48 protein-coding genes (2 of these 48 cut by a window edge) are annotated in these 57671 nt (G+C 50.8%); 9 read left to right on the forward strand and 39 right to left on the reverse strand.

All coding sequences use genetic code 11. The features are described 5' to 3' along the window. The 14 genes from prfA to cls all read right to left on the reverse strand — a co-directional run. Positions 1-947, reverse strand: the 5' portion of a protein-coding gene (gene prfA, locus ACAN55_RS06940) for a peptide chain release factor 1 (protein ID WP_379130335.1). 121 nt of this gene lie to the left of the window's left edge; only the first 947 of its 1068 coding nucleotides appear in the window; it begins with the start codon at positions 945-947; the stop codon falls past the left edge of the window. Positions 948-1166: 219 nt separating this feature from the next. Continuing rightward, positions 1167-2693, reverse strand: a complete 1527-nt coding sequence (locus ACAN55_RS06945) for an RCC1 domain-containing protein (RefSeq protein ID WP_379129988.1) — start codon at positions 2691-2693, stop codon at positions 1167-1169. Between the two features lie 152 nt (positions 2694-2845). After that, positions 2846-3946: a redox-regulated ATPase YchF gene (ychF, locus tag ACAN55_RS06950; RefSeq protein WP_379129990.1), complete on the reverse strand. Its 1101-nt coding sequence runs from the start codon at positions 3944-3946 to the stop codon at positions 2846-2848. Between the two features lie 228 nt (positions 3947-4174). Then, on the reverse strand, positions 4175-4645 hold the full coding sequence (locus ACAN55_RS06955; protein WP_379129992.1) for a GNAT family N-acetyltransferase: 471 nt from the start codon (positions 4643-4645) through the stop codon (positions 4175-4177). Between the two features lie 39 nt (positions 4646-4684). Further along, entirely contained in the window at positions 4685-5764 is a 1080-nt protein-coding gene (gene fni, locus ACAN55_RS06960) for a type 2 isopentenyl-diphosphate Delta-isomerase (RefSeq protein WP_379130338.1), read from the reverse strand. 136 nt (positions 5765-5900) lie between these two features. Beyond that, a complete protein-coding gene (locus ACAN55_RS06965) occupies positions 5901-7376 on the reverse strand; it encodes a phytoene desaturase family protein (RefSeq protein ID WP_379129995.1) in 1476 nt (491 codons plus the stop codon). Beyond that, positions 7373-8527 (reverse strand): glycosyltransferase family 2 protein, encoded by a 1155-nt coding sequence (locus ACAN55_RS06970; protein ID WP_379129999.1) that lies wholly within the window; start codon positions 8525-8527, stop codon positions 7373-7375. The genes ACAN55_RS06965 and ACAN55_RS06970 overlap by 4 nt, the downstream gene beginning before the upstream one ends. Next, positions 8524-9261 (reverse strand): lysophospholipid acyltransferase family protein, encoded by a 738-nt coding sequence (locus tag ACAN55_RS06975; RefSeq protein ID WP_379130002.1) that lies wholly within the window; start codon positions 9259-9261, stop codon positions 8524-8526. The genes ACAN55_RS06970 and ACAN55_RS06975 overlap by 4 nt, the downstream gene beginning before the upstream one ends. Beyond that, positions 9239-10006 carry a carotenoid biosynthesis protein gene (locus ACAN55_RS06980; protein WP_379130004.1) on the reverse strand — a complete coding sequence of 256 codons (768 nt, stop codon included), beginning with the start codon at positions 10004-10006 and terminating at the stop codon, positions 9239-9241. Before ACAN55_RS06980 ends, ACAN55_RS06975 begins: the two co-directional genes overlap by 23 nt. Then, complete coding sequence (locus ACAN55_RS06985) at positions 10006-10887, reverse strand: phytoene/squalene synthase family protein (RefSeq protein ID WP_379130007.1); 882 nt, start codon at positions 10885-10887, stop codon at positions 10006-10008. Before ACAN55_RS06985 ends, ACAN55_RS06980 begins: the two co-directional genes overlap by 1 nt. Next, positions 10880-12406 carry a phytoene desaturase family protein gene (locus ACAN55_RS06990; RefSeq protein WP_379130009.1) on the reverse strand — a complete coding sequence of 509 codons (1527 nt, stop codon included), beginning with the start codon at positions 12404-12406 and terminating at the stop codon, positions 10880-10882. The genes ACAN55_RS06985 and ACAN55_RS06990 overlap by 8 nt, the downstream gene beginning before the upstream one ends. Beyond that, on the reverse strand, positions 12403-13947 hold the full coding sequence (locus ACAN55_RS06995; RefSeq protein ID WP_379130341.1) for a phytoene desaturase family protein: 1545 nt from the start codon (positions 13945-13947) through the stop codon (positions 12403-12405). Before ACAN55_RS06995 ends, ACAN55_RS06990 begins: the two co-directional genes overlap by 4 nt. Before the next feature lie 493 nt (positions 13948-14440). Beyond that, positions 14441-15367, reverse strand: a complete 927-nt coding sequence (locus ACAN55_RS07000; protein WP_379130012.1) for a MerR family transcriptional regulator — start codon at positions 15365-15367, stop codon at positions 14441-14443. 327 nt (positions 15368-15694) lie between these two features. Continuing rightward, positions 15695-17203, reverse strand: a complete 1509-nt coding sequence (gene cls / locus ACAN55_RS07005; RefSeq protein WP_379130015.1) for a cardiolipin synthase — start codon at positions 17201-17203, stop codon at positions 15695-15697. A 224-nt stretch (positions 17204-17427) separates the two neighbouring features. Between cls and ACAN55_RS07010 the strand changes: the two genes are divergently transcribed. The 3 genes from ACAN55_RS07010 to ACAN55_RS07020 all read left to right on the forward strand — a co-directional run bounded on the left by ACAN55_RS07010 (position 17428) and on the right by ACAN55_RS07020 (position 22875). Continuing rightward, complete coding sequence (locus ACAN55_RS07010) at positions 17428-18339, forward strand: TetR/AcrR family transcriptional regulator (RefSeq protein WP_379130018.1); 912 nt, start codon at positions 17428-17430, stop codon at positions 18337-18339. 65 nt (positions 18340-18404) lie between these two features. After that, positions 18405-21587: an efflux RND transporter permease subunit gene (locus tag ACAN55_RS07015; RefSeq protein ID WP_379130021.1), complete on the forward strand. Its 3183-nt coding sequence runs from the start codon at positions 18405-18407 to the stop codon at positions 21585-21587. A 337-nt stretch (positions 21588-21924) separates the two neighbouring features. Continuing rightward, complete coding sequence (locus ACAN55_RS07020; RefSeq protein WP_379130023.1) at positions 21925-22875, forward strand: 1-phosphofructokinase family hexose kinase; 951 nt, start codon at positions 21925-21927, stop codon at positions 22873-22875. 143 nt (positions 22876-23018) lie between these two features. On the opposite strand, the gene ACAN55_RS07025 is transcribed toward ACAN55_RS07020, so the two are convergent. Continuing rightward, positions 23019-23714 carry a TorD/DmsD family molecular chaperone gene (locus ACAN55_RS07025; protein ID WP_379130024.1) on the reverse strand — a complete coding sequence of 232 codons (696 nt, stop codon included), beginning with the start codon at positions 23712-23714 and terminating at the stop codon, positions 23019-23021. A gap of 404 nt (positions 23715-24118) precedes the next feature. On the opposite strand from ACAN55_RS07025, the gene moaA reads away from it, so the two are divergent. Then, positions 24119-25120 (forward strand): GTP 3',8-cyclase MoaA, encoded by a 1002-nt coding sequence (moaA, locus tag ACAN55_RS07030; protein ID WP_379130025.1) that lies wholly within the window; start codon positions 24119-24121, stop codon positions 25118-25120. Here the strand turns inward: moaA and ACAN55_RS07035 are convergent. Then, positions 25103-25714, reverse strand: a complete 612-nt coding sequence (locus ACAN55_RS07035; protein WP_379130027.1) for a LysE/ArgO family amino acid transporter — start codon at positions 25712-25714, stop codon at positions 25103-25105. The genes moaA and ACAN55_RS07035 overlap by 18 nt on opposite strands. 217 nt (positions 25715-25931) lie before the next feature. Here ACAN55_RS07035 and ACAN55_RS07040 point away from each other — a divergent pair, with 217 nt between their 5' ends. From ACAN55_RS07040 to ACAN55_RS07050, 3 genes are all read left to right on the forward strand, one after another. Then, a complete protein-coding gene (locus ACAN55_RS07040) occupies positions 25932-27422 on the forward strand; it encodes an aminotransferase-like domain-containing protein (protein WP_379130030.1) in 1491 nt (496 codons plus the stop codon). A gap of 103 nt (positions 27423-27525) precedes the next feature. After that, a complete protein-coding gene (locus ACAN55_RS07045; protein ID WP_379130032.1) occupies positions 27526-28146 on the forward strand; it encodes a TetR/AcrR family transcriptional regulator in 621 nt (206 codons plus the stop codon). 2 nt (positions 28147-28148) lie between these two features. Further along, complete coding sequence (locus tag ACAN55_RS07050; RefSeq protein WP_379130034.1) at positions 28149-28901, forward strand: SDR family oxidoreductase; 753 nt, start codon at positions 28149-28151, stop codon at positions 28899-28901. A 40-nt stretch (positions 28902-28941) separates the two neighbouring features. Here the strand turns inward: ACAN55_RS07050 and ACAN55_RS07055 are convergent, their stop codons facing one another. The 4 genes from ACAN55_RS07055 to mobA form a co-directional block, all read right to left on the reverse strand. Then, positions 28942-29997, reverse strand: coding sequence for a sensor histidine kinase (locus tag ACAN55_RS07055; protein WP_379130037.1), 1056 nt, complete (start codon positions 29995-29997; stop codon positions 28942-28944). After that, positions 29994-30674, reverse strand: a complete 681-nt coding sequence (locus ACAN55_RS07060) for a response regulator transcription factor (RefSeq protein ID WP_379130040.1) — start codon at positions 30672-30674, stop codon at positions 29994-29996. Before ACAN55_RS07060 ends, ACAN55_RS07055 begins: the two co-directional genes overlap by 4 nt. Next, a complete protein-coding gene (locus tag ACAN55_RS07065) occupies positions 30604-32466 on the reverse strand; it encodes an ABC transporter ATP-binding protein (protein WP_379130345.1) in 1863 nt (620 codons plus the stop codon). The genes ACAN55_RS07060 and ACAN55_RS07065 overlap by 71 nt, the downstream gene beginning before the upstream one ends. Before the next feature lie 79 nt (positions 32467-32545). Beyond that, positions 32546-33157: a molybdenum cofactor guanylyltransferase gene (mobA, locus tag ACAN55_RS07070; RefSeq protein ID WP_379130042.1), complete on the reverse strand. Its 612-nt coding sequence runs from the start codon at positions 33155-33157 to the stop codon at positions 32546-32548. 137 nt (positions 33158-33294) lie between these two features. Here mobA and ACAN55_RS07075 point away from each other — a divergent pair, with 137 nt between their 5' ends. After that, positions 33295-34530 (forward strand): MFS transporter, encoded by a 1236-nt coding sequence (locus tag ACAN55_RS07075; RefSeq protein ID WP_379130045.1) that lies wholly within the window; start codon positions 33295-33297, stop codon positions 34528-34530. Positions 34531-34745: 215 nt separating this feature from the next. Here ACAN55_RS07075 and ACAN55_RS07080 read toward each other — a convergent pair whose 3' ends face one another. Further along, a complete protein-coding gene (locus tag ACAN55_RS07080; protein ID WP_379130048.1) occupies positions 34746-36464 on the reverse strand; it encodes a glutamine--tRNA ligase/YqeY domain fusion protein in 1719 nt (572 codons plus the stop codon). A gap of 234 nt (positions 36465-36698) precedes the next feature. Between ACAN55_RS07080 and ACAN55_RS07085 the strand changes: the two genes are divergently transcribed. Then, on the forward strand, positions 36699-37247 hold the full coding sequence (locus tag ACAN55_RS07085) for a GNAT family N-acetyltransferase (RefSeq protein ID WP_379130051.1): 549 nt from the start codon (positions 36699-36701) through the stop codon (positions 37245-37247). 318 nt (positions 37248-37565) lie between these two features. On the opposite strand, the gene ACAN55_RS07090 is transcribed toward ACAN55_RS07085, so the two are convergent. The 18 genes from ACAN55_RS07090 to ACAN55_RS07175 all read right to left on the reverse strand — a co-directional run. Continuing rightward, positions 37566-38210: an MOSC domain-containing protein gene (locus tag ACAN55_RS07090; protein ID WP_379130054.1), complete on the reverse strand. Its 645-nt coding sequence runs from the start codon at positions 38208-38210 to the stop codon at positions 37566-37568. After that, a complete protein-coding gene (locus tag ACAN55_RS07095; protein ID WP_379130056.1) occupies positions 38207-38743 on the reverse strand; it encodes a GNAT family N-acetyltransferase in 537 nt (178 codons plus the stop codon). Before ACAN55_RS07095 ends, ACAN55_RS07090 begins: the two co-directional genes overlap by 4 nt. Before the next feature lie 58 nt (positions 38744-38801). Beyond that, the gene (locus ACAN55_RS07100; protein WP_379130058.1) at positions 38802-40019 is read right to left on the reverse strand and encodes an MFS transporter; all 1218 of its coding nucleotides are present in this window, start codon (positions 40017-40019) and stop codon (positions 38802-38804) included. A 181-nt stretch (positions 40020-40200) separates the two neighbouring features. Then, complete coding sequence (locus tag ACAN55_RS07105) at positions 40201-42264, reverse strand: molybdopterin-containing oxidoreductase family protein (protein ID WP_379130061.1); 2064 nt, start codon at positions 42262-42264, stop codon at positions 40201-40203. Positions 42265-42579: 315 nt separating this feature from the next. Next, positions 42580-43404: a formate/nitrite transporter family protein gene (locus tag ACAN55_RS07110; RefSeq protein ID WP_379130064.1), complete on the reverse strand. Its 825-nt coding sequence runs from the start codon at positions 43402-43404 to the stop codon at positions 42580-42582. A gap of 277 nt (positions 43405-43681) precedes the next feature. After that, entirely contained in the window at positions 43682-45046 is a 1365-nt protein-coding gene (locus ACAN55_RS07115) for an FAD-dependent oxidoreductase (RefSeq protein ID WP_379130067.1), read from the reverse strand. Between the two features lie 364 nt (positions 45047-45410). Further along, the gene (locus tag ACAN55_RS07120; RefSeq protein WP_379130069.1) at positions 45411-47045 is read right to left on the reverse strand and encodes a formate--tetrahydrofolate ligase; all 1635 of its coding nucleotides are present in this window, start codon (positions 47043-47045) and stop codon (positions 45411-45413) included. A gap of 215 nt (positions 47046-47260) precedes the next feature. Further along, positions 47261-47737, reverse strand: a complete 477-nt coding sequence (locus ACAN55_RS07125) for a glutathione peroxidase (protein WP_379130072.1) — start codon at positions 47735-47737, stop codon at positions 47261-47263. A gap of 43 nt (positions 47738-47780) precedes the next feature. Further along, complete coding sequence (locus tag ACAN55_RS07130; protein WP_379130075.1) at positions 47781-48806, reverse strand: LLM class flavin-dependent oxidoreductase; 1026 nt, start codon at positions 48804-48806, stop codon at positions 47781-47783. Positions 48807-48964: 158 nt separating this feature from the next. Continuing rightward, positions 48965-49309: a DUF3243 domain-containing protein gene (locus tag ACAN55_RS07135; protein WP_379130078.1), complete on the reverse strand. Its 345-nt coding sequence runs from the start codon at positions 49307-49309 to the stop codon at positions 48965-48967. A gap of 129 nt (positions 49310-49438) precedes the next feature. Next, positions 49439-50413, reverse strand: coding sequence for a M15 family metallopeptidase (locus ACAN55_RS07140; RefSeq protein WP_379130080.1), 975 nt, complete (start codon positions 50411-50413; stop codon positions 49439-49441). A gap of 165 nt (positions 50414-50578) precedes the next feature. Then, positions 50579-52384 (reverse strand): DEAD/DEAH box helicase, encoded by a 1806-nt coding sequence (locus ACAN55_RS07145; RefSeq protein WP_379130083.1) that lies wholly within the window; start codon positions 52382-52384, stop codon positions 50579-50581. A 134-nt stretch (positions 52385-52518) separates the two neighbouring features. Continuing rightward, positions 52519-52641: a hypothetical protein gene (locus ACAN55_RS07150; protein WP_379130086.1), complete on the reverse strand. Its 123-nt coding sequence runs from the start codon at positions 52639-52641 to the stop codon at positions 52519-52521. Between the two features lie 118 nt (positions 52642-52759). Then, complete coding sequence (locus ACAN55_RS07155; protein ID WP_379130089.1) at positions 52760-54430, reverse strand: ABC1 kinase family protein; 1671 nt, start codon at positions 54428-54430, stop codon at positions 52760-52762. Beyond that, positions 54431-54778, reverse strand: a complete 348-nt coding sequence (locus ACAN55_RS07160; protein ID WP_379130091.1) for a phasin family protein — start codon at positions 54776-54778, stop codon at positions 54431-54433. 73 nt (positions 54779-54851) lie between these two features. After that, on the reverse strand, positions 54852-55511 hold the full coding sequence (locus tag ACAN55_RS07165; RefSeq protein WP_379130094.1) for a ThuA domain-containing protein: 660 nt from the start codon (positions 55509-55511) through the stop codon (positions 54852-54854). Positions 55512-55688: 177 nt separating this feature from the next. After that, a complete protein-coding gene (locus ACAN55_RS07170; protein WP_379130096.1) occupies positions 55689-56501 on the reverse strand; it encodes a uroporphyrinogen-III synthase in 813 nt (270 codons plus the stop codon). 38 nt (positions 56502-56539) lie between these two features. Beyond that, positions 56540-57671, reverse strand: partial view of a methyl-accepting chemotaxis protein gene (locus ACAN55_RS07175; RefSeq protein WP_379130099.1) — the 3' portion only. The gene runs 959 nt beyond the window's last position; 1132 of the gene's 2091 nt are visible here — the last part of the coding sequence; its start codon lies off the right edge, out of view; it ends in the stop codon at positions 56540-56542.

Genomic DNA, 57671 nt, shown 5'->3' on the forward strand with positions numbered 1-57671 from the left:
GTCACACGGCTTTGCGGGAAGTTGTATGTGCGGATCCGCTCACTGCGGTCACCGGTTCCGACTTTGCTCTTGCGTTCGCCAGCATACTTCGCCTCTTCCTCTTGACGCTTAAGATCCGATATACGGGCACGCAGTACTTGCAATGCCTTTTCCTTATTAGAGTTCTGCGATTTGCCATCTTGACAGGTAGCTACGATTCCCGTAGGTACATGTGTTACACGCACAGCGGATTTGGTCGTATTAACGGACTGACCGCCCGCGCCGCTTGAGCAGAAGGTATCGACACGAATGTCTCGATCATGAATTTCGATTTCAAATTCCTCAGCTTCCGGCATAACCGCTACAGTTGAAGTAGAAGTATGAATCCGTCCGCCCGACTCGGTGGTTGGAATACGCTGCACGCGGTGCGCGCCGCTTTCGTATTTCATTTTGCTATAAGCCCCACGGCCGTTGATCAGGAAAATAACCTCTTTAAAGCCGCCCAAATCATTGGTGTTCACATCCATAAGTTCCACACGCCAGCCTTGCGTATCAGCATAACGGGTGTACATGCGGTACAGGTCGGAAGCGAACAGAGCCGCCTCGTCACCGCCTGCAGCGCCACGAATCTCCACAATAACGTTCTTGTCATCATTAGGGTCCTTAGGCAGCAGCAGAATGCGGATTTTCTCTTCCAGCGCCGCTTGGCGTGAAGTCAGGTCATCGATTTCCATCTTGACCATTTCCTTCATTTCATCATCAAGCTTCTCACCCTGCATCAATTTCGCAGCTTCGAGCTCTTCCATCACATTTTTATATTCGGTATACGCCTCAAAGGCGGGCTGCAAATCGGATTGTTCTTTAGAATAGTCCCTCAGTTTTTTACTATCGTTTGCAACGTCCGGGTCACAAAGCAGTTCACTGAGTTTCTCATAGCGGTCCGCCAGGGCTTGCAATCGGTCCAACAACAAGGGAATTCACCTCTCCTGATCATAATTAACTTTATAAAAAAGCCGTCTAAGCCACATTGATTAACAATGGTTACACGACTTTATATTATAGCACAAATCACTTGCCATGACTACCACTCTTAAAGCGTATATTACGTAAAATCACAAATTTTTATTATTTAATGACCCGTTCATTCTATAAGTATGAGTTACCACAGAATATTGCTTCCCTGTGTTCTATTTAGTTTGAATGTACAATCGATTCAGGCTTTTATCCCAGTCTGCCTTTAGTCCGAGCTCGTCTCTCCATACTTCGAGCGGAATCATAACAGTTCCACTTATAAGTTCAGTCGCAGCTTTAATCGTCTTTTCTTGGCCGTTCACTTTAATTTTCGGGCTTCCAACAAGAACAGCCACTGTTCTTCCACCCATTTTCAAGGAAATAGCGCTCTTGAAGTTTGTTATCGTCAGCTTAATCCCTGCAGCCTTCGCTATCTCTTGCATCGGAAGATACAATACATCATTTTTGATATAGGGTGTATTTTTTTGAAAACCCAGTGTTGTTCCATTCACTTCAACTTTCACTCGAGTGCTATCCGCACGGCCAAAGCCTTCAAATTTCACGGCGCCCTTGCTCTGCGTCCATGTCCAGAGTTGGCCCTGCTCGTCTGAAGCTATAATTGAGGGTATGGGTGACAAGGAAATAACGGAGATCCGTTTCAGGTTCTTGAGTGGAATGTCTCCCCATTGATCCGTCTTTATCGTCCATACCTGCGCGTTGCCCTTACTGGTTATTGCCGCAACATCAAAACCAAAGGGAACTGCCTGTTGCGAACCCGTGAAACCTGCAGCAGGGCTTAATTCTCCCGTAGTCCCCCATTGCTGTGCAGTTTCATCGTTATAGTAGACGACTACTTTTTTAGCATATATAAATTGTTCAATCTTGCTTACATTCGATAATGTATTAATTCTAGCTGGAGAAATGCTGAAGTTGCCTGACTGCAACCCGGGGAACGAAATTCCGTATGCAGCCGCATTATTTATGCCCCACGCCCACACCGAGCCATCTTTATCGACAGCAAAAAAGGTCTCGTGCTCAGCGGATATCATTTTCACATTACTCAACCCTTGAAGTTTGTACGGTGAAAGCCTGCTTTTTTCAAAGGAGAGATCTTCATGACCCAGGATAATGGCTCTGCGTGTACGAAAACTACTATCGTTCAGGTAACTATTCCCCCATGCGTACACTTCCCCGCCGGTGGTTATTGCAAAACAGGAATCATCTCCGGCAAAAATACCGGTAATGGCGGGCAGGCCAGCTACTTTAACGGGCTCCGTCCGATCATGGTTCACAGAGATAGAGACCCTTCCATCAGCCGCTCTGGTCAGCTCTGTAAAGGTGCCATCACCCATTTGCCCCCGGTTGTTGCTTCCCCACACCCATACATTCCCTTCCTTATCCAGGGCCATACTATGCTCATTACCAGATGAAATCGCCGTTATATTTTCCAGCTTCGGAATTTTAACCGGGGTGCTCGCAAACTTAATTGCAGGATCAACACCCATTTGCCCATTGTAATTGCCCCCAAAACTATACACCGTCCCGTTACTCGCAAGCGCAAGCGAATGATAATAGCCTGCGGATACATCTACAATCTGAATGTTAGGCGAAGCCGCTTGGGTGAATGCGGTCCAGCCGGCAGTAGAGATTATTAACGTCAGCACTCCTAAAAACACATTCCGGATGGATGTACAAATGTTCATTTGATCTCTCCTTAGAAGGTCGTTAATAACAGGAATTATAGTGGAATATCCCAGAAATTTCTATACCGGCATAATAAAAGAGGTTGTCCCGAAAAGTAGAATATACGCTACTTCTCAGGAGAACCCCTCTATCTAGTCATTTATTTAGATTTCTATACGTTAAACCGGAAATGCATAACATCGCCGTCCTGTACCACATATTCCTTACCTTCCAAACGCAGCTGACCGCGTTCTTTAGCACCGTTCATGGAACCTGCAGCAAGAAGATCAGCATAAGCTACAACCTCTGCACGGATGAATCCGCGTTCGAAGTCAGAGTGGATCACCCCGGCAGCTCCCGGAGCTTTTGTTCCGCGACGAATGGTCCAGGCACGAACCTCCTGTACACCAGCTGTAAAGTATGTGTACAATCCCAGCAGCTTGTAAGCCGCTTTGATCAGACGGTTCAAACCGGATTCTTGAAGTCCCAGCTCTTCCAGGAACATTTCCTTGTCTTCGCCTTCCAGTTCAGCAATCTCGGCTTCAACCTTCGCGCTGATTGGCACTACTTCAGCATTCTCGGCAGCAGCGAACTCACGAACCTGCTTCACATAAGGATTCTCCTCTGCGCTTGCCACTTCATCCTCGCCCACGTTCGCCGCATAAAGCACCGGTTTCAGGGTCAGCAGGTGAAGGTCACGCACAATCAGGTACTCCTCTTCGGACATTTCCACGCTACGTGCAGGCATGTCGTTGTACAGCGCATCCTTAATGCGCTCCAGCACTTCGACTTCCTGGGCATACTGCTTGTTGCCGCCCTTCATATTCTTCTTGGAACGGTCGATCCGCTTCTCGATGCTTTCTACATCGGCAAGAATCAGCTCCAAATTAATCGTCTGAATATCGCTGATCGGATTTACTTTGCCATCCACGTGGGTAACATTCTCGTCAATAAAACAGCGTACGACATGAACAATGGCATCGACTTCACGAATGTGAGCCAAGAACTTGTTGCCCAGACCTTCACCCTTGCTCGCACCGCGCACAAGACCGGCAATATCAACAAATTCAAAAGCAGTCGGTACGGTCTTGTTCGGCTGTACCAAATCAGTCAATTTGTCCAGACGCTCGTCCGGTACTTCTACGACGCCAACGTTCGGGTCGATGGTGCAGAACGGATAGTTCGCGGATTCTGCTCCTGCTTGTGTGATTGCGTTAAACAATGTGGATTTCCCTACGTTTGGAAGTCCAACGATACCAGCTTTCAAAGCCATTTATATGACAACTCCTATTTTCGGTTGGATTGATCAGTGTAATAAGTCAATCGATCTAAACCATTATATATTAGAAGATAAAGTCCAGCAACACCAGATGTTCTGCGACCTGTGTCCATGCTGCGGCAGAAATTACCTTTCCGGAACAAGTCACCGGACCTCATCTTACGGACTCACCGGATTTTATCTTAGATGAAAAAAAGACCTCCTTCGAGGTCTTTAGAGCAGCTACAGTTCCTTGGACATCGTAATATCGGTCACTGTGTAACCCATTTTTTTGTACAGCTCAAATGCCCGGTTATTCTGGCCGAATACGTGCAGGCCGATTTTCTTCACGTTCATTTGGCGTGCTTCCTCGTCAAGAGCCGTCATGCACTGCTTGCCATAGCCCTTGCCCTGGAAAGGCTCAAAGATATAAATATCGTAGATAAAAGCTTCCTTGCCCTGGCGTCCCTCCGTTACGTTGAACCAGATATAACCCGCCTGGGCATCCGTTTCCACCTCTACTACGGAATATAAGTAAGCCCCTTCGGTATGCAAGCCCTTAGGCAGAAACCGTGTCATTTCCTCCTGGGACTTCGTTAGAGCACTCTCCGGGTCCCACGCTCCGGCATTCACCTTATCTGCCGCATAATCACGTGCGGATTGATTTAAAAAAAACTGAAATGTTGTATCATCCATCTGGACCAGTTTTATCATGATTGTTAGCCCTTCCCAATAACTATAGTCATCTATCTACTACCGTCTTACCAGCCGCGCAGTTCCGCGCAGCGAGCTGAGATCAGCTGCACCGATGCCAAACATTGCCGTCCGTAGCTCCAGCTCCACCTGGGCAAGTGCATCCTCCAGAGCTTCTTCAGATTCAACCGCCGCACCAAGCAGATTCCGGCCGAACCCGGCAAGGTCCGCCCCGAGTGCAATTGCCTTGGCGGCATCCACCCCATTCTTCAGCCCGCCGCTGCCAATGATGAAACCCTGCGGACAAACGGACCGGACCTCAGTAATGCAATCGGCCGTCGGAATTCCCCAATCCGCGAAAGCTTCCGCAGCTGCGCGGCGTACGGGTTCCTTACTTCTGAACTTCTCTACCTGGCTCCAGGAAGTTCCACCTGCACCGGCAACATCAATGAAAGCAGCACCGGCATTATACAGACGAGCTGCAGTTTCGCCGTCGATCCCCCAGCCAACCTCCTTAATACCCACCGGTACCTCAAGCATCCGGCATACCTTCTCAATTCGGGGCAGCAAGGAAGCGAAGCCGGTATTGCCTTCCGGCTGGAATGTTTCCTGAAGTCCATTCAGGTGGAGAACCAGCCAGTCGGCTTCTGCAAGATCCACTGCACGGCGGCATTCCTCAATGCCGAAACCGTAGGACAGCTGAACCGCACCAATATTAGCGATAACCGGAATGCCGGGTGCCTTATGACGCACTTGGAAGGTGGCTGACAGTTCGGGACGCTCTACAGCCGCCCGGACCGAACCTAGGCCGAGCGCCCAACCGCGGCGCTCGGCAGCTTCTGCCAGCCGTTCATTAATTGCTCCGGTAGCTGCGCTTCCTCCTGTCATTGAACTGATTAGAAAAGGTGTTCGAAGTACCCGATCCAGAAAAACGGTATTCAACGATATCTCGTTAAAATTAAGCTCAGGGAGAGCGTTATGCCGAAAACGATAGTGTTCAAAACCCGTTGTAATCCCTCTGCCTCCAACGTCCTCATTCAGACAGAGCCGTACATGTTCTATCTTGCGTTCACTGGTCTTAGCGGATGGCAGCAGAGATGTTGACTCAAGGCCATTCACAGCCTGCAGGTCTCTGCCCATATCCGTACCGGATTGACCCATTTCATCGCCCGGCATGACATCCTGTGGCGTGTGATCCATGATTTCTACCCTCCGCATCGAAATACTATTCATTATACCACATCTTCGGCGAGCAATTTACAATTTGAGGATATTTCTAGACATGCTTTGCTATGTACTCGCCTACAAGCCGGCCTGATAGCGAAACGATAGGCGTTCCTCCTCCAGGATGCGTGGTACCCCCAACATACCAAAGGCCGCGGATATCCTTTGAACGGTTGCCCGGCCGGGTAAAGGTCTGATGTGCCGTGTTGGAGGATATGCCATAAATCGCCCCTTTATGAGCAAGCGTGTCGTCAGCAATATCCTGAGGTGTATAATGCGTCAATACATCCCCGTCCTCTATCCCCTTTAATCCATGCCCCTCTAAAATATTCAATATCCTCTTCTGGTAGGAAAGACCCTCTTCCCTCCAGTCACAGGTATCGTTCACATAAGGTGCATTTGCCAGAATAAACAGGTTACTGGACCCTTCAGGTGCCATACCAGTTTCAGAATATCCTGAATGGCATATGTAAACGGCAGGTGATTGCGGAGAAACCACTTCGTGAAAGAGCTCCTTAAATTCATTTTCATATACTTCAGGGAAAAATACCGTATGATGCAGGAGAGCATCGTATTTCTTGGGGACACCCGCCAATGTCACAAGACCGGATAATGATGGCTCGTAGGAAGCTATTTTCTTGTTACTCATTCCGGGACGGAGCCGCTCCGGAAGCAGCATACGGTTGATGCTAAGCACATCGCCGCCGGCAATGACTACCCCAGCCGGGTAGAACCCTTTTGCCGAATCCACTCCGCTCACCGTTCCGTTCACCACAGAAATCTCCGTTACTTCTGCATCCGTTACAATGTTCACATTCAATCGTTTGGCCAAAGATACCAGACCTTCAACCAGCTTATAGGTTCCTCCACGGACCCCGTACACGCCTTCCTGGCTCTCCAAATGTCCCAGCATGGCAAATATCGCAGGAGAATCATAAGGAGAAGACCCAACATACGTCGCATAGCGGCCCAGCATCGCAAGGGTATTAGGATGGCTGAAATATTTAAGCAGCAGGGAATGAAGACTACGAAAAGGGCTCACCCGCAGCAGATCACGTACGAGAGTTGGAGACAATTTATCCCGCCAGGACAACATGAGCCGGTTCAGAAATTGTTTCTCGCCCAGTCTGTACATTAGGGCTGCCTCCGCTAAAAAATCAGCATACCTTGAAGCGTCTGCCGGACTATAAGCAGCGATCTGCGACTTCATAACATCGATATTCTTGGATAAATCCACCCGGTGACCGTCCGCAAAAATGTTACGCGCACGCGGCTCAAGTTCATAGAGCTGGACATAATCCTCCATATCCGCACCCGCCAGTTCATAAAGAGAGCGGAAGACGTGCGGCATGGTTATGGTGCTGGGCCCACGGTCAAAGGTATAACCACCGGTTTGAATCCGCTGCAGCTTGCCTCCGGGAAGCTGCTGCCGTTCCAACACCGTAACGTCCCAGCCCTTTGAAGCTAGCGTTACGGCGGAGGACAGTCCTCCAAACCCGGCACCAATAATTACAGCCTTTGATTTCATTGGTAATGCCTCCCTTTCCATTCATATCCCTGACCGGGCAGACTTCCCTTCCATGAGCTAATCGCGATAGCCGCTAGACAGAAAATGCTTACGGGTAGCGCAAGACAAAGCCAACGCGACTGTCTCCCCGAGGCATCACTGATCCGCTTGATCAATATCCCTTCAACCATCGCAGTCAACGACCAGGCTGCCACCATGGCCTGACCTGCTATCCCGGAGAAAACCAGCATTCCCGCCGGAACGATATATAACAGGGTATACAAACTTAACACACAGAGCAGTAAAAGCGGCTGCCGTCCCAGTCCAGCATAAATATTCTTCCGGTAACCGTTCCACACCTGGCCTGCATTCTGGTACATCCGCATTTCTGCATGGTCTGTGATATCGGCCAGCGTAACGATATCCCCTGACCGTTTAACCGCACGGGCAAGTGCCATATCATCCACCAGTGCAGAACGAATCCCCGCATGCCCCCCGCATAATGCATAACTGTCCCGGTGGATCAGCATGAATCCCCCATGAGCTGCCACAAAGCGGGGATCTCTGGAACCGCGGACCAGCGGAACCGGCAGATGACACAAGATCGTGAAGTTCATTAACGGCACAATCAGCTTCTCCAGCCAAGTCCCTGTCCTCTGTTGTGGAAATCCCGTAATCAGACCTCTCCCTTGCGCATCAGCAGTAATATACGCAGCCTCCAGTGCATCCGGCCGCAGCCGGATATCTGCATCAAGAAATAACAGCCATTCACCGTTTGCGGCCTCTGCCAGCTGGGCGCAGGCATGGGACTTTCCTAGCCAGCCCTCGGGCAACCCGCTTCCGGGAATCACCTTAACCCGGTCTGCTCCCGCTGCTGCGGCAATTGCTCCGGTGCCGTCACTGGAGCGATCGTCCAGCACGATAACCTCAAGATCCCACCCTGCGCTTCTACAGGCCAATACAGATTGAAGGCATGGGCCAATATGATCAGCCTCATCCCGCGCCGGAATCAAAATCGATAATTGTGGTGACTTCTTCGGAGAATTTAACATTACCGGAGACTTGCCTTTGAATTGGATAGCTCCAAGTTTCGGCAGCTGTCTCACATTCCATAGAACAAACAGAAGCTGGAGCAGCAGACATCCGCATATCACCTGAAGTATCAGAATCATCGTCTCCACCGGTCAAAAAAGGAATCGAACCGTTCATGTGTGGATTTGCCCGACTTCATTAATGGCTTATACCGGTCAGGAATGAATCCTCCATGTTCAATCATCTCTTGCCGCTGTTGGTCTAATTGATGTTCAAGTGCAGTCTGCAGCTTCATACTGATTACCTCCCGTTCAAGCTCCTTCCATCGATAAATAAGCGGCTCTCCAGCCAGAAGTACAGCCTCCGGCTTGGGATGCCGGAACAAGCCATGATACAGGGTTACCGGCACAACAGCAGCATCCGGGCACAGGCGAAGCACGACTCCCACCCCCATCTTCAAGCTCAGAGGCCGATGTTCCAAGAGGCGTATTTCTCCTTCGGGATACATCCATACACTCCCGCCATTCCGGAGAAGGTTCGCTGTGTACCTCAAGGAGGTCTGAATATCCCTCGTACTGCTGCGGTCGATCGAATACGCGCCGAGCTTGCGGAAGAAGGTATATTTACGAAGCTGTTCTTCCTCCATCATGAAATAGTGTTCACTGCTGGTAAGGGTCCGGACTGCATGATAGGCCAGCAACCCGTCCCACCAGGAGCTGTGATTCATAATGTACAGCAGAGGTCTGCCATCAGCCGATTCTGGCTTGAAGTCCCCGGCGGCTCCGAAATAACGGAAATGCCGGCGAATCAGATATAACGAGTTATACCTATAGAACAGCTTATCAAAACCCTTATGTTTGAGGGCTTCCAGCATAACGCAAGCTCCCTTCAGCCAGCAGAGCACCCGCCCCGGCAATTACAGTACATAGCGGTAATCCTTCACGAAGACCCATTAATCCGAATAGCACCAGGATCGCCTGATATAACCGTGTACCCAGGATAACGGCTCGTTCGGACACACGAACATTATGGAAGCATGATGACAGAAACGCACCAACCATGAACCAACCGGCAAAATTACTCCAAGGAACACCGTACAATCCCTCCCCGCCCGACCAGAGCCAGAACCCTCTGGCATGTGCGACAGGATCAAGCACCAGGTCCAGAATTACAATCCACAGCCCGACTTGCAGTGCCCGTACGACCATCAGCATGCCGCCCGATAAACCAAAGTTACGGGTGATCAGGACTGCATTATAGACTACAGCAATCCAGGCAAAGCCTAAGGTAACGGGCACGCCATACAGCAGGGGTCCTAAAATATCAGTGTACACGTAACTGCCAAAGAGCTTGCCGGTATGGACACCTATCCATTCAGCAGTCATTCCTCCGGTCCAAAGAACCACGGCGGAAACCCACAGGGGAAGCCGGTAAGCCGTAATGACTGACTGGTCGGACACAAGAGATTGCGAAGCGCCCTTTTTTAATACATCCATAGCATAGGCTGCATAGAGAACCAGAAATATTCCGTTTGAGAATTGAAGACTTTCCGGAACCGTAAACAGAGTGAGCAGAACTGCACCTATGAAATACCAAATCCAGAATACATAACTGACCACTATAGTTGCCCCGCTGCGGCTTTCTGAATCATACTGCTGAAGCCTGCGGCATAACGCCGGGCCGTCTGCTGAAACATCCGGAGCTTGGCTTCATCACTGACAAAAGCCCGTCTGCGGAATACATCGTATCCGCCTGCTGCCACATCATCCAGAATACCGGCGTAAAAGGCTGCAGCCAGTTCCACTGCCATACCGCTATCTGGAGGGTAACTCTCAATATTATTAAGTCCTTGCCGGAACCATTGAAGTGCAATACTTTTTAGATCCTGAATCACAGCAACGAACCGTTCATTTACTACACCGTCTTCCAGCTCCTGCTGGCTATACCCGTTCCTCTCCATGATCTCGAGCGGCACATATCTGCGCCCACGGCCCAGATCCTCACCGACATCCCGAATGATGTTCACAATCTGCATCCCCTTACCCAGCGCAATGCCTGCTGCCTGCGCTTCTTCACCCCCATCATCTCTCAGAACAGGGAGAAGCATTTCACCAACGGTACCCGCCACAAGATAGCAATAAGATTCCAGCTGGTCCATGGTCTCGTAATGGGTGAAGGTCAGATCTCTGAGCTGTCCCTCCATCTGCATCATAAACGGTTCCTTGCCCAGCTGCGGAAAGCTCAGGAACAACCAGCGCAAGGCAGGCCATATGAAGTGTCCTTCCGCTTGCTCCAAGTTACTGAATTTATTCCTGAGCTCATGAATGCTGTAAGGAGACACTTCCGGTTCATCTACGCTGTCATCAATCATCCGGCAAAAGGCATAGATCACGTGCACCGCTTCCCGGCGCGGACTGGGCAACCCTGCGAATGCCTTGTAAAACGAGGAGGATCCTTGCCTTATCATTTCCTCACATTTATGCAAGATCTGTTCATACATGCTCATTCATCTCCTTCATTAATTCTTGGACCGCGAGTCTGGCGCCCTGCATAACAATAGGTACTCCGCCGCCAGGATGCACGGATGCACCGGCCGCGTATAAGCCCTCGATTGGATAAGGTTTCGGTTGAGGCCGGAACACCCCGGACTGTGATAGTACAGGAGCAATGCCGAAGCTTCCACCGCCGTATAATCCCTCCAGCTCGGCATCTGCCGGCGTACGGACTTTCCGCCATACCACACTTTCAGAGAGTCCGGGAAACCCTCGGCGCTCTGCATCTGCAAGCACTTGATCGGCAAGAGGTCCCGCAGCAGCTTCCCAGTCTATTCCCTGCCCGGCAGGCACCGGAATAAGAAAGTATAATACGCTTTCTCCAGGGGGAGCCGCGCTCTCATCTAATGCAGATGGATTAAATACATAATAAGAAGGTTTCACGGGAATCTGCCCCCGGTCGAACAATTCCCGTAGACTGTCATTAAGGGAATCCGGCAGGAAGAACTGGTGCGTCAGCGATTCTTCCCATCTCTTGGACGCTCCTGCATAAATCAGCAAGCAACCAGAGGAAGGGATGAATTTGCGTTTTGGACTAGAAAGTGAATTCATACCTTTAGCAAGCTTGGGATGGATTCCTTCATGGGGAGTACTGCTATTCCCGGTCTCTCCCTGCGGAAGAAGGCCCCCCAAATGTGGGAAATCACCATTATACAGAACCGCATCAAAGTGAAGGAGTTCTCCCTGAACAACTACTCCCCTGCAGCGTCCACTTTCTACAATCAGGGAATCGACCGCCGTATTCCTCTGAATCCGGACTCCACGTTGTTCCAGTTCCTGTTCCATAATCCGCGGCAGTTCACCATAACCGCCTTTCAGCATCCAAACCCCGAAGGCATGTTCTGCATAGGGAAGCATGGTATAAATGCCCGGTGTGCGGAAGGGGGCTCCCCCGATATACAGACTTTGCAGCGAGAAGGCATCCTTCAGCTCCTCACTGTGGAAGTAATGACCCACCGCGTCCCTCAGACTCTTATAGGCCTGCAGCCGGGCCATCAGCGACAGGTTCCTGAAACTGAAGAATTCCTTACGTGTCTTGAAGCGCCTCTCCAAAAAGGAAGCCTTGCCCCCGGGAAATAATTTCGACATATCCTTCATGAACCGGATAAAACCTTTACCTTCACCCGGGAAAGACTTTTCAATTTCTGCTGCCTGGGCCTCATTTCCGTTGACCTTGGTCAAGGTACGACCGTTCTTGAAGTGAATACGGTAGAGCGGATCACAACGCAGTAGCTCTATACTCTGAGGTGATATGCCGCCTTCCTCCAAGATTTCCAGCAGCATTTCCGGCAGCAGGACAATCGTTGGACCCTGATCAATCCGGTACCGCCCATTCTCTTCAAAAGCTATACGTCCGCCGACCTGCGAGGCACGCTCAAACAATGTAATCTCCTGCCCACGCTTGCTAAGCAGAAGTGCAGCCGTCAAACCACCTATGCCGCCGCCGACAATAGCTACCCGGCTCACAGGGATGCCCCTGTCCCGGCAGATCTTGCCGAAGCATTCCGGAAGCGAGCAGAACGGTCATGCTCCCGTATTAGCCTTGCACTGATTTTGGCCGACTCGAATATCGTCGGCAATCCGCTTCCGGGATGCGTACCCCCTCCGACCAGCCAGATTCCCTTAACCTCCTGAAAGGTGTTATGTGGACGCATATACATCATTTGACCGAGATTATGAGCCAAATTAAATGTGGCACCGTTGTACACATCCAGCTTGTTGCGCCAATCCAGCGGAGAGAAGAACAAACTCTCTTCGATATGCTGCGATATTCCGGCAAGCCCTGGTATGCGCTGCAGCTTCTCTAGCATTTCTGCCTCTACCTTCAATCCCTCATGCTCCCAGTCTATTCCTGCCTTCAGATTAGGGACTGGCATGAGTACGTACAGAGAGGATTTACCGGCAGGAGCAAGCGTCGGATCCAAAGCGGATGGGTTATGAACATAAATAGAAGGATCCGCCGATAAGGTACCTAGCCGTGTAATCTCATCTACATTACGCCGGTAATCTTCCGCGAAATGTACAGAATGATGAGCCAGATCGAATTTAGCGTTAACACCCAGATACAGCATTGCTGTGGAGCACGAATAACGTTTGCGTTCGAGTTTCTGTGGTGTATATCTTTTTAACACTCCCGGTTCAAACAGCTGGGTCATTGCCGAGCCGAAGTCAGCACCAAGAACAACATAGTCCGCCTCTACTTTCTCCCCGTTCTCCAGTAATAACCCAGCAGCTTGACCGTTCCGGACAAGTACCCGCTTGACGCCACATGAGGTATGCACCCTCCCTCCAAGCTCTAATATCACATCAGCCATCGCTTGAAGTACTTTATTTATTCCGCCAATGGGATGATACAGACCGTATTTGTGCTCCAGATAGGAGAGAATAGTAAAGGTTCCTGGGCATTCCCAAGGTGACATTCCTAAATACTTTGCCTGAAAGGTAAACGCGTTCCGGAGACGCTCATCGTCAAAATAGGTCGAAAGCCGGTTATACACGGTATCCGTAGCATGCAGCTTAGGCAGCGCGCGCAGAACATCTTTTTTGGCATAATCGCCTAAGGATTGAAAAGGTCGCTGAAGCAGCGGCATGACTCTGTCAAACTTATCGGATTCGTCGGACATAAATCTTCTATAGCCGCTTCCGTTCCCGGGAAACAACGTCTCGATATGGGCTGCAGTACGCTCCTGGTTGGTAGAAGGTGTGAATACGGTATCTCCAAAATGCAGTGAATACAGCGGATCCAGTGCATGTAACGTAACGTAATCCTTCAGTGAACGCCCCGCCGATGCGAACAGCTCCTCCAGCAGATGCGGCATCATCAGAAAGGTAGCTCCCCGGTCGAAACGATAATCCCCCAGTTTAAGCTGACCTGAACGTCCACCCACAACCTCCTGCTTCTCATAAATCTCAACATTATATCCATCAGCAGCTAATAACATAGCGGCTGCGAGTCCTCCCGGCCCAGCTCCTACAACAGCAACCTTGGCAGCACCTGTATACCACATCAAATCCACCCCTCCTATACACAGCAAGATTATACAAACTTGCTTGTAACCTTATACAACTATGATACAAACATCATACATTTTTTAGATACCCTTGTAAATAACTCTATTCAAAACTTTCAAAAGCCTCCGTTCAGAGCTCAGAATGAAATACTTAAAGCAACAGGAATCAACCTCTTTTCATAATTTCCGACATCTTTGTGTGTGATGTGACGCGCTTTGTAGCGCAGATACGATTAATCGCCATCCTAATTGTGTCAGCAGTTGGGACTAATTGCCTATCACCACTTTGTCCTGATTTAAGATGTTTTGTCGATTCAATATAAGAACGCGTTCCTATATGAATGCATTTACAAAGCATTCTATTCAGAAGTTCGCTGAACTACAGACTCACATTAAGCACCTATCAGGTCGGGATCGAGGTACGTGCAAACTTTCAATTAAATAAAAAAAGCCCTCAGCACCACCCGAAAGTGATTCTAAAGACTTTGTTTTATACTCTTTTCTTTAGTGCGGTAAACACATGATCAAACCAGGACTGCCAGCCTCCAGAAGGTTGATTCATGACAAAACGTGCATTAGAGGAGCCCGGAAATCCGTCATATCCCCTGCCGCCGACAATAAACTCCGTTAGCGGATACTTCTCCTTCAGTCTCTGAATAAGCCCTTCACTATACGGAATCAGTTCAATATCAGTTACGGACATACAGACCGCTCCAATCTGGTTCTGCTGCTCGAGCATGGCCAGAATCCCTTCCTCAGGAGTATTGGCTCCCAAATAGATAACCTCTACACCATTTTTACGCAAAAAGAGGGAGAACAGCAGAAGCCCAACCTGGTGATGCTCACCCGCCGGACAAAACGCCAACACTTTGGGTAAATGGGAGTGCACCGGAAAAACATGAAAGAACTGATAAATACGGTTGGAGATCATATGGGTCATATAGTGCTCCTGTGCGACGCTTGCGTTTCCTGCTTCCCAGGCGCTGCCTACCTGAATCAGAATCGGCACAAGTACCTGATGAAACATGGCTTCGTATCCGTAGAGTGAGAAGCCAAACTCAATAAGCGCATTGGCGCGCTCCCCTTGAAATTCGAATAGTGTATTGTAGATTTGATTTTTCATTTTCTCTAAAGCATCCTGAGGTGATCCGCTTGCCAAGGTTATGCTATCCTTCAATTCCTTCTCTTTCCGTGCCTTCAACAATCGAACAGCGTGCGAAATGCTTATCCCCTGCTGTTCGGTCTGCTGCTTAAGCCAACGCAGGTCTTCTACATCATCATGGCTGTACAGCCTGTATCCGGACTCGGTCCGCTCAGGAGTTACAGCTTTATACCTGGTTTCCCAAGCCCGGAGTGTAACTGAAGGAATATCCACCATTTCGACGACCTGTTTGATCGAGTACACGATTTCATTCACTCACTTTCTCTGATTCCCTAGCTATATTTAAAAATTCAAACCTTATACAAAATATTTACACTCATTATACATAAGCTTGGGTACGATGTCATCCAACAGAATCCAATCCAAAAGTACTTGAATCCTCAAATAATCGTTACTACAAGGTATATAGTAGGAGCCCCAGCCTACAAAGGTCGGTATTCATCACACTGATCTTGTAGCCCTCTGGCCTGATATCACCTATGCGGACGAAAGCCCCACAGGCAGTGGACAAGAATTGGATCTGCTTAGCTAAAAAGAGGCTGCCCCTATAAGGCAGCCTCTTTTATGGAATAACAGCTTCGTTTAGAGCAGCGGAGACATCAGCCTTGCGGCGGATTCGAGCAACCGTTGGTACAGCTTTTTATCCATGAATTTCTCCTCCACAATTTGAGTGGTAGAAAGTAAATCACGCTCGAAATCGGCGACAATCCGCTTAACACTCTCCGTCTGGAGCAGCAGCGCGTTCACTTCAAAATTTAGGTGGAAGCTCCGCATATCCATATTCGCAGTCCCAATCGTAGCGATCTCACCGTCTACAATCAGCAGCTTGGAATGAATAAAGCCCTTCTCATATTCATAAATTTTCACTCCTGAATCCAGCAGAGCAGGGAAATAGGAATGAGATGCCAGGAACGGCAGCCATTTATCCGGTTTCGCCGGGAACAGCAGACGTACATCAATCCCTGACATAGCCGCTACGCGAAGTGCCGTAAGAATATCATCATCCGGTATAAAATAAGGACTGGCCATCCATACGGATTTCTCCGCCGAGGTAATCATAGAGAAAAAAATATTTTTGAGTGCCCGGCGTTCGTTGTCCGGACCGCTGGCAATAATCTGCACAGCGCCGTCTCCTACCACATTGCGCAGTCTTGGTGAGAGATAATCCTGTTGGAGGATCTTCTCTCCTGTCGTATGCATCCAATCCTGAAGGAAGATAATCTGCATCGTCCGGACAGCCTCACCCCGGATCAGCATATGTGTATCCCGCCAGAAACCATAGGTTTTGTTGCGGCTTAAGTATTCATCCCCTACATTTAATCCGCCCATAAATCCCACGTCTCCATCAATAACGACGATCTTGCGGTGGTTGCGGTAATTCACCCGGCTGGAGAAAAAGGATGTAGACCTGCCGTACGCCGCCACCTGGACACCCGCCACACTCATCTCGTTCAGAAAGGCTTTGGAGATCCCGTAACTGCCGACCGCGTCGTACATAAATCTGACCGTAACCCCGGCACGTGCCTTCTCAATCAGGATCTGTTGGATGCGGGTTCCGATGTGGTCAGACCGGAAAATATAGTATTCCATATGAATATGATGCTCCGCCTGGCGCAGCTCCAGCAGCAGTGTACCGAAGGTCTCTTCTCCATTGGTTAAAATACGCGTTTCGGACGCGAAGGAAATCGGGGTACGTGCCAGCCGCTGCGACAAACCGAGCAGTTTCTGACGGGAGCTGTCGAAGATCGACCAGTCCTGATGGATACGCAGGACGTCATTTTCAATCCGCTCGTAGGCCATCAGGTCACGTTGCGCTTTTTTATCATATTTGCGGCGTTTGAAGACATTCTGTCCGAATAGAAAATAAAAAACCAGTCCCAGGACCGGTATGAGGGCAAGGAGTAAAATCCAGGCCATCGTGGTCGATGGATTGCGGTTCTCCATAAATATAGCCAGACCTATGGAAACTACGGTCAACGTGGAAAAAATACTGATGATGGTGCCGCCTGTACTGCCGAATATCCCGAAGCCGAAGTAGTAGAAAGCCAATAATGCCCCGATAATGACTATAGCCTGCAGTCCTCTTCTCATAGACAACCTACCTTCTCTTTCATTACAAACTCATGGAATAGACACATTTACATCTTACAGGAAGAAGGTCTTTCTTCCTACTCGAATCCTGCTGAAAATGCTAATTACAACAAAACTGTAACTTCTTGGCCCGTGATTTGAATTCCGGCAAACATTATAATATAATCGTTCTGACCGTGCAGTCAAGATGAGAACCGTCGAGTCAGAAAGGAGCAAGCAGCTCAGTGTCCGATAAAAACATCGACAAGAAAGAAAAGATCATCAAGACCGCCATGCAATTGTTTGCTGTAAAAGGTTCCTCCGCCACCTCTATGCAGGAGATTGCCGAACTCAGCGGTATTTCCAAAGGAAGCCTGTATCTGGTGTTCAAATCCAAGGAAGAACTGGAGCGCAGCATTTACATATATTGCTTCCGCATGATCCGGGATCCGCTACTGTTGGAGGAAGAGCAGAACTACGCAACACCGCAGGAAAGATTGCGCAAGCAAATTGAAATTCTGCTGAACCATGTCTACGAGCTGCGCGAGTTCCTGCAGCGGCAAATCCAGGATATGGCCGGACGCGGACAGACAAATGCCCCGGAATGGATGCGCAAAAGCAGCATTCCCGTCATGAAATGGTTCCAGTCCAAACTGGAGACTCTGTACGGGAAAGAGATACTGCCCTATATCGGAGACCTGGTTCTTCTCGCTAACGGGATGCTCAGTTCCTATGTGCATGTCATCTTCCATCCGAAGACATCTGTTCCTACCGTACGCATGGCAGAGAATATGGTCACCCTGATGGATATTGTGGCTGCCGGCCTGCTTGCCGGTAAACCCGCACCACTCATTTCAGATGAAGTTATCTCTATCTGGATGGAGGAGGGTGAAGAGAGTATCCGCAGAAATCCGCTTCAGCTTATTAAGGAAATGCGGCAGCAGCTTCTTGCTTCCACACTGGAGCCGCAAATGCTGGAGGATGTGCAGGAATCCCTTCTTATCCTGGAAAAAGAAATTCTGCTGGGCCATCCCCGCCGGGCAATTATACTCGGAATGATGTCCAACCTGCAGGCCTGTCCCGAGCTTGCAGAAACGCTGAACGACCTGAAAAAGCTGATTGCCCCTCACATGGAAGGATTATGCGGGGAATTGTAAACAGAGAGAAACAAGGGATAGTGAGTTCTAATTAAGATGTAACCGAGAGGAGCAGAAACAAATCTATGAAGAGTCTAATTAATTTCTCGCTCAGAAACAAATTTGCCATTTGGCTTCTGACGATCATTACGGTATTCGCCGGCCTTTACAGCGGCCTTACCATGAAACAAGAGACACTACCTAATATCAGTATTCCTTATCTAAGCATTACTACCATTTATCCGGGTGCTGCCCCGGAGGGCGTTGTTAATGATGTCAGCAAACCGCTGGAGCAGCGGCTGCGCAATGTAGACGGAGTTAAAACACTAACCTCGACCTCACTTGAAAATGCTTCGAGCGTTATTATCGAATTCGAATACGGCACCAATCTGGACAATGCCACAGCTGCAGTGCGGGAAGCACTGAATGAAGTGGCCCTGCCGGACGATGTGCAGAAACCAAGTATTTCCCGTTTCAGCCTGAGCTCGCTGCCGGTGGTTTCACTGAGCTTGGCAAGCAGCGAATCCGCGGACCTGGAAGCCCTGACGAAGATTGCCGAGAACGATATCCGTCCGGCTCTGGAGGATGTTGAAGGTGTAGCATCCGTGCAGATTGCCGGACAATATGTGAAAGAAGTCTCCCTGAAATTTAATCAGGATAAGCTTAAGCAGTATGGCCTGACGGAAGAGACTGTTAAAGGTATTGTGATGGGCTCTTCCATCCGCGTGCCACTGGGTCTCTTCGAGATGGAACAATCCGAGAAGGCCGTCGTTGTAGACGGTAATATCACTACCGTTGATGACCTCAAGAATGTGGTCATCCCTGTTATTCCGGCAGGCGCAGGTGCTGCGGCAGGCAATAGCGCACCTGGCACAGGTGCTGCTGGTACGAATGCAGGAGCTACCGCTGGGGCTGCGGGTATGGATGCAGGAGCAGTAACTGGCGCTGGTGCTGGTGCGGCAATGGGGCTGCCAACGGTTAAGCTGGGCGAACTGGCTGACATTACGGTTGTCGGCAATTCCGAATCCATCTCACGCACTAACGGCAAGGACTCCATTGGCATCCAAATTGTCAAAGCCAATGATGCCAACACGGTTGATGTCGTGAATGGTGTTAAAGATCAGATTGATGAACTGAAGAAGCAGTATGACGGCTTGGATCTGATCGTGCTCCTGGATCAAGGCAAACCGATTGAGGATTCCGTGAACACGATGCTGTCCAAAGCGGCATTCGGTGCCCTTTTTGCTGTCCTGATCATCCTTCTGTTCCTGCGGAATATCCGCTCGACCATCATCTCCATCATCTCCATTCCGCTGTCGCTTCTGATCGCGGTACTGTGCCTGCGTCAGATGGACATCACACTTAACATGATGACGCTGGGAGCAATGACCGTTGCCATCGGCCGTGTCGTCGATGACTCCATTGTTGTTATTGAGAATATATACAGACGGCTCTCTCTGTCCGGCGAGAAGCTGCGCGGCCGAGAACTCATCAGTGCGGCGACCCGCGAAATGTTCGTTCCGATCATGTCGTCCACGATCGTTACCATCGCCGTGTTCCTGCCTCTTGCCTTCGTGAGCGGTATGGTTGGCGAGCTATTCCTGCCGTTCGCACTTACTATGGTGTTCTCGCTGCTAGCCTCCCTGCTGGTTGCGATTACTCTGGTTCCTGCCTTAGCGCACTCCCTGTTCCGCAATGGCCTGAAGAATAAGCACAGTCACGAAGACAAACCGGGTGCTATGGCTGCAGGCTACCAGAAGATTCTGAACTGGTGCCTATCCCATAAGCTGGTTACCTTTGGCATCGCTGTTCTGCTGCTTGTAGGAAGCTTGTTCCTGATCAAACCCATCGGCGTCAGCTTCCTGCCTTCCCAGGAAGAGAAGAACATTACTCTAACCTTCTCCCCAAGTGCCGGACAACGTCTTGAAGACGTGAAAGAGCTGGGTCTGAAAGCCGAGAAATATATTCTGGCTCAAGATCATGTAGATAAGATGCAATATTCCATTGGCGGCAGCAGTATCTTCGGTATGGGCGGCGGCAAATCGGGATTATTCTATGTAGCCTATGACAGCAATACGCCTGACTTTGATAACGTAAAAGAGCAACTGATTGAAGGATTGACGAAAGAGATTCCAGAGGGCGTATGGGGCGATATGTCCGGTATGTCCGGCGGTGGCCTGGGAGGAAATACGCTGACCGTCAATATTTTCGGTGATACGCTGGAGCAGCTTAAACCAGTGGCCGACCAAATCGCCGGTATTGTACAAAAGGACACTGCTAACTTCAAGGATGGGGAAACCAGCCTGTCCGAAGCCTATGAGCAATACACCATTGTTGCGGATCAGCAGAAGCTTAGTGCACTAGGCCTGACCGCAGGTCAGATTGCGATGAAGCTTAGTCCGGCAAGTGCTAGGCCAGTATTAACTGAAGTTGATGTAGACGGCAAAAACTACAAAGTCTATATCGAGACAGATACCGCTACGTACGGCAGCATTGAGGAGATGGAAGCCGCAACGCTTACGTCACCACTGGGAATCTCCGTACCTGTGGGTCAGGTAGCGACTATTGAGAAAGGCACTTCACCAGACTCCATTACCCGCATGGACGGTAAAATGATGGTGGATGTGACTGCTGAGATTATCGCCACTGATGTGAATGCTGCTTCCAATAACGTGAAGGCTGAAATCGATAAGCTGGATCTGCCGGATGGCGTAACTGTTACCTACGGCGGCGTAACTGAGCAGATCAATGAAACCTTCGGACAGTTGGGCATTGCCATGGCTGCAGCCATTGCTATCGTATACTTTGTACTCGTAGTTACCTTCGGCGGCGGTCTGGCACCATTCGCCATCCTGTTCTCTCTGCCTTTCACGGTGATCGGAGCGCTTGTCGCCCTCTTGATCTCAGGTGAAACGCTGAACGTATCCGCACTGATGGGCGCACTGATGCTTATCGGTATCGTAGTCACGAATGCCATCGTGCTCATTGACCGGGTCATTCATAAAGAGAAGGAAGGGCTTACTACACGCCAGGCACTGCTTGAAGCTGGTGGAACGCGTCTGCGCCCAATCCTGATGACGGCGTTGGCAACCATCGGCGCCCTGCTCCCGCTCGTTAGCGGACTTGAGAACAGCGCAGGTATTATCTCCAAGGGACTGGGTGTTACCGTTATCGGCGGCCTGATCAGTTCCACCCTGCTCACTCTTGTGGTTGTACCGGTTGTGTATGAATTCCTCATGAAATTCCGCAGCAAGCGGGTAGAGGAATAAAGCAAAGGCATTGACTAGCAGCCCTCTGGTGCTGCATTGTCTATCGGAAATGAATATACAAGTGTCTCCCACATAAATGTTTCTCACGAAAAGCGATAAACCTTCGTATGGGGAAGCCACGAATAGTGCAAACAGCGATTGTCCGTTAGCGGAGAATCGCTGTTTTGCGTTTTGAGTCAAAGACCCGGCAGATGACAGCTATCTATGGATTAACGCCGGTTTTTCCATCTAATCCTGGCAAGTGGGATATAGCTGACAGATACACAACCACTGCTTGTTTCAAAACGATAGTAGACAGTACAATGAAGGCAATGAGTGACTATTAAGGGGGGCAGGCATGATTACAACCGTAACTTTGAATGCGGCCATCGATAAGATCTACACCGTGCCCCGCTTCCGCACAGACGGGGTCTTCCGGATCGCCGAAGCTCTTACTCTTCCCGGAGGCAAAGGCATTAATGCTGCCCGGGTGCTGAATATTCTGGGCGCTCCCGTGACGGCCTGCGGTTTCGCCGGAGGATATACGGGAGCGCGGTTGCTGGCCGGGCTGGAGGAGGAAGGGATTGCTGCCGATTTCGTCAAAGCAGCCTTTGGCGAAACCCGGCTCGCCTTAACGGTACTGGACCCCGACTGTGAAACCCAGACGGAATTGATTGAAGCTGGACCGCTCATCCGGGGAGAAGAACTGCAGAGCCTGCGCAGCAAGCTGGAGATGCTCGCCAGCCGTTCCGAATGGGTGCTGCTTTCAGGCAGTCTGCCTGAAGGCTGCCCGCCGTGGATTTACGCCGAGCTGACCGAGGTAGCCCATCATTGCGGGGCGAAGGTCATGCTGGACGCAAGCGGCGAAGCCTTGCGGCTGGGCCTTAACGGCAGACCCGAGCTCGTCAAGCCGAATGAACATGAGGCTGCCGAACTCGCCGGGTTCGCCCACTCAGGCAGCGAAAGCGATGACCTTCTCTGCCTCGAAACGCTGCTGGCGCTGGGAGCGCAGGCAGCAGTGGTCACGCTTGGCGCGCGCGGTGCCGTCGCCGCGGCAGAGGGGCAGCGGTACCGTGTATCGCTGCCGCCCACAGCCATCGTCAGCCCGCTGGGCAGCGGCGATGCCGCGGCGGCCGGGCTGCTGGCTGCACTGCTGCGCGGCGAGGACTGGCCGCAGGCGCTGACTTTCGGGATGGCCTGCGGCACTGCGGCAGCCCTTCATCCTTCGGCCGGTGTCGTTAATCAAGCCGATGTGGTTCGCATCCGTTCCGGCGTTCAGGTAGATAAATGGTTCCTCCTGCAAGGCTAATGTTCGGACAGAACAAAAAAACCGGATTCCGCCAAGTAGGGCCGGCTCTCCGGTTTGAAAGCATATTAGGTTATGAAGGCTGGATATAGCAGATTGACTACCGCTCCCGGACCTCATAATTGAATTAAGCTTAATAGATCAAGCTACTTCATCGAAGCAGCACCAGTCTCCAGCGAAGACTTCCAGGCGCGTAGCATGTTCAGATCCTGCGGCAGGAACTCTTCCAGCATGTGGCTGAGACCCAGATACAACGGGCTGTCCGTAGCCGCATTTAATGTCTTGCAGAACTGCGGTGTCCAGAGCAGCAAGTGCTCTTCCAGGAATTTCTCCTGAATTTCCAGAAGCTCCATAGCGCTTCTCACGGAGAAACTGTTAAATAGCATACGCTCATGCAGTACAGCCATGAACTCCAGCTCGATGGCTATATGGTCATCCGCTTCACCATTGCATTTATTAAACACGATTCCTGCGGAGGCATACACATCAGAGATTACGTTGCAGTAGTCTTCACTCTCACCAAGGTTGGCGGCTTCACGCGGTACAAAGGTCTTAACGGCACCTGTGCTCATCAGACGCTTAAACTCCTTATCCTCTTTCGCGCAGATGGACGGAAGCTCCTGCGGCTCCTGGCTGCAAAGATAGCGTTTCAGTTCCCGTCCTCCTTCAGTCATCTCAGCGGCAACACTCATTTGACGGTTACGGCTCCACTGGGCAACTAGGGAAAGGGTCGGTTTTCTTCCAAAAAAATCAGTCATCAGCTGGTATATTAATCCACGGCTCTCCAGCCAGCGGCTGAACGCTTCCGGCACGGTAAGGGATGGAACAGTCTCTAAAGTCATTTTGCAAATCCTCCTTGAATGGGTTTACCCCGGTCCATGCAGCGTAGCGGCTGATAGAACCGGTGTCTTAGTTGTTTTCGCAAAAGTTAAACTGCTGTTTAGAACGATAAATTGGATATGCACTTCTGCTCGAACGCTCATTTTGTATACCTAAATTATATCGGACATTGAAAACGCTTTTCGTGAGCATTCTATGTCGATTCCTGCCAATTGTCGTATTTCTGTCAAAATTTGAAGTATTCCTGTTATATGCTTATAACTTAAGATTATAAGGATCTTGACTAGTAGATTTATTTAGATAAAATCCAGGATTCAGACTGCCGTTATTCTGTATGATTGACGTAACCCGTTATACTCTTTAAAATTTAAAGAAAAAACAGCCCGTTATAAGGAGGGAGCAACGTATGGAGCCGTTAACGGACCCTTTTGGCCGCATACATGATTATATCCGCATCTCGGTAACAGACCGCTGCAACCTGCGCTGTATTTATTGTATGCCTGCTGAGGGAATGCAATTTCAGCCCCACGACGAGATTATGAGCTATGAGGAGATCACTGCTGTGGTTAAATCGCTTGCTCCACTCGGGCTTCGCAAGATCCGGCTGACTGGAGGCGAACCGCTCGTACGCAAAGATTTGGAGAAGCTTGTCTCCATGCTTGCCGAGGTTCCCGGCATTGAAGATATCGCCCTTACTACAAACGGACTGATGCTCCCCGCCAAAGCTCAGCTGCTGAAAGATGCGGGATTGTCACGGGTGAATATCAGTCTGGACTCCCTGCGCCAAGACCGTTTCTCTATGATTACACGCGGCGGCGAAGTGAGTAAGGTGCTTAAAGGAATAGAAGCGGCTGATGCCGCAGGCCTGCATCCTATCAAGCTTAATGTGGTGTTGATGAAAGGGATCAACGATGATGAGATCAAGGATTTCATCTCCCTCACCCTGGACAGCCCGCTTAACGTAAGATTCATTGAATATATGCCGATTGGCAGCGCAAGCGACAGCTGGCGTCAGTCCTATCTGCCGCTCGAGACGGTGCTCGAAGCCTGTAACGAAGCTGGCTGGGCCACAGAGGAAGCTGGCAGTATTGCGGGGAACGGTCCTTCACAGAACCGTCGTGTAGTTGGAGCCAAAGGTACATTCGGTCTGATTCATCCGGTCAGCGACCATTTCTGCGACAACTGTAACCGGCTGCGTCTTACCGCGGACGGTCATATCAAAGCCTGCCTTTATTGGTCTGATGAATATAACGTACGTCCGTTAACCGGGGACCCGGAAGCCATACAGGCATTATTCCGCAAGGCGCTTGGCAATAAGCCCCACAATCATGAAATGGCGCTCGCCCTCGAGCGGAAGACCCAAAGCCATACTCCGACTGCGCGCCGGATGTCACAGATAGGCGGTTAATTGAACGCCCATATATACAGCCATACCCCAGATCAGCAGCGCGGACAAGATATTGAGCAGGCGCACCAGCCTGCCGGAAGTATCTGCCCGCCCCAGCCATCTGCCGGCTCCAGCCAGTCCCGCGAACCAAATCCAAGAGACCCCTGCCGCGGCGGCGGCGAACATCCAGCGTTCCCCGCCGCTGTAGTGCAGCGAGTTCATACCAATCACCCCGATCGTATCCATAATCGCATGCGGATTCAGCAGCGACACGGATAGGGCATACCCCACCTGCCCTTTTAGAGACAAGACTGCAGTATCTCCTTCCTCAGGAACACCCGTCCAAATCTTATACCCCATCCATAACAGAAACACCATTCCCGCACCGTACAGAACGGGCGTCACCCATTCTACAGACAACACAACAAGTGACACGCCGCTGACAGCCGCGGTAATAAGCAGTGTATCGCATAATGAAGCGGTCAAAATGACCGGCAAGGCACCCCGGAGTTTAGGATGAAGCGCCCCTTGATTGAACACGAATATATTCTGTACCCCCAGCGGCAAAATAAGTCCGAATGCCAGGATGATTCCATGAATAATTGCAGTTAACATCTATACCTTCCTTTCACATCAAGCCTAAATGACGGTAAACGGCGGGCTCCATCAGGAGTGTCTGCGTTCTAACCTTCGAGACGACTACCGTAATGCTGATACTACAACCCCCCGATCAGATCTGTAACCATCCAAATACTCATGACGGTACCAACCAAGTTCAGCAACCACTATGAACCATGATATACTCTTAGGCAAAAAAGGAGCCGTATACCGTATGAACCCAAACTCTAACCGGCCGCCGGGGCCTTCTCTTGTTCGGGGTACCTTCATTGATACTTGGAAGCCTGATCCCTCCTCAGCCCTTCCACTTCATGTCCAAATCTCGGGATATATTCACGGGAAAATCAAACGCGGCGATTGGGCGGCAGGCATGCGCGTGCCTCCGCAGCGGGAGCTGGCGCGCCGGTTCGGCGTCAACCGGAGCACGCTGGTATCCGCGCTTGGCCATCTGGCATCGCAGGGGCTCATTGAAGGAAATCGCGGAGGCGGAACACGCGTTATCCTTCCGGCACCCGACAACACTCTCCACACAGGTAATTGGAATGCTTACATTGAGGAAGGCATCCACTATCCCAATCTGCCTGCCGTGCAGGCGATTAACCATCTTGAATTTACAGAAGGTCTGATCCGTCTGGGAACTGGTGAACTATCCCCGGAGCTGCTGCCATCTGGCGAAATGATGTCCATTCTCTCCGGTCTAAACGGACAGAATCTTCCTTTATCCTACGAGGAACCACTGGGCAACCTGGCCTTGCGAACGGCTGTCAGCACAGAACTGGCTAAATCCGGGATAGAAGCCAATCCCTCTTCTATTGTGATTCTGTCCGGAGCGCTTCAAGGCTTTCAGCTCATTGCACAGGGACTGCTTCCCCGAGGCTCTACGGTTCTACTGGAGAAGCCATCCTATTTGTATTCCATCCATTCCTTCCAATCCGCCGGGCTGAAGCTTCAAGGACTGCCCATGGACGAACGCGGAATTCTGCCTGACCGTCTTGAAGCGGCTGCACTGCTCTCAAAAGCTGCACTTCTCTATACGATTCCATCGTTCCATAACCCCACAGGTATCCTTATGGACGAAGAACGCCGCCGTAACCTCATGTCTGCTGCGGGATCGCTTGGTCTGCCAGTTCTGGAGGACGGTGCTTATCAGGAGCTATGGCTGGATTCACCGCCGCCTCCACCGCTGAAAGCTCTCGATAGGGAAGGGCGGGTTCTGCACCTGGGCACCTTATCCAAAACCGCAAGCCCCGGCCTGCGCGTCGGCTGGGCTGTAGGCCCTGAAGCCGTAATCCGGCGGCTGGCCGATATCAAAATGCAGAGCGACTATGGGGCAAGCTCAATATCCCAGCTTCTGGCCTCCAAGTGGCTGGGAGAAGGGTATCATGCGAGGCATATGGACAGGCTGCGCAGCCAGCTCCGCCATAGACGCGATGCCACGCTAGCTATGCTGGAGAGGAATTTCAGCGGTATCGCCACCTGGACCAAGCCTGCAGGCGGCTTTTACATCTGGTTACGGCTTCATCACCCCCTGCCATTGCCGAAGCTGTTCACCGCCGCACTGGGAGAAGGCCTGCTGCTGAATACCGGAGATTTATATCACCGCAGCGACAGCAGGCATCTCCGCCTGTCCTATGCCTATGCCTCCCTTGGCGAACTGGAGACAGGCATCGCTAAGCTTGCCAAACTGATCAAACAAATGAATTGAATTAGAATATCAAATGACAAATAATAATATTTGTCATTTGATATTTCTTTGTGCTATACTCCGTGTACAGGAGGTGACCGAGCAACGATATCGTTGTTCCCCTATGAATAAACCAAGTCCCTTTTTAAGCAAGACAGAAATTCTGGATGCCGCAGAACAAACTCTCCGGCGGTTTGGTCCTGAGAAAACCTCGGTAACTGATGTCGCCAAACTGCTAGGGGTCAGTCATGGTACGCTGTACCGGCATTTCCCCAGTAAGGCTGCATTAAGAGAAGCCGTCACTGAAAGGTGGCTGGAGGAGAAGATCATCGCCCCGCTTGCCGAAGTTACAACAAGCGAATCCCTATGTGGAGAGCCACTTCAGCAATTACACCAGTATATCCTCAAGCTGGTAGAGCTCAAGCATTTTTTTGCAAAAGAAGACCCTGAAATGTTCAAAATGTATGCTGCTGTAACGGCAGAAGCGGCTGAACTGATCGCAACCCACATCGAACAGATCTTTGCACATATGAGCCGGATGATTACAAGAGGAATTGAGGAAGGAAGCATGAGACGTTCGGGAGAGACCGGAGATATAGCCCGCGCGGTGTTTCAAGCTACGGCTATGTTCCACCACCCCGCCCATGCGTATGCCTGGCTAGGCGCAGACACCATGAAGCACTTCAATGATTTGTGGACGCTGATCGCGTCGGGTCTTGCAGACCCTAATTATAAGGAGGAATAAGAATGAATACTGTGAAACAAAACCTGCTGGGGAAGGTGGCACTGGTTACAGGTGCCTCCCGGGGGATTGGCCGTACCATTGCCGAGCAGCTCGCAGAGCTTGGGGCAAGCGTGGTTATTAATTATTCAAGCAGTCCCGCCCAAGCTGAAGAAGCCGTAGAGGGCATTAAAGCCAAGGGTGGCACAGCGGTAGCCCTCAAGGCTGATATCAGCCAGCCGGCGCAGATCGAACAGTTGTTCAAGGGCAGCATCGCTACATTCGGCAAGCTTGATATCGTTGTTAACAATGCCGGTATTATGATCACTAAAGGCATCGCCGATGTGACTGAAGAAGAATTCGATAAGCAATTCGCCATTAACGTCAAAGGCACTTACTTCTCCTGCCGGCAAGCCTTTCTTCATCTGGAGCATGGAGGCCGCGTCATCAACTTCTCCACCTCCGTTAATGGCCAGATGTTCCCGGCATACAGCGTATACGCAGGAACCAAAGGCGCAGTCGAGCAGTTCACCCGCCAGCTTGCCAAAGAATTCGGCCATAAGGGTATTACGATTAATGCCGTGGCTCCCGGCCCCGTCGCAACGGAATTATTCCTGAACGGCAAATCAGAGGAGCTGCTGGAGAACCTAAAGAAAGCCAATGCGTTAGGCCGCTTGGGAGAAACCGGAGATATTGCCAGTGTGGTCAGCTTCCTGGCCGGTCCCGACTCCCAGTGGATCACAGGACAAACCCTTCGCGTCAACGGAGGATTTATCTAAGCATCCAAAGTTAAATAGGACGTACACAAATTTAGTAATCTCAAGACATGCCGTTCGTCAATGACACTTTAAATGCCGTCCCTTCACCGGGGCGGCTTTCTGCTGTTACCGTACCCCCATGAATCTCAACAATCTTCTTCACCAGTGATAACCCAAGACCGCTTCCACCGGCTGCACTGCTGCGGGCCTGATCCGCCTTATAGAAGCGATCAAAGATCCGGGGCAGATCATTTCCTCCGATCCCGATTCCACTGTCTTTGATCATGACCTCAATTCCATCGGTTCCCCGGGAAGCCATTTCGATACGTATACTCCCGCCCCGTGGAGTGAACTTAATGCTGTTATGCAGCAGATTGCCCCATACCTGGCTCATTAAATCCTCTACTGCGCTCACTTTAACCTCCTGCAGTTCGGCCTCGACTTCAAGACCTTTCTCCAGCCACTGCGGTTCACAGGCGAGGATGATCTCACGGATCTGCTTATCCAGCCGGTAAGGCTTGCGCTCGAAAGGGAAACTTCCCTCCTCCAGCGCCGACAACTTCAGCAGATTGTCGCTCAGCCCGGACAGCCGTGTGCTCTCCGCCTCAATAATATCGAGATAGTGGCTGCGCTTCTCCGGTTCAATTCCTTCATTACGCAGCGCTCTGGCAAAGCCGCGGATCGAAGTCAGAGGAGACTGGATTTCATGCGATACGCTGGAGATGAAATCCTGGCGCATGCCCTCCATCCGGCTGAGCTCACTGGCCATCTCATTAATCCCCTCTACGATCTCCCCGAATTGCCCGAAACGCCTTGGATTCTCCAAAGTGATCTTGAAATCTCCCTTGGCAATCTGCCGGATGGCTGTGATGATCGGTATATAGAAGCTTTTCTCCCGCCCTCGGGTAAAAAGGCTGATCGTCCCCATGATAACGATAAGGAATAGGAAAGTTAACATGATTATGATTAGCTGTTCTACATAAGCTGAGGAAGGTGTTCCAAAGTGCCTAAACAATAGCCTGGAGGCGAAAAACGCTCCGGTGCCTGCTGTAGCAATCCCTGTCAACAATAATACAATTCCCCCGAGGAACGAAAGGATCTCTTTCAAGCGATTCATCCCGCAGGCACCTCCAATCGATAGCCAAGGCCCCGGACAGTGCGGATGTTGAACCCGTAATTATCTCCTGCAAACCGCTCCCGCAGCCGGTTGATGTGAACGTCCAGCGTACGTTCATTCCCCTCGAAATCATAACCCCAGATATCCTCAATTAACCTCTCGCGCGTCAAGGTCTGACCGGGGTAGCTTGCCAGCTTGAACAGCAGTTCATATTCTTTGAGCGGAAGATTGAATTCCTCTTCCCCGCAGATGATTTCATGCGTCTTGCGGTTCATACGGACCCGGCCGATCGTAACGCTCTGTGCAGCGGATATCTGATAACGTTTGAGCAGCGCTCTGACACGCGCAATCAATACCGCAGGCTCAAACGGTTTGACCAGGTAATCGTCTGTTCCGAGTTCAAAACCTTTCACAATCTGCGCGGTCTCTCCCTTGGCCGTCAACATTAACAGCGGAAATTCATAGCTCTTCCTTAACTGCCGGCATAGTTCCCAGCCGTCCATGTTTGGCATCATGATATCCAGAATGACCATGTCTACGATATGATCCTCAAGGAAGAGCAAGGCTTCCCTGCCATCGGAAGCCCCATATACTTCATCGATCCCTTCAGCTTTCAGGAACAATTCTACCAATTCGCGGATATGCGGATCGTCGTCCACCACGAGTATTGCTGTCATATTCTAACTCCGCCCCCTCTTCGTCGGCCCTGCCAACCACTTCCGGTTCATTCATTTGCAACTGCTGGGCCGCGAACTCGCGGTACAGCTCATGGCTCTGCAATAACTCTTCATGATTGCCTGCCCCGGTAATCTTGCCTTTCTCCATAAATATAATCCGGTCGGCATTGACAACAGTAGAGAGCCGATGGGCAATCACTACCGTGGTCCGGCCTTTCATCAGATTGGTCAGCGCTTTCTGAACTACAGCCTCCGACTGGCTGTCCAGACTGGATGTAGCCTCATCTAGCATCAGGATCGCCGGGCTGCGCAGCAGCGCCCGGGCAATCGCAATCCGCTGGCGTTGTCCACCCGATAGCTTCACGCCGCGTTCGCCCACATCGGTATTGTAGCCGTCTGGCAATTCTTCAATAAATTGATCGGCATACGCCATCTGTGCCGCTGAAATCATCTCTTCGCGGGTGACTTCACGATCTAAACCGTAAGACAAGTTCTCTGCAATCGTTCCTGCGAGCAGCGGGCTCTCCTGGGAGACATAACCGATTTGTTCTCTCCAGGCAGATAATGCGAGACCGGAGATTGGCTGTCTGCCAAGCTTGATCACTCCGGATTCAGGTTCATAGAACCGCTCCAGCAGGGAGAACAGGGTTGTTTTACCGCCGCCGCTTGGTCCGACAATGGCGGTTACAGCACCCGGCAGGATGTCGAAGCTGAGCTCACTCAGCACACGTTCGTCTTTTTTATAGCCGAAGCTTACGTCCTCCAAACTGATGGTCTGATTCATATCCTCTATCTTCTGAATACCCTCATAATTCTCCTCCTGCGCCTCCAGCGTTTCAATCATTCGCTCTGAAGCTCCCCGGGCCTTTTGGATCTGGGCGAAAAACGTGGTCAGTTGGGTAAGCGGCATAATAATGTTGATCAGATACAGAATAAAAGCGACCAGCTCTCCGGCTGTAATCACACCTGCTGATACCTGCATCCCGCCATAGCCGATAATTACTACCAGCAGCATCATAAATACAAAGGACACGAGCGGACTAATCAGCGCATTGACACGGCCTTCGCGGATGCCGAAGGAGAGCAGGTTCATAATACCCGTCCGCCCGGCCTCATATTCTCTGCGCTCCGCCCCGGAGGATTTCACCAGCCGGATCTCCGATAACACTCCGCTTAGGGTCGAAGTAAAGGACGCCGTTTCATCCTGCATCCCCTTCGATATTTTGTACATCTGGCGCCCAAGCGGTACCAGAATCAGCGCGGATAACGGAAGCACGGTGAACAGCACCAGAGTCATTTTCCAGTTCAAATAGAGCAGCACCGAGATGGAACCGATAATGGAGATGATTCCGGTAAAAAGGCTCGCCAGATGCTCGGAGACCAACGTTTTAATAATCCCTGTATCGTTAGTCATCCGGCTGACGCTTTCACCTGTGCGGCTATCGTTGTAGTAGGACAACGGCAGCGCAAGAAATTTGCGCCATAACCGGTCACGCAAGGACGCTACCAGCTTCTGCCCCGCATAGTTAAGCAAATAAATAGAGACCCCGCCCGCTATGGTCTGGGCGATGAACGCTCCGGCAATGAGGGCGATTTGCCCGCCGCTGACAGAGGATAGCGAGAAGCCGTCAACGAGATTTTTAGTGAACATAGGGATAACTAGTCCCACCAGTGTAGATACCATACTTAATGCAATCGCGACGGCCAGCAGGCCGTAGGATGGTTTGGTTTCTTTCAGCAGTGTCAGAAATGGCTTAATGGTCTTACTCTTCTGACGTTTGGAAATATTCATGTTCATGAATGCTCCCCCTTTCTTCAATAAAGCTACAATACCCCCGCTATGTAAACACAATTTAAACAACTTTGGACTATTATTCGGAACCTTCATCCTGTGCGAAATGAACCCGCTGTACGGCTGTCCGATAGTCCTCTGGGGTATTCATATTGAAGAGCGCATGGGGGAAATCTTCCACCGGAACATAAATTACATTTAACCCTTCCAGCCATTCCAGCACCCGGAGGCGCCGCTGTTTCAGTACCTCTTCAAGACTGGGGAGAACGCTCCTATGGTAGAATGCCAGCAGTGGCTGTACTTTGCCGCCCTCTGCTACAGGAATAACAGCCTGAACCTGCGTACCGGCACCCTGCACGATGGCTAGAAGAGCCTGAAGAAGTCCATGATGGGCAAAAGGCAGATCGCAGGCCATAACCACATTCCATTCAGCGTCCGAGGAAGACAGTCCCGCATGCAGACCCCCGAGAGGTCCAAGACCGGGGTACTGGTCAGGAATAATCTTCACACCAAGGAATTCATATTCATTAGTGTCCCTTTCACCGGAGGAGACCATAACGCTCTCTGCTACAATCAACAGCTGGGATAACAATCGGGAGATCAGCGGCTCCTCCCCGATCTCGAGCAGTGCTTTGTTGACTCCCATCCGGCGGGAATGGCCGCCTGCAAGAAGAATTCCCTTTATTTTCATATTAATCTCCTTTCAGTAGCTCTCTGTCCTCCTGTGACGCACCTATCTTGTATCCCCTTTCAACACATGTTACAGTGGTAGAAGTGGCCTTAAAAAGTCCCATCCATAATGAATGCAAGGCATTTTGCGGGAAAGGAGTGCCCAATTTGCGGGATAATGATGACAAGCAGCCTTCTTTCACGTCTTTAAAATGGTTCAACTTCTTTGTATACGGAACAATGGTGCTGTTCACCAGCTTCTTTCAACTATACCTGCAGGATGTCGGAATGAACAAGCTGGAGATCGGGGCGCTGATGTCCCTCGGTCCGTTTGTGTCAATTTTCGCCAACCCCTTCTGGGGAATCTGGACAGACCGATATCAGAACATACGGCGGATCGTCCTACTAATGCTTACAGGTACTCTTGTATTCTCCCTGGTAGCCTTTCAGGCAAGTACATATGAAATGGTATATATATCCATGACCTTATTCTTCTTCTTTCAGACGCCGTTATTTGCCCAGAGTAACACAATGATTCTCAGCTATATTGATGGTACCGAACGGCGTTTTGGCTCCTTTCGGCTGTGGGGATCTCTGGGATGGGCGCTTACAGCTATTATGGCAGGACCGATTATAGAGTCTATGGGCGTCTCCGTACTTTCCTATTTATTTGCGGCCTTGCTTGGCGCATCCATGCTCGCTTTAGCCGCATTGCCTAAACTGAACCATTCGATCGGGATTGCTCCGCTTCCGTTCAGGGGCTTCAGCAAGCTGTTTTTTAATCCGTTTTTCTTATGCTTTATTTTCTTCGGCATTCTGGTCTCCATTCCGAATACGATGAACAATACCTTTATGTCTCTGTACATTACGGATTTGGGCGGCTCCAAGTCGATGGTCGGGCTTGCTGTATTCCTGTCTTCCATCCTGGAGATCGGCGTACTCATGCTCTGCGACCGGTTTCTGAAGCGCAAAATCTCCATTCTTACCGGCTGGCTGGCGTTCGTCAGTGCCCTGTTCGTGCTTCGCTGGTGGCTGATGGCAGGCGCTACTTCTCCGCTTGAAGTGGCCTTCATTCAGATCCTGCATTCCCTTACCTTCGGCGGGTTCTTCTATGTAGGTACCCAGCTCACCATGCTGCTCGTTCCCCGGCCCTACCGCTCGGCAGGACAAGCTCTATACACACTTACGTGGAGCGGCATATCCGGGATTATCGGCGGTGTACTGGGGGGATTTCTGTTCCAGTATCTCGGGGCACAAAACATGTACCAGTTCGGTGTATTCCTAACCCTTATTGGCGCCGTCGGATTCGCTTTCATGTGGCTGTTTGTATCCAGAGGCGGCTACCGGCCGCATGTTGAGGTTGAAGAGGAATGGAACGACATCGAAGGCTTGTAATTTCTATGTATAAAAAAAAAAGACCAGCGCTGTTGCCGGATAAATAAAAAAGCAGGCCAAGCTTCCGCAAGGGAAGCTGCCTGCTTTTTATATTCGTTATTAAGACCACGGTCGAGACATTCAGCGGCATTTCTGCCGCTCATCCGAACCGGATGGTCCTATTCGTGTAGACTACATTCTTACTATGGACTTCTGACACAGCTCAGCATTAACCCTTATCCTTGTTTAGGGGGCTGGAAGGAGCTTTTCAGAGATACGATCAAATTAAATACCAGATGCCCCGGAGTGGAGTATTTGCTGTCCACATTGAAATACCCGTGGCGGAAGAACTGGAATTTATCCTGGGCCACAACTTCTTTAAGTCCAGGCTCCACGAATCCCTGCACAATTTCAATGGATTTCGGATTAAGCATATCCAGGAAGCTCGGCTCCGGCTTAGCCGCAGTATCTGCGGATTCCAACTCAACCTCCGAATCCTGCTCACTCTCCTCGGCAGAGATCAGCGGCTCATACAAGCGGAATTCCGCCGGAACTGCCTGGCTGGCTTCCACCCAATGCAGCGTTCCTTTGACCTTACGGCCGGTAAATCCGCTGCCGCTCTTCGTCTCCGGATCATAGGTGCAGTGCAGTTCTACAACCTCGCCCTGCTCATCTTTGATAACCTCATTACACTTGATAAAATATGCATGTTTAAGCCGGACCTCATTACCAGGGAACAGGCGGAAATATTTGTTTGGCGGGTTCTCCATAAAGTCGTCGCGCTCAATATAAATTTCACGGGAGAACGGGATCTGACGGTTGCCCATTTCTTCGTTCTCGCTGTTGTTCTCTGCTTCCAGCCATTCGGTCTGACCTTCAGGATAATTCGTAATCACAACCTTAAGCGGACGAAGCACTCCCATTGTGCGTGGCACCTTCAGCTTCAAATCCTCACGGATGAAGTGTTCCAGCATTTGCAAGTCAACGAGTCCTTGGCTCTTGGATATTCCCGTCTCGTGCACAAAGCTGCGGATCGCTTCCGGGGTATACCCGCGGCGGCGTAGTCCCGAGATCGTCGGCATACGCGGATCATCCCAACCGTCCACATGTCCCTCATCCACCAGCAGCTTCAGCTTGCGCTTACTCGTCATCGTCTGAGCTACATTCAGGCGGCCAAATTCATATTGATGCGGAACGGCAGGCATTTCGCATTCAGCAATAACCCAGTCATAGAACGGGCGTTGGTCTTCAAACTCCAGGGAGCAAAGAGAATGCGTAATCCCTTCGATCGCATCTTCCAGAGGATGGGCAAAGGTGTACATTGGATAGATGCACCATTTGTCCCCTGTATTATGGTGATGGGAGTGCGAAATACGGTAAATGACCGGATCACGCAGGTTAATGTTTGGTGAAGCCATGTCGATTTTGGCACGCAGCACTTTTTCGCCATCCTTAAATTCACCAGCCCGCATCCGCCGGAACAAATCGAGGCTCTCCTCAATACTGCGTTCACGGTATGGACTATTCTGACCCGGCTGCGTCAGTGTTCCACGAAGCTCGCGGATCTGATCCGCACTAAGGTCGTCGATATATGCTTTGCCTTTCTTAATCAGCAGCTCAGCCCGTTCGTACATCTCATCGAAATAGTCAGACGCAAAACGCAGATTCTCCCATTCATAGCCCAGCCATTTCACATCTTCCTGAATCGACTGAACATACTCCGTATCCTCTTTAACCGGATTGGTGTCGTCAAAACGAAGATTGGTGCTGCCTCCAAATTCGTCGGCAAGGGTGAAATTAATCCAAATCGCCTTAGCATGCCCGATATGTAAATAACCGTTCGGTTCCGGCGGAAAACGCGTAATGACTTCCTTCACTTTCCCCGTTCGGAGATCCTCGGTAATGATATTCTTGATGAAATTGGAGGGGGTGGTGCGATTCTCCACAGATATCAACCTTTCGTTTCTGTAATAGTACGCTTCATTGGTACAAACACGTTTCCTATTAATATACCCGTTAACTGGAGATTGTTCAATAAAAGCGGCAACATGGTCTCACAAAGTGAACAGCGTGGCTGTCCCTTAGAGCGGAGCTTCCTTGCACAATCACACTCCTTTTGACTTCACTCCCGGCTATGAAGTAGCATAAAAAATATACAACACCTTCTACCTAAAGGAGGACAGCACTCCATGTTCAATTATATTATCGACGAAGAGCTCGTACTAAAGCCCCTTCTGCCCGAGCATGCCCGACCCATGTTTCAACTGGTGGGGCGTTCACGTGAGCGGCTGAGAAGGTGGCTGCCTTGGGTTGATGCTGTCACTGAACAGGCCCACATTGCCTCTTTTATTAAAAATGCCATCAAGCAAGGCAATGAGAATGGCGGTTTTACCGCCGGATTATGGGTAAATGGGGATTTGGCTGGCATTATCGGATACCACACCATTGACTGGCATAATCTATCCGTCGGTCTCGGCTACTGGCTGGGAGAAGGATATGAGGGTAAAGGTTATATGACCAGCGCCTGCCGGGTATTCGTTGACTATGCGCTGCTCGAAATGGAACTCCAGCGGGTGGAGATCCGCTGCGCGACAGGCAATACGGCAAGCCGGGCGATTCCTGAGCGGTTGGGCTTTGTGCTGGAAGGAATTATCCGGCAAGTGGAAAAGCTGCCCTCCGGGTATGTCAACCATGCGGTATATGGTCTGTTGAGGAGCGAATGGAAGTTGCTGAGTTAAGGATGAACTCGGGTGGTTTCTGGCTGAATCCGTCGTAACTGCGATGAATGTTTGGACTTCCGGCCGCTGTTGTCTCCGGATTTCTTGATTTAACCGCTTTTCGCGGTTGAAATCCGGAGACAAAGGCGAACGCTATCGCTCCTACAGTTCCAAAATCCCCCTCCGTTACTTTCTTCAGCCTAATTTTTTTAAGTTCAACCTTAATGATTTTTATTAAGAAAGGAGCTAGACCAGTAATACCTCTGGTCCAGCTCCTTTTTTGAATATCCTTATCACTTCGCGTATCTGATGTCCGCTCTGACGGATACCGACTGCTGATCACTGCTCCGCAGCTTTCAGCCAGCCTTTAAATCTCTCACGAATCCCGGCGGTAAGGCTCTCCAGCTCTACAACCTCGGCTAGCCCGTCGACCTCATGCCGGCCTACCTCCATCAGGTGAAGGACCCGGTTAACTGGCACTTGCCCTGCCCCGCTCTCCTTCTTGACAATACCGTCACCCGGGGCAATCATTCCTTCGCGCAGCACCCGGAAATAAAAACCGCTGTACCCTGTTGTCAGCACCTGCGCCGGAAGGTCGGCAGGCCCATGCTTTTGCGATAGCTTGAAGCACGGGTAACGCGGCTGGCTCACTTGAAGCAAGGCGGTTCCGATCTCATAGATATCACCGATGCACACCTCGGTCTCCAGCAGACCCGTGGTTGTCAGATTCTCCCCGAATGCGGAAGCTGCAAGCTTCTTGCCGAGCCGCTCCTCCCAGTAAGAATAATGCTCATGCGGATACACGCAGACTGCTTTGTCTGGCCCCCCATGATTAACAAGATCCGCCTGACCATCGCCGGCAAACCCGTTCACTGACAACTGTAAGGCCTCTATAGCCGGGCTTTTGTATATCCCTGTCTCCAGCGGTTTCCCGCGGTAATCGACGGTCACCGGTGTTCCCACATTCAGCGATTCAATCCTCATGGCTCTTCCCTCCGCATTTCAGATGGAACAGAACGTATCAGCATGTAGCTCATAAATATCTCATCCACATAACGGCCGCCCAGATAGTATTCCTCGCGCAGCCGGCCTTCCTCCTGGAAACCACATTTCCGATAAAAAGCCAGCGCCGCCGTGTTGCAGGACAATACTCGCAGCCGCAGCTTGCGGATTCCTTTGCTGCCAGCCATGGTCTTTACCGCTTCAATCAATGTATATCCAATCCCTAAACGCTGAAAGTCCGGATGTACAGCGATGTTAATCTCCAGTACATGCCGGTTGCTTTCAAGGCCTGTAGGATGTCCAAATCCAACATAACCGCACAGCTGTCCTTCTTCCACCGCAACCAGTTGTGAACCCGGAGGAGCGTGCAGCAGATAATCCTCTTGTGAGCACCACGATAAACGGCCGGGAGTCGTATTCTCCGTCCAAATCTGATGGTCCAGTACGATTAGCTCCCGGGCATCCCGTATCTCCGAGAGCCGGATCACAAGATGGTCTTCTTTAATTTGCCCCATGTACCTAATCCTCCTTGCATATCACTGCCTCCATCATACCATTATCAGGCAGCCCGGCCTATACCGCAGAACTCTCTCTTCCGCTGGAACGGTTGCCAAGAGCATGAATGACAAAGAATACAATGGACAGAAGTGCCATACTGCAGGCCAGCCAAGCCGTAGGCGGCAATCCCCCGTTATCAAACATGCTTCCCATGAACATTGGCCCAATCACTCTTCCTGCCGCGCCAATCCCTCCGGTTAAGCCCAGATAGAAAGGAGCATTGCGGTCCGAGTGTTCCGAGATGAAGGAAGGCATAGCCGGAGAGATCAGCATCTCGCCTAGAGTTGCCAGCAACATGGCAAACAGCAGGCCCGGGTAGCTTGGCAGCAGCAGGATCACGGTGTATCCGCTTAAGTAAAAGACGGCGCTGGCCGTCATTTGCGAAGTTGAGGTGCGGGCGAACCAGCGTTTAAGCAGGCTCACCAGAGGCTGGGCAGCAAAGATTAGAATACCGTTAAGCGTCCATAAGAAGCCATACGATTTCTTCGCCCAGCCTTCTGAAATAATATAGGGCGATACACCGGTATTCCAGATGGAGTTGCCGATCAAGAGGAACATGGAACCGATCGCCATATACAGATAGATCCGTGTATGGCCCATGAGTTTCCAGCTTGAAGCACGGTCAGACTGTGCTTTGGTATGCCCGCCTTCTTCGTTCCCGGAATTTCCGCCAACCTTTTTAAGATAGACAAAGAAGAAGCCGGCAAATACAGCGGAGGATACCCCGTTCATCACAAAACTCAGCATATAGGAAATATCGGCCAGAAATCCGCTTAATGCCGTACCCAGGGCTACTCCAATATTATTAGCTACATAAATCACATTAAACAGCTCACCGCGCTGCTTCGTGAACCGGAATCCAATAAATGCCTGAATGGCCGGCATCGACAGTGAGTTGAACAATCCGACCAGCGCCATGGCGATCACGAACAGCATCCAGTTGTGGCTCACCACTGGCAGGGTAAATAAAGCGAGAGCATTCATACCCAGCGCCCCGACTATAAGACGGTTCACTCCGACCTTATGATACAGTGAACCGCCGAGCAGCTGCCCCGCAATCCCGCCCAGTGACTGAATCATGATGACAAAGCCGGCATCCTGCATCGAGCGCCCTAATTCTTCAAAAACATACATGGTTACAAGCGGCCACATTAAGGCGCTGCCCGTGGCATTTATCAGACTTGCAACCAGAAATACCTTCACTTCCTTAGGATAAGCCTCTAAAAACTTCATATGCAGTTACATCCCCTGTAATATGTGTGTCATTTATTCCATCCAGTATCGTCCCAAAACAGCTATAAGGGCAAGTATATCCATTAACGCCTTATCGCGTTGATGCAATACCCAAGTGAAATCATTAATATCATTCCATTCGTGTATACAAAAGAGAAATATCTGCTCTTTGCAGAGGTACTTAACGGCGCTTAACTTCCACCGTAGCCGAGAAAAAAGTCGCCCCTCCGCCCATATCGGACAGCCGGTCCGGGGTCAGCACATTGACTCTTTGCCGCCGCTCTTCGCTGCCCCACCAGAGCCCCTGGGAGATGACGGTTCCAGGCAGCATTTTATCCGTCACATGAACCGCCAGATCCACTGCGCCCCGGCTATTGTACACCGTAACCTCTTCACCGTCCCCGATCCCGCGCTCCGCTGCATCCACGGGATGCATCTGCAACACAGGACCTTTCTCCATTCTCTGGTGCCTCTCTATATTGGAGAAGGTTGAGTTCAGAAAATTATGATTGGGCGGGGTGATGAACATCAGCGGATACGCCTCATCCGACTTCGGACGCCTCACACCGTCAAAGCCTTCCGTAAGTGGAGTATAGGTAGGCAGCGGAGGCAGCCCGGCAAGCTCCATCGCCCTTGAATACAGCTCAATTTTTCCGGAAGGGGTTGCAAGACGTTCAAGGTATGATCCCTTCGGTGACATGTCCAGCTTCACAACATGCTCTTTCATCAGCCGCTCCAGCGTGACACCGTTCAGATAAGGATTGGCGGAGTGATCCAGCGCTTCACGAATTATATCGTATGGTGACTGTCCGAATATATCCGGGTCGTAACCCATAGCAAGACCTAGCAAGGAGAATACCTCCATATTGCTTTTGCATTCTCCCGGAGCTTCCACAACCGGCTCATGAAACTGCATATAATGGTGCCAATAAGAGCTGTATACATCTATATTCTCAAAAGAAGACGTGGCTGGAAGCACAATATCGGCGTACTTGGCCGTATCCGTCATAAACAGATCATGGACCACCGTGAACAGATCCTCACGCATAAATCCGTTGCGGACTCTTTCTGCATCCGGAGCGACAACAAGCGGATTGCTGCAGTATACAAATATCCCTTTTACCGGGTTCTCCGTCAGCTCCAGTGCCTCGCCAATGCGGTTCATATTGATGCTGCGCCCCCGTGGATTCCGGCGTAAGTCAGGCCGCGGAAGCGACCTTGGATTCGTAGCAGCATACCCGCTGTTTGACTTGTAGGCACCGCCGCCTTTTAGCCACTGTCCCGTTAAGGCAGGTAGGCAGGCGATCGTACGTACATTCATGCCGCCATTGTCATGGTGCTGAAGCCCGTTGCCGATGTGGATATACGAAACCTTGGCTTCACCGTACAGCTTGGCCAGCTTCTCAATGTCCTCTGCAGGAATTCCGGTAATATCTGCGACGAGCTCCGGTGGATAGTCTTTCACATGTTGACGCAGCTGCGCATGCCCGGTAGTGTAGCGTTCCAGAAAGGCATCATCAGTCCACCCATCCCGGAAGAGAATATGCATGATTCCCAGCGCAAGAGCTGTATCCGTACCGGGGTAGAGCGGCAGGAACCAGTCCCCCCACTGCGCCGTCCGGTTACGGTGCACATCAATAACTACAACCTTGGCTCCCTGTTTGCGGGCCTGCTCCGCCAGAATGACCTGGTGCATGTTCGTGCTGACGATATTTCCGCCCCAGACCAGAATCACATCGGCATTCACTGTCTCCTCGGGACTTGTCCCTCCATTGAAGCCCATCGTATATCTCCAGCCTGTACTCCCCGCCGCATCACAGATCGTCTGCTCCAGGCGGCTCGCCCCAAGCGCATTAAAGAACCGCCGGTCCATGCCGCCAATGCTGAGCTTGCCCATATTACCGTAGAAGCTGTACGGGAGAATGCTCTCCGGCCCAAACTCTGAAGATAAACTCTTGAATTGGGCCGTTATCTCCGTAACAGCTTCCTCCCAGCTAATTCTTTCAAAGATGCCTTCACCCTTAGGCCCTACACGCCGCAGCGGATGCAACAGACGCCCCTCATGCTGTACCCTCTCTGCCATATGCCTAACTTTATTGCAAATAGCTCCACGGGTAAGCGGATGCTCGGGGTTGCCTTCGACTTTCGTTATTCTTCCATCCTGTTTATGCACCAATAATCCGCATGTACACGGGCAATCCAGCGGACACACCGCCGGGAATACACCGCTGACATTGCCACTCATAGCGTGTCCTCCTTCGTTACCCTTGCCTTATTGTTAAGTATTTAAGTTCAGCTTATATAGTCATATTCTATAATTGACGGAGTTACCCGTAAAGAAATACCCGAATTTCAAATGATTCGTAAGCGAAATCCCCGGGTAATAATAAGCATGAAACACTCCCTATTGCATTCGCCGTGAACCCGATTTCGTTCCCCCGAGTCGGCTTCCCGGCGAATTCTGTTTGAGTGGGCAACTTACACTTTCTTGTACTTAAAAAAAGCACCCGCAGTCAGCCGAATGGCTGATGCAGGTGCTTTAAGGTTATATTCGTTTTAATTATGCGTGCTTCTTAACTCCGCTTACTCTGTTATCCACCGATTGAATGGAAGCTGGCTCTTTACGCAGATAAGCTGCCCAATAAGCTGCTCCGACAAAGATCGCTCCGCCAACCAGATTACCCAGCCATACCGGGATAAAGTTCATCATATACTGGCCCCAGGTGAAATGGCCTTCAAAGATAGCTGCAGGAATCAGGAACATATTAGCTACAACGTGCTGGAATCCGATAGCGACAAAAGCCATGGTCGGGAACCAGATGCCAAGAATTTTACCACTAAAGTTATCTGCTCCATAAGAGAGCCATACAGCCAGGGCCACCAGCCAGTTACAGCCAATCCCTGAGATAAACGCCTGGAGGAAAGAATCATCCAGTTTATGCTGTGCAATGGCGACCAATTTGTCCAAATAAGCTCCGTCCGCGGTCAGGCCCACAATGTGTCCAAAGAAATAAGCAACGAAGAGTGCTCCAGCCAGGTTACTGAGGGTAATCAGAACCAGGTTCTTAATCGTTTCCCAGAAGGTAATCTTTCTGGCGATAAAAGCGAGCGGCACAGCCATCATATTGCCTGTCAGCAGCTCTCCTCCTGCCAGAAGCACGAGAATCAGACCGAGCGGGAATATCGATGCCCCGATAAAGCCGGCAATGGAACCCCATTCTGCTGGTGCACTGGCGATTACACGGATATCAAGCAGAAATCCTAGCGAGATAAAAGCTCCTCCGAGAAAACCAAGAATCAGTACGGTGCTGAGCGGATTATGCGCTTTTTTAATACCATTTTCAACCGTAACTTCTGCAATTTGCTGCGGTTTATTGTAAGCCATTCTTTCGATCTCCTTCATATTACTTTAAATTTGTTCCTTTATGCCCATTGTAACGTGACTGGAATCACATTAACGTGACATTTATCACATTAGAGGAAACTAAGTGAAAATTTTCACTGTCGTGTCAAATTTACGGTTCTCCTATCCATTCAAGCCCCCTCAACTGCTTCATTGGAATGCTACTAAAATCACGGTTTTCTGCAAATAAAAAACCAGCTATTCCGCGAGCAGCAGAAACCGGCTGGTTTTTTATAGTTGATATTCCATTAAGTGATCTTTATACCGTTACCGGCTCTTTACGGGCCACTGTCTTCGGCAGTGCTTGAAGTCCAGCGGTATTCAGGAAATTCCAGGGCTTGTTATAGTGAGGCTGGAAGAAGAAGTCGATAAAGGCGAGCTGATCAACGGTCATGCCGTTCTGGATGCAGACCGACACCGTATTGATGGACTGCGTCAGATCCATCTTCGACATGATCTGTGCGCCGAGAATCCGGCGGGTGGTTCGTTCAAACACCACTTTCAGCAGTACCTGTTCAAAGGTAGGCATGAACTCAGGACGGTAGTTATCCGTGATGACCACGGATTCTGCATCGATTCCCTCGTGCTTGGCTGCTTCTTCCGTAAGTCCGGTACCCGCGATGTTGTCTTCGTATATTTTGATACCCGATGTACCTTGTGTGCCCATATAAGGAATGGTGTTCGACACAAGGTTCCGTGCGACCAGCGTTCCCATACGTACGGCATTGGTGGCCAGCGGAATGTAGGCATGTTTACCGGTTGGATTGTAATGGATAGCGCAGCTGTCCCCGGCGGCAAAAACATCCGGTGCGCTGGTCTGCATGTAATTATCCACAATGATAGCTCCATTAGGAAGCATATCTACCTGCCCCTTCAGCAGTTCGGTATTCGGGCGGAACCCGATACACAGGATAACCAGATCGGTTTCATGCTCCCCTTTGTCAGTAATAACCTTATTAACCTTACCATCCATTCCGGCAAAAGAGCTGACCTTCTCCCCGAGTGCAAGCTTGATACCATGATCCTGCAGAGACTGTTCAATCGGAGCGGTGAATTCTGCGTCCAGATATTTACTCAAGATCCGGTCTTCCGCGTCGATCAGCGTCACCTGCTTGCCGTTCATTTGAAACGCCTCCACCAGCTCCACACCGATATATCCGGCACCTACTACCGTGATATGATTCACCTTCTGCGCTTCTTCAATAATCGTATTGGAGTGGCTGTAATTCTTCGAGAGTAAAATACCCTGCAGATCCATCCCCTCAAGCTTCGGCACAATCGGCCATGAGCCTGTAGTCATGATCAGCTTGTCGTAAGTATCCTCAAATTCTTCACCGCTGTTCAGGTTCTTGGCGCGAAGAGTTTTGTTCTTGGTATCGATATTTGTAACTTCATGACGCATATTCGTCTTAACTCCAAGTTCAGCAAGCTTCTCCGGCGAAGAGTAGAACAGACCTTGAGGATCTTTAACGACTCCCCCGACATAAAGGGCAATACCGCAGGACAAGAAAGAAATATTATCATTACGCTCATACACCGTAATTTCAGCGTCAGGATACAACTGGGCAGTATTTACAATGGCAGCGGTTCCTGCATGGGTACATCCGATCACAGCAACTTTCATCATAGTTCCTCCTCATTTTGTGAAGCCTATATAAGACCGCAAATCCAACAATGTGATTTAATTCACTTTATATGCCCATTATATTGTGATATTTGTCACAATGCAAGCTGGATAAACTTTCTTCGCATATTGTTCACAATTTTAAATATTTCCCCAATGACTTTTCCTTTAGGACAACATTAGTTTTCCCTTGCTGGCTGACATTATGTCCGAGTTGAGCAGGAAGCAATAGGAAGACTCTGATCGCTACGAAGAAACGGCTACGCCTTACTTGGAGGAGGGCCTTGTTGCGCATAAAAAATGCCCGGTTCCGCTGCAGACAGCGAACCAGGCATTTTAATGATGTCCTTAGAAATATATGCAATTACGATAGTCCGTGAAGCTGTCCCTCTTCATCGATCCGCAGCTGCTCTGCCGCAGGTTTAGCCGGAAGCCCCGGCATGGTGACAATGCTTCCTGTAATCACTACAGCGAATCCGGCACCTAAGGACAATGTGATATCCCGGACTCCCATCGTGAATCCTTCCGGCGCGCCTAGCAGGCGCGGTTGATCCGAGAAGGAATATGGCGTCTTCGCCATACACACCTGAAGCTTATGCAGGCCAAGACGGTCAATGACGGCTAAACTGCGTTTAGCTGCCGGGGAGAATACCACGTCCGAACCATGGTAAATCTCACGCACAATTTTACTGATTTTGGCCGGTATATCGAGACTTTCCTCATATAGGGGCGCAAACTGGCTGGTATCGCCGCGTTCCAGAAGCTTTTTCAGCTCTTCTGCCAATTCCAAGCCTCCAGCTCCGCCTTCCGCCCAGACCTTGGATATCGCTGCAGGGACATTTAAACGGCGGCAGGCTTCAATAACCTCATTGATTTCAGAGACGCTGTCTCCTTCAAAATGGTTAATGGCCACCAGAACGGGTACGCCAAACTTACCAAGGTTCTCGATATGGCGTTCCATATTAGACAGGCCTGCAAGCAGTGCTGCGCGGTTCCCGTTGTAAAGCTCATCCTTGGGCACTCCGCCGTTATATTTCAAAGATTTCACTGTAACGACAAGCACAGCTGCGGATGGGGCAAGTCCGGCTTGACGGCATTTGATATCCATGAACTTCTCGGCGCCCAAATCTGCTCCGAAGCCCGCTTCGGTCACGACCACATCACCCAGCTTGAGTGCATAGCGGGTGCCGAGCACACTGCTGCAGCCATGGGCGATATTAGCGAAAGGTCCGCCATGAACGATAACCGGCGTGCCTTCCAGCGTCTGCACCATATTAGGCTTCACCGCTTCCTTCAGCAGTGCAGTCATAGCTTCTACCGCTCCCAGCTGTTTAGCCGTTACAGGCTGTCCATGCTGATCGTATCCGATGAGCATGCGGCCAAGGCGATTCTTCAGGTCCGCCAGGTTGCTGCACAGACAGAGTACCGCCATGATTTCCGAGGCCGTAGTAATCTGGAAGCCACTCTCTCGTACCGGTCCATTTCCGTCTCCCAGACCAGTAACGATATTGCGCAGACCCCGGTCATTCATGTCCATGACTCTTTTCCAAACGATCCGCTGTGGATTCAGCTCCAGCTCATTGCCTTGGAATATATGATTATCAATCATCGCGGACAGCAAATTATGCGCGGAAGTCACAGCATGGATATCGCCTGTAAAATGCAGATTAATATCATCCGCAGGAACAATCTGCGATTCCCCCCCGCCGGTGGCGCCGCCTTTCATCCCCAGGCATGGCCCAAGTGACGGCTCACGCAAAGCCGCTATCGTTCTTACCCCCGCCGCATTCAGCGCTTGCGCCAAACCGATCGTGGTTAACGTTTTGCCTTCTCCCGCAGGGGTTGGATTCACCGCAGTAACCAGAACGAGCTTTCCGTCCGGCTTGTGCTTGATATCCTCCCATAGAGACGGAGACAGCTTGGTTTTATATTTGCCGTACAGCTCCAAATGTTGTTCGTCAATACCGACTTCTGCTGCTACCTCAGTAATTAATCTCATGCTTTTACAAATCCTCCTGCCGTTATTATCCTGCGCTTTGACCGCTTTATGCAGCTTCTGATTTTGTAATGATTCCTATACAAAGGATACAAGTTCTATGAAAAGCGTCAAGCTTTATTTTCATTACCTGCAATTAAAAATCCCTTTAGGGCTGTTATGCACAGCACCTGAAGGGATCTTTGGATTTTTGATAGCACAGCATATATTTATCGTTTCTATAGCAACGCCTCAATGGACGCCTTCATCGACTCTGGATTCTCCTGCGGCTCGAACCGGGCAGTGACATTACCGCTGCGGTCGACAAGGAACTTCGTGAAATTCCACTGAATATCGCTGCTCTCACCGCTGCCGGGCTGCTGCCCCTTCAAATATTTAAAAAGCAGGCTTGCATCCGGTCCATTGACGTCTACCTTAGCGAACACAGGAAACGTTACCCCGTAATTCAACTGGCAGAACGCTTCCGCTTCTTCACTCGTGCCTGGCTCCTGGCCTCCAAACTGATTGCAGGGAAACCCAAGTACAACCAGCCCCTGCGAACTGTACTCTTCATGAAGTTTTTGCAAGTCGCCATATTGGGGAGTTAATCCGCATTTGCTGGCCGTGTTGGCAATTAGAAGTACTTTACCCTCGTAATCCGCAAAAGGAATTTCTTTGCCCGAAGGCAAAGCTCCCGCGAAACTGTAAATGGACATGAACAGCACCTCTTCCCTTTTAATTAAAAAGTTCATACATTCATCATTCCCGAAGGTTGCTTGCAGGCCTTAGACCCCATGCCTCGGCGATCAGCCGGAGCGACTTCAGCTTATCCGGGAAGGTGTGGATCAGACTGGCTATCATAATCTCGTTGCATTCGTATTGCTCCGCCAGCTTCTCCATCTGCCGCCGGATCGTTTCGGGTGAGCCGATGACCATCCGTTTGCGGTTCTCCTGTATGCGGAACATATCATACGGCGTGTAGGCATAGGAAGCTGAACGTTCCACGGATGGAGTCTCCGTAGAAACATGCCCTTTTTCCAGCAAAATAAGCGACAGGTCCATGCTCGAAGCCAGTCTGTCCGCTTCTTCATCGGTCTCGGCACATACTGCGAATACCGCAACCAGGCAGTTGGCGGTATCAGAAATCGCGGAACTCCTGAATTTCTTCCGGTACTGGCTTACCGCACCGACACCACCGTCGCCATTAATGAATTGGGCAAAAGCAAACCCTGCACCAAGCCGCGCAGACAGCGCAGCACTGCCGCTGCTGGAGCCGAGCAGCCAAATTTCCGGTGCAGTAGAAACAACCGGGGCCGCCTGAAGTCCGGCAAAGCGGTGCGTTGATCCGGGCTCCTCATACAAGTAGGCAATCAAATCCTCGATCTGCTGCTCATAACGATCGGTGCCACGCAGTTGATTCTCCTGCAATGCCTGTGTTGCGAGCGCACCCCCACCCGGGGACCGTCCAAGCCCGAGGTCAATCCGCCCCGGATAGAGTCCTTCCAGCACGCGGAAATTCTCCGCCACCTTGAAGGCACTGTAATGCGGCAGCAGAACGCCGCCGGAGCCGATACGGATCCTTGAGGTCACGGCGGCCAAATGGGACATCAGCACCTCCGGACTGGAGCCAGCCAAGCCGGGTGCTGCGTGATGCTCAGATACCCAGAACCGGTGGTAGCCAAGCTGCTCAGCTTCACGGGCTAATCGTGATGTCTGTGCCAGCGCTTCTGCGGGGGTAGTTCCTTCTGAAACCGGGGATTGATCCAGCACGCTAAGTTTTATCATACCCTGAGCACTCCATTTTACAAGTTGGGTTTACAATTAATTCCTTACGTTCTTACTATAACATGCGGTATCCGCGGAAACCTACACCTGCTTGGCCTTTATACATGTAAAAGTCCCTCCCCCGTATTACGGAGAAAGGACTTGCCTGCGAACCTGACTCAGCCCAGTTCCAGCGCCAATTTCACCAGCATATGAGCCAGTCTGTGACGTTCTTCCTTATTGCCTACCCTCCATAGTTCAAGCAGGAGCTTCTCCTCACTATTGCGAGGCTCTTCATACTCCGCAAGATAACCCGCTACCTTCTCCGCGGCTATGGCCAGCTGCTCCTCATTCAGTCCGATTTTTTGCGCTAATTGTATGCGCTTACTCAAATAACTTTGAAATTCTTGAAAATGCTTCAGAATGTCATCCTTACGCCTTGGTTCAATACGTCCCAGTACAGCATTTACCCGATCCATAGCGACACTTCCGTCTTTGCTCACCACATGATTATGCTCGGACATGGACACGCCTCCTCAATAGAACCTGCTGATGCTTTCTACTTAACCGAGGCGGGGTGGGGTGAATCATAAAAATAGCCGCAAGGACTCCATCACTCAGAGACCTGCGGCTATTGAAATCAATTGATCATTTTACTTGGATACCGGAACGGCATCGTAATATTCTTCAAGTGTAATTCCACGCTCCGCTACGGATGCAGCGATATCCTTACCCACATACCGGATATGCCATGGCTCGTATTTATAGCCTGTTATGGACTGCTTCCCTTCAGGAAACCGGATAATAAAGCCGTATTCGTGCGCATGCTGATCCAGCCAGTTCGCTTCCTTGGTTCCGGCGAAGCAGCTCTCTGCTGCACATTTGCCGTCACTTCCCGAAACATCAATGGCAAGTCCAGTCTGGTGCTCACTATGTCCCGGAACTGCGCTGTACGTTCTGGCCTTAGCTTCACCATCACGTTTCACATAATTATTAAAGAGCCTCGTCTGTGTAGATTGGGAACGGTAAGCAGAGACCCCCGCAAGATAAACTCCATCCTTCTTGGCCCCTGCGAATAATTTCTCCAGAGCGTCGGCTGCCGCCTGGCGCATCATCCGCTTTTCAATCTTTTCACTAAAAATAAATTTAACATCGGGATAGACAAGATCATCCGGCTTATAGTTATCCGGAAGCTTGTACTGTTTATTAACAAGCACAGTCAGACTTTCCGGCTCAGCAGCGGTCTCCTCCGAATCTTCATTACCGGAACCCGCCGGCTCTGTTGCGACTGGCTTCGCGGTAGGCTTGGCCGTAGGTTTAGTCGTAGGCTTAGCTGTAGGAACAGCGGTAGGTTCTTCTGTCACGGGTGGTGACGTTACAGATGTATCCGGATCTGCGTTTGCTTCATCGTTGCCGGTATTGGCACCCTCTGATGCAGCGGGCGTATCCTCTGCCGGATCAACCGCGGCCGTAGGCTCCTGCCCAACGGGCTCCCCTTGCAAATCCGGCTGCTGCGACACCGCCGTTCCATTCTCCTGGGAAGCGGATGGAGCCGTATATTTCCCAATCCCCCAGCCTGCCGCAATAACGACAATAAAAAGGACAGCAATCCATAATTTTTTGGACATAATGAGAGTCTCACTCCTCTTACTATATTTCTCTATTTCTATTAGACAGGCCCGGTGCGAATAATGTTTCACTTCCCCATAAAACAATTGTTACCATATACCCCCGGACGCTCAGCCGGTATGGTCTATGGTAACAAAGATGCTGCGATAGATTAAATTGTAGCCTTATTTACCCCGTCCGCCTTGACGCGATGGGCCACTGCTTCGGCCGCCGCGGGATGCGCCGCCACCGCTGCTGCGGCCGCCGGATCCAAAGCCGCCTTTGCCGCCCTTGGAACTGCTTCCTCCACCGCTGTAGCCGCCGCGCGAGCTGCCGCCTTTCGGAGCACCCGCATTGGAACCGCCGGAGTCACCGCTTCTTGCTACATTTGCTCTATATTTAGGCCCGCCCTTGGAGCCGCCTGGATTATAACCACTTCCTGAACCTGCACCTTTCGATGCTCCGTAGCTGTAACCAACTTCGCCGCCTCTGGCTACATTGGAACTGTAGCCGCTACCCATGCCGCCTCTGGCTGGGGCTCCTGCTTTATCACCGCGCGGACTGCCACCTCTCGGAGCACCGGTACCCGTGGCTGCCGGACTTTCGCTTCTCGCTGCGAAAGTGCCATAACCGCCGCCGGTTCTTGGCTTAGCCGGAGCCCCGGCTTGTCCGCTGTTATCTCTGCTGCGTCCTCTGCCGCCGCTTTCCTGGCGGGGAGAGCTGTCACGGCCTTGACTGCGGCCCTGGCTACGACCTTGACCACGTCCGCCAGTCTTTGGACCACGTCCGTTCCGCGCTGTCTCAGGAGCACCGCCATGGCGTCCGCTTTGACGTCCGCCGGTTTGAATGGCTGTGAATTCGCCAACGCCGAATTCATCCTTCTCGTAGCGGCGGCGGTCCAACCGCTGCGAAATACCATGCTCGATGATATCCAGTCCGCCCATTTCACGCGGCGAAGCAAAGGTAATCGCAAGGCCTTTCCCACCCGCACGGCCTGTCCGACCAATACGGTGGATATAGCTGTCTGAATCCAGCGGCATGTCATAATTAAATACATGCGTTACACCTTCAACGTCCAAACCGCGGGCGGCCACATCCGTAGCCACCAGCAGTTGCAGTTTGGCATCGCGGAATCTCTTCATTACCGCTTCGCGTTTGCCTTGCGACAAATCGCCATGCAGCTCGTCGCAATCATAACCTGCCGCTTGCAGCGCTTCATTCAGCTTGGATACGCGGCGTTTCGTCCGGCAGAAAATAATTGCCAGATACGGACGGTCGCGTTCAATCATTCCGATCAGAGCCTCTTCCTTGTTGCGGTCGGACACTTCAACGACCTGCTGACGAATGTTGTCCAGTGGAATCGGAGACCCGCTTTTGATCACAATGTCCAGCGGCTCTTTCATATAATTCGCTGCCAGCCGTTTGATCGGATCCGGCATGGTTGCTGAGAACAACATCGTCTGACGGCGATAAGGAACCGCCGTAATAATCGTCTCTACATCTTCCAGGAATCCCATATGAAGCATTTGATCCGCTTCATCCAGCACGAGCATTTTCACACCGCTAAGATCCAGTGTGCCGCGGCGCATATGATCGAGAAGCCGTCCAGGCGTACCGATAATCAGATGTCTGCCGCCTTCCAGCTTGCGGAGCTGTTTCTCCACATCCTGTCCGCCATAGACTGCCAGAATCTTCACATTGGTATGCCGTGCCAGCTTACGTGCCTCTTCCGTGATCTGCAGCGCAAGCTCGCGTGTCGGTGCCATGATAAGCGCCTGGGGATAAGCGCGCTCTATGGCGATCTTGTCCATAATCGGCAGCAGGAACGCCAGGGTCTTCCCGGTTCCCGTCTTTGCTCTTGCAATCACGTCAAGACCTTGAACCAGTGGCGGTATCGCCTCCTGCTGTACCGGAGTCGGCTGGGCAATCCCATGACCCTGCAGCAGTGTACTTAATGTTTCGGAAACTCCCAGTTCTTTAAAACTCGGCAATTTCTCCACCTCACAATTTTCTTTATTAATTTGCCTTAAGAAGAAACGGCCTCACCGTCCGAGCAGGGACGGAATCCATTTCTCGTAAAAATATAAGGCTGATCTAGAGCGTGAAACAAATAGATCCTTATATTTTAAGAAGAAACGGCCTCACCGTCCTGATATGTGGCGGCTATCATATGTTCATCAAATAAAAGCGGAAGAACTCTCTTGCCGAGGGTTCTTCCGTCCCATTTACGGAGAATTCGCACCAGCATGTGCAATCTGTCAACATAAGAAGTAACAACTTCTGAAAGCATCCTTACTATTGTACTTTATTGAAGGCCCTTTGTATGCAATGCGGCAAAGAATATTTTCTGAAAATCAATTACGGCACTAGAACCTTCCCGACTTGAAAATCGAATACAGCAGCCAAATAAACATTAGCAATGCAATGACCGAAGCAATCTCCACCACCGGGAAACTCCAGAGCAGGGATGGCTCGCTGCGCATGGCAGACCCAATGATCAGTCCAACCATGATAATACTGAAGGCGAGCAGCACAATACTGAAAGATAATCGGTTGCCGATACGGTCAAGCTTGCGGGAGATGCCCTGAAGCTCGGGCAGTCCTACCTCGACTTTCAGCTTGCCCTTACTGATCAGTGAAGACAACTGACGCGCTTGCCCGGGAAGCTCCACTACACTTTCAGCAAGTTCAGCCACACCATCCCATAGCTTGCGCTGCAGGCGTCCGCTGCTGAAACGCTGCCTGATCAGCCTATGGCCAAAGGGCTCAGCCATCTGAATAATACTAAAGGACGGATCGAGGCTTCCGACGACTCCTTCCAGCGTAAGCATCGTTTTACCCAGCATGGCCAAATCAGGCGGAATCACCAGGTGATGCTTGCGGGCAATACCAAACAGGTCATTCATTGCCTTGCCGATGCTGACTCTGCTGAAAGGCACATCATAATATTCTTCCCGCAGGTTATCCATATCCGCATGCAGCTGAGCTCTGTCAGCATGTTCATCCACGATGCCCAGGCGCTGGATGGCTCTAACCATAGAATCGGTATTTTTGCGCATTAAAGCGATAATAAAAGATGACAAATGGTCCCGCATCTCATCACTGAGTCTTCCGACCATCCCGAAATCAATCAGGGCGATTCTGCCGTCCTCCATCACCATCACATTGCCGGGGTGGGGATCCGCGTGAAAAAAACCGTCGATGAATATTTGCCCCAGCATAATTTCAACAAGCTGCTGGGCAAGGTTCTTCAAATCCACACCCCTGTCCAGCAGCTCGTTACGGCGGTTAAGCGTAATGCCTTCCACATATTCCATCGTCAGCACCCGGGCTGACGTATAGTCCCAATAGATTTCCGGTATATAAACTTTAGAATTGCCTGCAAGCTGCTGGGCAATCTTCTCGGCATTCCGGCCTTCATGGCTGTAATCCAGCTCAGCGAGGAGGGAGCGGGAGAATTCCTCCGCCATCCGGCTCAACCCGTATTGCTTCGCCCAGTCTAACTTGCGCTCAGCAAGAGCACACAAATCCTTGAGTATTTCGAGATCCCTGCTCATCATCCGCAGAACGCCGGGACGCTGAATTTTGACAGCCACAGTCTGCCCGCTATGCAGTACCGCCCGGTGCACCTGCCCAATGGAAGCCGCCGCCAACGGCATATTATCGAAGAAAGAATAAATCTCCTCAAGAGGCTGATCCAGCTCCTGCATGACAATATCACGCGCAGTTTGCGCCGAGAAAGGCGGGACATTATCCTGCAGCTTCACCAATTCCTGAATAATGGAGTCCGGAAGCATATCTGCACGGGTACTGGCAAGCTGGCCCAGCTTCACAAACGTCGGCCCCAAATCCTCCAGTACCCGGCGAATCCGTTCACCGAGCGTAACACTCCCGGAGCTCCCTTGCGTCACCAAACGCCGGGGAAGTGACAGAAGATGGTTCAGTCCCAGTTCCTCCACCATATAGCCGAAGCCATGACGCATCAGCGCCATGGCAATGGTCCGGTAACGACCGGCATATCTGATACGGACCGCCATTTAATCGGTACGCGTGTCCGGCAGGGTTCCCTCCAGATGAGAGATCCTCTCCAGCTCGGCTAATCGGCGTTCTAACACGGCAATCCGTTCCTCAAGTGCGGTTACATCACTCTGCACAGGAACCTTAAGCTCCTTCAGGACCCGCTGCACCTGTTCGTTAACGGCGTTCTTGAACATCCCACGCTCTTCTTCTCCACGCTCAATCAAACGGTCAACCAAAGCTCTGGATTCCGAAGGGGCAAGCTCCCCTTTCTTCACCAGCTCTTCAACAACCTTCTCTACCTTTTCCTTACTAACAATGGTGAGGCCCACTCCTAAAGAGATTGCTTTTTTAAACAAATCACTCATGGCACTTTCCTCCCAAAGATTTCGTTAGATGCTGGTTAAAGTATACCCTAATGACATCACTTTCCACAAAGTTTCACGGCTTCAGTTCCCGTTTTATTTCTTGTTTCGGGATACGGGCAGCCCATTTGGCCCCTTTGAAAATCAACTGGCGTACCGCCTCATGATGAAATGATGGCTCATGGTGCCCCGGCATCAGATAAAAGACCCGGCCCATTCCATAGCTGTGGCACCAGGCTGCAGGCAACCATTCCCCGTCTGCTTCATATTCCAGAAGAATAGATTTTTCAGTAAATGGATCAAATTCAAAGCGGTAGGGCTCCTCATCCAGTTGAAAATCACTCAAACCTTCCGTAATATCATGATCCTGAACGCGGAAATTCAGCGGACCATATGGAGGGTGGCCGGTAAATCTTCCTCCGATTAGCTGTGCCAGCTCATAGCGCTTCGCCAGAGATACACCCGTATGCAGCACAATGAGCCCTCCTCCACCGCTAACGTAGGAGAGTAATCCTGCGGTCTGCTGCGGTGAAACCGTCTCATTCCATAATTCATTATAAGCAATGCATAAATCATATCCGCTCAAATGCTCCGCCAGCAGTAATTTCTTATTCTCTGAGCATTGTACCGTCATCAGTTCATTCAGAATGAGACTGATTTGTTTGTCCACACCCTGCAGCGGATGAAACCGGGGATGAGTATAGTCACCAAGTAATAAACATTTTCGTTTGTCCATGTGGCCCTCCTTTGTTGCTGCCTGTCGATTATAGTTGTATGTTGCCTATATTTTAAGGAAAACTTCCCCGCTTGTCCATGTTCAGCGAAACAAGTTTCGAAACTTATAACTAAAAAAAGCACTCCCATCTTCTATTGAAGGGGAATGCTTCTATTCCTGTTACTGAGTGGAGGTGACTTAGCCCTCTGCAGCTACATAACGGCCGAGTTCCACAAACATGCTGCCCATCCGCTCATGTTTCGGCATCACAATTCTCCGGACACCCTCCTCTTTCAATGCCTCAGAGGTAATTCTGCCCACAGATACCGCAATAACTTTCTCTTCAAAAGCCTGTACCAGATCTCCAAGGATCCCCTGAGTCTTGGCATATTCAGCCAGGAATCGGAACTGCGGTGCACTGGTGAAGGCGACAGCATGTACTTGGCCTTCGAGGACTTCCGCAACCAGCCGTTCAAGTTCACCCGGAGCAGGCGGAGTATGACGGTACGGCAGAATTTGGCGTGTGTGGGCACCTGCTTCATCCAGCCAGGCAACCAAGCGTGGAGCAGGATCACCATGCAGCTGCAGGACGACCTCTTTGCCCTGCATATCAAATGGTTCCAGGCCGCGGATTAGCCCCGTTGTACTTCCGTCATCGTCACGGACATCCGGCGTGAGACCCCGTTTCTTTAGAGCGTTGACTGTTTTATAGCCGCGCGCTGCGAGCTTGGAACCAGACAGCACTTCCAGGAATCGTTCTGCGCTGCCTGCCTCCTCTGCTTTCTGAAACAAGGCGTCCAGGCCCATGCCTGTGGTTAAGATTGCCCAATCCGGCGGCTGGCTGATCCACGATTCCAGACCCTTGTGCAGCGCTTCATCATCAAGAAATACAGTGCCTTGTGCCGGCCTGTGAAGAGCGGTCCCCCCCATATTAACAACGAGCTTCGCCATCTCCTCCGACTTACGCGGACCAGCGAGGGCGACAATCAGACCTTTGAGTGGTTCTGCCATGCTGATTTCCGCTCCTTTCGGTATCCTTCAAAATAGCTTTATTCAGACTTAGGTGTATCTTCCAATGTCTCCGGTTCCGGATCAAGCTCAGTTGCTAATGCTTTATCATCCTGCAGCATTGGTACACTGACTTCAGGCGGCTTGCCATCAGCATACAATTTAAATCGTCCAACCAGCTTCTGCAATTCTTCTGCCAGATGACTAAGATCCGCCGAAGAAGAAGCAATTTCTTCCACGGAAGCCAGCTGTTCCTGAGCTGCGGCAGAGATGGTCTCTGTATTGGCCGCAGCGAGCTCGGAGATGCCTTTAATATCGACGATTGCATGTTCCATGCTCTCCGCCTCTTGAGACAATGTGCGGACCGCTTCGTTCATAGCTTCGATCTTCTCTGCTGCACCCTTCACCGCTCTGCGAATACGGGAGAAGGAGCGGCCGGTAGTGTCCACGGCCATAATCCCTTCGGATACCCGCTCTTTCGCCTGCTCCATCGTCGCAGCAGCGAGTTTCATTTCGCCATGGATGGAGCTAATCTGCTCGGAGATCAGTCGTGCCGATTTCTCGGATTCCTCAGCAAGCTTACGGACCTCTGATGCGACCACCGCGAAGCCCCGTCCTTGCTCACCTGCTCTAGCCGCTTCAATGGAAGCGTTAAGTGCAAGCAGATTGGTCTGACGTGCGATGCCGGTAATAATCCCAACGATCCCCACGATTTGTCCAGTGCGGTCGTTCAGCTTGTCTATGACACCACCCAAGTCTTCTACTGTCAATTGAATGCTATTAATTTTATCAACAACACTGATTACGGAATCGTTGCCTTCAGCTGCAGAATGCGAGGTCTTGTCCATCATGGTCGATACCTGCTCCATGGTTGCTGCAATGTTAGCTACCTCATTGTTGGTTGAGGCTGTACTAGCCATTCCTCTTTCCACACTCTTTACCTGCTGTTCACTGCCTATAGCCACTTCCTGGATGGCAATGGTTACATGCTCAATCGCTTTGGTGGTCTGATCTGCACCAGCTGTCAATTCTTCTGCCGAAGCGGAGACGTTATCCGTCATTTCCTGTACATTAATAATCATTTCGCGTAAATTCTTCACCATGATCCCGAAGTTCTCCGCAAGCATCCCGATCTCATCCTGATGGAATGAGCCGATATCCTCTGAAAGATCT

The sequence above is a fragment of the Paenibacillus oryziterrae genome, assembly GCF_042610485.1.
GTDB lineage: Bacteria > Bacillota > Bacilli > Paenibacillales > Paenibacillaceae > Paenibacillus_AQ.

Bases quoted from the DNA above. Each gene is read 5' to 3' on its own strand.
- ACAN55_RS06945 (WP_379129988.1), bottom strand. From the start codon at position 2,693: ATGAACATTTGTACATCCATCCGGAATGTGTTTTTAGGAGTGCTGACG.
- ychF (WP_379129990.1), bottom strand. From the start codon at position 3,946: ATGGCTTTGAAAGCTGGTATCGTTGGACTTCCAAACGTAGGGAAATCC.
- ACAN55_RS06955 (WP_379129992.1), bottom strand. From the start codon at position 4,645: ATGATAAAACTGGTCCAGATGGATGATACAACATTTCAGTTTTTTTTA.
- fni (WP_379130338.1), bottom strand. From the start codon at position 5,764: ATGGGCAGAGACCTGCAGGCTGTGAATGGCCTTGAGTCAACATCTCTG.
- ACAN55_RS06965 (WP_379129995.1), bottom strand. From the start codon at position 7,376: ATGAAATCAAAGGCTGTAATTATTGGTGCCGGGTTTGGAGGACTGTCC.
- ACAN55_RS06970 (WP_379129999.1), bottom strand. From the start codon at position 8,527: ATGATTCTGATACTTCAGGTGATATGCGGATGTCTGCTGCTCCAGCTT.
- ACAN55_RS06975 (WP_379130002.1), bottom strand. From the start codon at position 9,261: ATGCTGGAAGCCCTCAAACATAAGGGTTTTGATAAGCTGTTCTATAGG.
- ACAN55_RS06985 (WP_379130007.1), bottom strand. From the start codon at position 10,887: ATGTATGAACAGATCTTGCATAAATGTGAGGAAATGATAAGGCAAGGA.
- ACAN55_RS06995 (WP_379130341.1), bottom strand. From the start codon at position 13,947: ATGTGGTATACAGGTGCTGCCAAGGTTGCTGTTGTAGGAGCTGGGCCG.
- cls (WP_379130015.1), bottom strand. From the start codon at position 17,203: ATGAGAAGAGGACTGCAGGCTATAGTCATTATCGGGGCATTATTGGCT.
- ACAN55_RS07015 (WP_379130021.1), top strand. From the start codon at position 18,405: ATGAAGAGTCTAATTAATTTCTCGCTCAGAAACAAATTTGCCATTTGG.
- ACAN55_RS07020 (WP_379130023.1), top strand. From the start codon at position 21,925: ATGATTACAACCGTAACTTTGAATGCGGCCATCGATAAGATCTACACC.
- ACAN55_RS07025 (WP_379130024.1), bottom strand. From the start codon at position 23,714: ATGACTTTAGAGACTGTTCCATCCCTTACCGTGCCGGAAGCGTTCAGC.
- moaA (WP_379130025.1), top strand. From the start codon at position 24,119: ATGGAGCCGTTAACGGACCCTTTTGGCCGCATACATGATTATATCCGC.
- ACAN55_RS07035 (WP_379130027.1), bottom strand. From the start codon at position 25,714: ATGTTAACTGCAATTATTCATGGAATCATCCTGGCATTCGGACTTATT.
- ACAN55_RS07040 (WP_379130030.1), top strand. From the start codon at position 25,932: ATGAACCCAAACTCTAACCGGCCGCCGGGGCCTTCTCTTGTTCGGGGT.
- ACAN55_RS07045 (WP_379130032.1), top strand. From the start codon at position 27,526: ATGAATAAACCAAGTCCCTTTTTAAGCAAGACAGAAATTCTGGATGCC.
- ACAN55_RS07050 (WP_379130034.1), top strand. From the start codon at position 28,149: ATGAATACTGTGAAACAAAACCTGCTGGGGAAGGTGGCACTGGTTACA.
- ACAN55_RS07055 (WP_379130037.1), bottom strand. From the start codon at position 29,997: ATGAATCGCTTGAAAGAGATCCTTTCGTTCCTCGGGGGAATTGTATTA.
- ACAN55_RS07060 (WP_379130040.1), bottom strand. From the start codon at position 30,674: ATGACAGCAATACTCGTGGTGGACGACGATCCGCATATCCGCGAATTG.
- ACAN55_RS07065 (WP_379130345.1), bottom strand. From the start codon at position 32,466: ATGAATATTTCCAAACGTCAGAAGAGTAAGACCATTAAGCCATTTCTG.
- mobA (WP_379130042.1), bottom strand. From the start codon at position 33,157: ATGAAAATAAAGGGAATTCTTCTTGCAGGCGGCCATTCCCGCCGGATG.
- ACAN55_RS07085 (WP_379130051.1), top strand. From the start codon at position 36,699: ATGTTCAATTATATTATCGACGAAGAGCTCGTACTAAAGCCCCTTCTG.
- ACAN55_RS07090 (WP_379130054.1), bottom strand. From the start codon at position 38,210: ATGAGGATTGAATCGCTGAATGTGGGAACACCGGTGACCGTCGATTAC.
- ACAN55_RS07095 (WP_379130056.1), bottom strand. From the start codon at position 38,743: ATGGGGCAAATTAAAGAAGACCATCTTGTGATCCGGCTCTCGGAGATA.
- ACAN55_RS07100 (WP_379130058.1), bottom strand. From the start codon at position 40,019: ATGAAGTTTTTAGAGGCTTATCCTAAGGAAGTGAAGGTATTTCTGGTT.
- ACAN55_RS07105 (WP_379130061.1), bottom strand. From the start codon at position 42,264: ATGAGTGGCAATGTCAGCGGTGTATTCCCGGCGGTGTGTCCGCTGGAT.
- ACAN55_RS07110 (WP_379130064.1), bottom strand. From the start codon at position 43,404: ATGGCTTACAATAAACCGCAGCAAATTGCAGAAGTTACGGTTGAAAAT.
- ACAN55_RS07115 (WP_379130067.1), bottom strand. From the start codon at position 45,046: ATGAAAGTTGCTGTGATCGGATGTACCCATGCAGGAACCGCTGCCATT.
- ACAN55_RS07120 (WP_379130069.1), bottom strand. From the start codon at position 47,045: ATGAGATTAATTACTGAGGTAGCAGCAGAAGTCGGTATTGACGAACAA.
- ACAN55_RS07125 (WP_379130072.1), bottom strand. From the start codon at position 47,737: ATGTCCATTTACAGTTTCGCGGGAGCTTTGCCTTCGGGCAAAGAAATT.
- ACAN55_RS07130 (WP_379130075.1), bottom strand. From the start codon at position 48,806: ATGATAAAACTTAGCGTGCTGGATCAATCCCCGGTTTCAGAAGGAACT.
- ACAN55_RS07135 (WP_379130078.1), bottom strand. From the start codon at position 49,309: ATGTCCGAGCATAATCATGTGGTGAGCAAAGACGGAAGTGTCGCTATG.
- ACAN55_RS07140 (WP_379130080.1), bottom strand. From the start codon at position 50,413: ATGTCCAAAAAATTATGGATTGCTGTCCTTTTTATTGTCGTTATTGCG.
- ACAN55_RS07150 (WP_379130086.1), bottom strand. From the start codon at position 52,641: ATGCTGGTGCGAATTCTCCGTAAATGGGACGGAAGAACCCTCGGCAAG.
- ACAN55_RS07155 (WP_379130089.1), bottom strand. From the start codon at position 54,430: ATGGCGGTCCGTATCAGATATGCCGGTCGTTACCGGACCATTGCCATG.
- ACAN55_RS07160 (WP_379130091.1), bottom strand. From the start codon at position 54,778: ATGAGTGATTTGTTTAAAAAAGCAATCTCTTTAGGAGTGGGCCTCACC.
- ACAN55_RS07165 (WP_379130094.1), bottom strand. From the start codon at position 55,511: ATGGACAAACGAAAATGTTTATTACTTGGTGACTATACTCATCCCCGG.
- ACAN55_RS07170 (WP_379130096.1), bottom strand. From the start codon at position 56,501: ATGGCAGAACCACTCAAAGGTCTGATTGTCGCCCTCGCTGGTCCGCGT.